Origin of the sequence: Rhodococcus sp. T7 (genome assembly GCF_009872365.1) — a bacterium.
Classification (GTDB): Bacteria; Actinomycetota; Actinomycetes; order Mycobacteriales; family Mycobacteriaceae; genus Rhodococcus_F.
On record NZ_WXYH01000066.1, the window covers coordinates 56,399 to 114,069 of the forward strand.

Sequence of the window (57,671 nt, forward strand, 5' to 3'; positions counted from 1 at the left end):
GCAGTTAGTCACCGATTGCGACGTCGTCCCGTCCCGAAGATGCTGCGGGAGATCTCACGGCCTGCCGCCGACGCGGCCGAGCGGAGGAAACTCTTGACCGCGGAGTTCCCGAGGATCTGCTCGGCCATGTTCGGCCCCTCCCGCTGTGCGGGCGCCGGCGGCGGGAGGTCGGGCAGCGGGGGCAGGTCGAGGCCCGGTTCCGCGGCCGGCGCCCCGGCGACCATGGCCGTCAGTTTCTCGTACGCCGACTCCCGGTCGACGGTCTGCCCGTACTTCGCATACAGCGGGCTCGACGACGCCGCAGCCGTGATCGCGTCGTTGCCGATGGTGTCCATCAGTGAGCGGGGAGGCCGAATCCTGGTCCATGCCACCGGTGTCGGTGCGCCCCGTTCCGACAGGACCGTCACGATCGCCTCGCCGATGCCCAGTGACGTGAGGGCTTTCTCGAGGTCGTAGTTCTCGGTGGTCGGGTACGTCCGTACCGTTTTGGTCAGGGCCTTCTGGTCGTCCGGAGTGAATGCGCGCAGCGCGTGCTGGATTCGGGCACCGAGTTGCGACAGCACCGCGTTCGGGACGTCCGTCGGCAACTGCGTGCAGAAGAACACCCCCACGCCCTTGGAACGGATGAGCTTCACGGTCTGTTCCACCTGCTGCAGGAACGCCTTCGACGCGTCCGCAAACAGCAGGTGCGCCTCGTCGAAGATGAAGACGAGCTTGGGTTTGTCGAGATCGCCTTCCTCGGGCAGGGTCTGGAACAGATCCGCCAGCACCCACATCAGGAAGGTGGAGAACAGTGCGGGGCGCGCGGCCTGGGCGCCCAACTCGAACAACGTGATCACACCCGTACCGTCGATCACCCGGAGCAGATCCTCGGTCTCGAGTTCGGGTTCCCCGAAGAACGTGTCGCCGCCGTCGGCCTCGAGATTGACGAGGGCCCTGAGGATCACACCGGCCGTGGCCGGGGACACGCCGCCGATGCCTTTCAGATCGGCCTTGCCCTCGTCGCTGGTGAGGTGTGCAATGACCGAACGCAGATCCTTCAGGTCGAGCAGCGCGAGCCCCTGGACGTCGGCCCAGTGGAAGATCAGCCCCAGCGTGGACTCCTGAGTCTCGTTGAGCCCGAGCACCTTGGCGAGCAGGATCGGCCCGAACGCGGTGATGGTCGCGCGGACGGGGATGCCCAGGCCTTCCGTTCCCAGTGACAGGAATTCGACGGGGGATCCCGCGGGCCGCCACTGGTCGTCGCCCGTCTCGGCCGCCCGGGCCGTGATCTTGCCGCTGGCTTCCCCCGCCTGTGACAGACCCGACAGATCGCCCTTCACGTCGGCCATCACCACGGGAACCCCTGCAGCCGACAACTGCTCGGCAATGCCCTGCAGCGTCTTCGTCTTTCCCGTCCCGGTGGCGCCGGCGACGAGTCCGTGCCGGTTGATCGTCGCGAGGGGGATGCGCACGCGGGCCGCCGGATCCACGGCGCCGTCCAGAACCACGGTTCCCAGTTCCAGCGCCGCACCCTCCGAGGAGTACCCGGCCGCGATGTCCGCGGCGGCACCGGTCGGGGCGGCGACGCCTGCAGGAGTACGGTTCTCCGCCGCCTCCGCGTCCCGGGCCTCCTGCTCCGCCGCCTCCGCCGCTGTTGCTGCCTCCGCCGCGACCCTGGCCGCCTCGGCGGCTGCGGCCCTCGCGGCCGCCGCCCTTTCCGCCGGGGTCGAGGTCGCGTCGCCGTCCTGCGATTGCCGGGTCATCCAAGCCCTCCTCGGATCACACACATCGGGAGAAAGTGTCCACCGCAGACCTTATCCCGTCACACACGTGACTACTGTGTTCCTGGTGCAGGACAAACTTGTGTGGATCGATTGTGAAATGACCGGGCTCCGCCTCGGTACCGACAAGCTGATCGAGATCGCGGCTCTGGTCACGGACAGCGAGTTGAACGTACTCGGTGAGGGTGTCGACATCGTCATCCACGCCGACGACGACGCGCTCGCGGCGATGCCCGACGTGGTGACCAAGATGCATGAGAACTCGGGGCTGACCGACGAGGTCCGGAAGTCCACGGTCACCCTCGCCGAGGCCGAGCAGCAGGTGCTCGCCTACATCCGCGAGCACGTCCCCGTCGCGGGCACGGCGCCGCTCGCCGGCAACTCGATCGCCACCGACCGCGGATTCATCGCCCGCGACATGCCGGACCTCGACACCTACCTGCACTACCGGATGATCGACGTCAGCTCCATCAAGGAACTGTCCCGGCGCTGGTACCCGCGGATCTACTTCGGTCAGCCCGAAAAAGGTCTCGCCCACCGCGCCCTGGCCGACATCAAGGAGTCGATCCGGGAGTTGAAGTACTACCGGAAAACGGCGTTCGTCGCCGAGCCCGGACCGTCTACCAGCGACATCGCCGCAGTCGTCGAGGAACTCGGACCCGCCTGAGATACCGATTGGCGTTTTGCGCATCGAACGCGCTAATATCTTCCTCGCCGAAGTTACTGCCCCCGGGCGGTGACAGAAGCACAGTGGTGGGTGTAGTTCAGCTGGTAGAGCACCAGGTTGTGATCCTGGGTGTCGCGGGTTCGAGTCCCGTCACTCACCCCACACGGAAAGCCCCCGGCCTCGGCCGGGGGCTTTCCTCTTTGCAATTGGACTCTCGCCCGCCGTCAGGCGTTGGCGTTGCCCGCCTTCCAGACATCCCACGGGATGTTCCAGTCCCCGAGGCCGTCCGTGCCCGACAGGGTGCCGCCCAGCGTGTTCTTGACGACGACGATGTCGCCGCGCTTCGTGTTGTCGTACACCCACTTCGCGTTGGACGGGCTGAGGTTCAGGCAACCGTGGCTCGCGTTCGAGTAGCCCTGCTGCCCCACCGACCACGGCGCCGAGTGGAAGAAGATGCCGCTGTACGACATTCGTGTGGCCCAGTCGACGGGAGTCTTGTATCCCTGCGGGGAGTTGACGGGCACGCCGTACGTGGACGAGTCCATGACGAGGTTCGCGAACCGGTCGCCGATGATGTAGACGCCGTTGTCGGTGGGTGTGTCGTCCTTACCCATCGACGTGGGCATCGTCATGATGACTTCGCCGTTGCGCTCGAACGTGACCTGCTTGGTGTTGTCGTCCGCGGTCGCGACGAGGGCGTCGCCGATGGTGAAGGCGGTGTGGACGTCCTCCTGACCGAACAGGCCGTCACCGAGATCCCGGCCGTACACGGCGACCTTCACGTCCACGGCCGTGCCGGGCGCCCAGTAGCTCTGCGGACGCCACCGCACCTCACGGTTGTTCACCCAGTAGAACGCGCCCTCGACGGGCGGATTCGTCGTCACCGTGATCGCCGACTCCGCCGCCTTGCGGTCCGGGATGTTCTCGTCGAACTGGACGGCGATCGGCTGACCGATGCCCACCACGTCGCCGTCCGACGGCAGCACGTACGGCTTGGTGACGTTTCCGGGCGCGCTGGTGGTGAACTCGGACGTCGAGACGGTGCCGCCACCGAGCCCGTTCGCCTTCACCTCGAGCCGGTACTCCTTGTCGTAGCCCAGCGGCTCCGTGTTGACCCAGGACAACCCGTCGGGGGCGATGGCGCCGTCGACCGGCTCGCCCTCCGGGTTGAGCATGGTGACCTTCGCCAGCGTGCCGTCGGCCACCGTCACCGTCACCGGTTGTCCCGGCGAGAATCCCACCGCACCATCGACTGCCGAGGCCGTCAGCTTCGGCTTGATGAGTTCGGTGACCGGATTGGAATCGATCGGCGCCTCACCTTCCGACGTGACGCTGTCCGCACCGGAGACGGTGCACCCTGCGATCGACAATGCGAATACGAGTGATGCCGCCACTATCGTCGCCGTCTTCGAGACGGAACTCACCGATTGCGCACGCATGCGCCCGCCACGCCCCACACCCATGGATAACCCCACTTCACGTCCTCGCTCCGAATTCACGTTCAAGCCGGCACGTCCCTCGCCTTCGCAAGACGATTCGGCACGTCGAGACCGTGTGGTCTCCAATGATGCCAGCCGCCGGAGACCGGTTCCAACCAAGCGCCGGGCCGCTCAATAACGTTCGAATATCAATCGTGACCAGCGGCGCTCTTGTTACGCAGCACCCTGCGGATGGGGTCGTCACGGGGAGTCGCGACCAGGCGATTTGCATTCCCGAGAAGCGACCCGCTAATGTTCTGTCTCGCAAGAGCGAGCGCCTATAGCTCAGTTGGTAGAGCAAGTGACTCTTAATCACTGGGTCCGGGGTTCGAGTCCCTGTGGGCGCACTTGCACGAAGGCCCCCATCCTCTCACGAGGATGGGGGCCTTTCTCGTTGTCACCATCTCACCGGCCCGTGCGGGCGGTCAGACGACGAACGGGCCGCCGGAACGTGAAGTCACTGGGAACTTCACCTCCGACGGCCCGTTGTCACGGGGGGTCGTTCAGCGCAACGCTTTGCGGAGCACCAGGAGCCCTGCCACCGCACCCACGGCGATCAGTCCGTACTTCACCGCCGGCTCGTTCAGCTTCGCGATCAGCGTCCGCTTCGTGTTCTCCACGAGACGCTTCGGGTTGGTGCGGACCGTCAATTCGTCGAGAGTGCTTGCGAGCTGATTACGCGCGTTCTCGATCTCACGCTCGATGCTCTCGGTGTCCCTGGGCACGTGTCCTCCAACTTGTTCGACTTGTTCGATCAGCGAGAGCGACGCTACCGCGACGTTCCCACACTTGCGTCAACCGTAGACGAGAACTCCCGACCTGCGACTCCGTCTCCCCCAATCGCGCTTCGGCCCACTGTCGTCCCTGCCCGGTAGCCTGACTTCTCGTGACCGACAACAGCAGACTCGCCCCCGGCGACACCGCCCCCGCCTTCACGCTGCCCGACGCCGACGGCAACGACGTGTCGCTCGCCGACTTCCGCGGCCGCAAGGTCGTCGTGTACTTCTACCCGGCGGCGAGCACGCCGGGCTGCACCAAACAGGCGTGCGACTTCCGCGACAATCTCGCCGACCTCAACGGCGCAGGCCTGGACGTGATCGGCATCTCCCCCGACAAGCCGGCCAAGCTCGCCAAGTTCCGCGACAACGAGGAACTGACGTTCCCCCTTCTCTCCGACCCCGAGAAGACCACGCTCGAGGCGTGGGGCGCGTTCGGTGAGAAGAAGATGTACGGCAAGACGGTGCAGGGCGTCATTCGCTCCACGTTCCTCGTCGACGAGGACGGGAAGATCGAGGTGGCGCAGTACAACGTCCGGGCCACCGGTCACGTCGCGAAACTGCGGCGGGACCTGTCCGTCTGATCGGTGCGTCGGGCGGCTGTGTCTCGTCAGCCGCCCGATCAATCGTTCGCGCGCAATACGTCGCGACGAGTCTCCTCGTCCAGGTGAAACCTGACGCGTCACCGGGAGGGATCTTCGGAATCCGGACGAAAGACGGATAGCCTGGGGCGGTGGAGTCTTCAGTCAGCAAGCAAGCGCCGCGCCGTGTGGATCCGGCGTTGGAGCAGCAGTCGGACCCGCAGGAGCTCCTGCCGCGCAGACGTCCGACCCAGGAACGTAGCCGCCGCAAGTTCGACGCACTGCTCACGGCATCGCGGGAGTTGCTGGTGGACGTGGGATTCGAATCGTTCACCTGCGAGGAGGTCGCCGCCCGCGCGGACGTCCCGATCGGCACGCTCTACCAGTTCTTCGCGAACAAGTACGTGATCGTCTGCGAGCTCAACCGGCAGGACCTCGTCGGCGTGCAGCACGAGATCGCCCAGTTCAACGGTGAGGTCCCGTCCCTCGACTGGCTGCGGTTCCTCAATTCGTTCGTCGACCACATGGCGGGCCTGTGGACGTCGGATCCGTCGAGGCGCGAGGTGTGGCTGGCGATGCAGTCGACGCCCTCGACGCGCGCCACCGGCGCCATCCACGAGAAGGCGTTCGCGGAGCAGGTCTCGCGGATGCTCGCACCGCTCACCCCGCAGACGTCGCGGGAACGGCGCACGATGATGGCCGAGGTGCTCGTCCACGTCGTGTATTCGATGCTCAACTTCTCGGTGCAGGACAATCAGAGCCACGCGGACGCCGTCGCCGAACTGAAGCGGCTGATGGTGGCGTACCTGCTGGTCGCCGAGAAGGAATCGCGCACCACGTAGGCGCTACGCACTCGTGCGCCCTTCCGGTTGCCGGGGCTACCAGAAAGGCGCACGAGCGCCGGAGGCGCCTACACGGACTCGATGACGGCGAACGCGCCGGCCATGTCTCCGTCGTGGGTGAGCGAGATGTGGATCTTCACGTCGGTCAGATGCTTGGCGACGTCCCCGCGTAGGCGGATACTCGGTCGCCCCCACGCGTCCGTCACCACCTCGATCAGGTGGTGGATCATCTCGGGCAGCACCGGCGGGCTGGCGAAGAGAGACGTGGACCAGGCCTTGATCACTGCCTCCTTCGCAGCCCACCGGGCGGCGAAATGTCTAGCCGGATCGGAGCTCCGGGTCACGGCGTCCCGACGCTCGCCCGGTGTGAAGTTGTCGAGCATGGCCGTCCCTGGCCGGTCCAGCTGCTCGGCGAACTCCGACACCGTCACGAGATCGAAGCCGATCCCCAGAACTCCCATCCGTCGTTCCTACTTGCAGCCGGGCAGACCCGAGCTGTACACGTCGTCCGCTCCGAGGCGCGCGGCCTCGGTGAGCAGGACGTCAGCCTCGAGCTGACGGGACGCGGCGGCCGGGACGCTGTCGCCGCCGAAGCGACGATCCGCCGGACGCTCGTACAGGCTGCCGCCACCGACCATGGCCTTCGCCAGACGACGCTGACCCTCGACGGTGCGCTTGCGTGCCTGCTCGAGGTACGCCTCACGCCGGTCGGCCGGGACGGCCTCGACGAACGCCTGCGAGTGGACGACCGCGACCATGCCCGACACGTGCCCGAAGCCGAGGCTGGTCAGCAGACCGGCCTTCAGCGGGAACTGCTCGCCGAAGCGGAGCGCCTCCCGGGCCCACACGAGGTGTTCGAACTCGGCCATCTTCTCGTCGACGCAGTCGAGGCTGCGGTTCGGCGGCACGATGCCCTGGTCCAGCACCTGGCAGAGACCGATCAGCTGGAATGCTGCGGCACCACCCTTGGCGTGTCCGGTGAGGCTCTTCTGCGAGACCACGAACAGCGGTGCACCTTCGCTGCGGCCGAGTGCCCCGGCGAGGCGCTCGTGCAGCTCCGCCTCGTTGGGATCGTTGGCCGCGGTGGACGTGTCGTGCTTGGAGATCACCGAGATGTCATCGGCACTCACACCGAGCTTGCCGAGGGACTGGGCGAGCTGCGAATCCGCTCCCCCACGACCCGCGCCGAGCGCACCGATTCCGGGAGCCGGGATCGACGTGTGGACACCGTCCGCGAACGACCCGGCGTAGGCGACCACACCGAGGACGGGCAGGCCCATCTCGAGTGCCAGGTCACCGCGGGCCAGCAGGATGGTGCCACCACCCTGCGACTCGACGAACCCGCCGCGACGACGGTCGTTGGCTCGCGAGAATCGACGGTCGTCGATGCCCTTGGCCCGCATGTCGTCGGTCTTGGCCGTGGCGGACATGTCACCGAATCCGATGATGCCCTCCGCGCTGAGGTCGTCGAACCCGCCGGCGACCACGAGCTGAGCCTTGCCGAGCTTGATCTTGTCGACGCCCTCCTCGACGGACACCGCGGCCGTGGCGCACGCCGCAACCGGGTGGACCATGGCGCCGTAACCGCCGACGTAGGACTGGACCACGTGCGCCGCAATCACATTCGGCAGGGCTTCCTGCAGGATGTCGTTCGGCCGGTTCTCGCCGAGCAGCGTGTCGATGTACAGCGACCTCATGGAGGTCATGCCGCCCATGCCGGTGCCCTGGGTGTTGGCGACCAGCGAGGGGTGCACCCACCGCAGCAGTTCGCTGGGCGTGAACCCACCGGTGAGGAACGCGTCCACCGTGGCGACGATGTTCCACAGGCCCACCCGGTCGACGGAGTCGGCCATGTCGGCGGGGATGCCCCACTTGGTGACGTCGAAGCCGGTCGGGATCTGGCCACCCACGCTGCGCGTGAGCTTCATCTTGCGGGGGACGCGGATCTCGGTGCCCGCACGGCGGGTGACCTGCCAGTCACCGCTGTCCGGAACCGGGGCTGCGACCGTGTTCTCCGGGTCGGCCTCGACGAAGGCGAGTGCCTCCGCCTCGGTGCTGACCACGAAGCTCAGGTCCTTGTCGAGGAAGACCGACGTGAGCAACGGTGCGGTGTTCTCGATCATGGCGCCGTCGTCGACGTAGCGACGGATGCCGCAGTTCTCGACGACCGTGTCGTGGTAGCGGTCCGCGATCTCGGCCTCCGGAACCAGTTCCCCGGTCTCGGCGTCGTACCAGCCTGCGGACGGTGTGGTCTCCCACACGACGAGTCCGGTGTTCCAGGCGAGTTCGAGAACGCCTGCCGCCGAAAGCTCTTCGTCGACCTCCATCTCGAAGCGGGTACGCGAGGAACCGAACGGTCCGAGCTCACCGGCGCCGACGATGACGACGAGGTCCTCCGGAGCCGCAGTGACGCCGGACCAGGCCGGAGTCACCGACGCGGAGACCCGCGGCGGGGCGGGCAGGGCCGCGATGGTGTCGAGCGCGTCCGCGATCTCGTCGGCCTCGGCGGCGGCAGCCGCAGCGTCCTGAGCCTGCTTCGCCAGAGCGGGCAGATCCAGGTTCGCCTGGGCGAGCCCACCGGTCAGATCGGCCGCGAGCGGCTCGGTGGAGGCGAGGCGACGTGCCTCGGGCTCGCACCACTGCAGCAGTTCGGTGGCCATTTCCTGGGTGGACCAGGTACGGACTCCAGCGCCTTCGACAGCCTCGACCAGCGGGTCGTTGCCGCCCATCAGGCCGGTTCCGCGGACCCAGCCGATGAGAGCGTGCACCAGGGTGACGCGCTCGGCCCAGTTGCGCTCGGCCTTCCAGCGGCCGACCACTGCGTCCAGCGCGGCCTTGGCCTCGCCGTACGCACCGTCGCCACCGAACAGACCGCGGTTCGGGGAACCGGGCAGCACGACGTGCAGGTGGGTGTCGACGTCACGGTCGTAACCGATCTTCGACAGTCCGCCGATCAGGCGCTCGACCGACCACAGGAGGACACGCATCTCCATTTCGGCCCGGGCGCCGGCGTCGGCGAGGTCGCCTGCCACGCGGGGCGCGGCGAACGGGAACAGCAGCGTCGGGGTGACCGCTTCCTTGACCAGCTTCTTCGATCCGCCGGCCGTCTCGTACTGGGCTTCACCGATCCACTCGATGAGTGCGTCGATGTCCGTGTAGGACGCCATGTTCGCGGGGACCACCCACAGGGCGGCACCGGCGCGGGCAGTGCGGCGGTACAGGTCGCGGTAGAAGCCGAGACGCTTGTCGTCGAGACGCGAGGTGGTCACGAAGACCGTCGCGCCGCCTGCGAGGAGCTTCCCTGCGACCGAGGCCGCGATGGAGCCCTTGCTGGCGCCGGTGACGACGGCGACCTGGTCTGCCCATTCCGGGGTCTCGTCGGTGACGACGACTGCCGCCTCCGCGATGCGTCCGTACTTCTCGGCCAGAGCCGTGCGACCCTCGTCGGTTGCGCGGGCCTGCCACCATGCGGCCTGCGCCGCAACGGACTTGCCTGCACCGGCGAAGCCTTCGATCTCGAGGGACTCGGAGCCTGCCGCGTCGATCCACAGGCGAGCCAGGTCCTCACGGGCGCTGGCCCAGCGGTCGTCGAGGAGCACCGCGCGCTTGGCGTCGAACGCGGGAGCGACCAGTCGCGGCCAGTCGGAACCGAGTTCCGCCGACACGAGGTCGACGAGTTCGGTGTCGGTCGGCTGCGTTGCGGCCGCCGTGTCACCGGCGAAGCCGAGCTGCTCGAGCACGAGGCGGGCGGCCGAGGCCAGCACGCCGTCGCGGCCCGTGATGTGCTCGGTGAACTCACCCAGCGCCGCTGCGTCGACGGTGCCGCCGGCTCCGCCGCCCGAGGACGGGAGGGAGACGCTGATTCCGCGGCGCGAGGCGACTGCTGCCACTGCGCTGTCGATGACGGCGTCCACTGCGGCACCGTCGGCGAGACCGCCGCCGGCCAGACCGCCGAGGTCACCACCACGGATGCTGGAACCGTCGCGGGTTCCGAGCGCCACCTCGGCGGTGACGTGGTACGCCCAGCCGTCGCCGAGTTCCCAGACCTTCTTCACACGGTCCGCGATGGCCGCGGGACGACGACCCGAGGGGCCGAAGACCTTGCGGAGGTGGTCGTTGATCGAGTCGGACAGCACCGGGCCGAACGGCTTGTACGTGCGGGCCAGGGAGTCGACCGTGCCGGCGAGCGAGCCCATGTCGGCGTCTGCGGCACCGTCGATCGCGCCGAGCGAGAGCTCGGAGCCGAGGTCGACGAGCAGCTGGTTACGCCGCGAGGACACGCCGTCGCACAGCGCCTCGATCGTGTCGACGGGGCCGACCTGGTCGGGGCGGAGCTTCGTCCACAGGCTGATCAGAACCTTGGTGGCGTCGGCGGCCTTGAACGCGATGTCGTCGGGACGCGGTCCACCGGACGGTGCTGCTGCCGGGGCCGGAGCCGCGGCAGGTGCAGCCGATGCGGCGGGAGCGGCAGCTGCGGGTGCTGCCGGCTCGTCGTCCTCGACCGGCGCCGGATCGACGTCGGTGGAGTACACGATCGCGGCTTCACGCTCGATGTTGAGGACCTCGACCGGGTAGCCGAAGCGGCCCGGCAGCTTGAGGGTCTGCGACGCGAGGTTCGCGACGGTGGGGACGGAGCCCAGACCGATCTCGACGAACCGCTCGACACCCAGTCCACCCTCGGACTCGTCGCCGAACAGCAGGTCCTGCGTCTCGATCCAGCGCACCGGGCTGGCGAACTGCCAGGCCAGGAGCTCGGTGAGGACCACGCGGGTCAGCTGAACCGGCTTCTTCGCCCAGGAGTCGAAGTCCTTCAGCACCTTGTCGAGGGGCTTCGACGGCACCAGGTCGGCGATCTCCTGCACGAACTCCTTCTCCAGGGAGAACGGCTTCGGGACCAGGTTCGGGATGTAGCGCCCGATCAGGATGGCCGGGTCGATGTCCTGCGGAAGCAGTTCCTCGAGACGTCCGCGGAAGTCGTCGACGCCGCCACGCAGCACCGTCGAGTGGAACGGGACGTCGATGCCCGGGACCATGATGTACGCGCGCTTGCCGCCGAAGGCCTCACGGCGGATGTCGATCTGCGTCTCCAGCGCGTTGAGCCCGGCGACCGTGCCTGCGATGGCGTACTGCGAGCCACGCAGGTTCAGGTTCACGATCTGCAGGAACTCACCGGTCTCCTCGGCGACACCGGCGACGAACGCCTCGACGTCGTCGTCGGCCAGACCGATCTGCGACGGGCGGATAGCGGCCATCCGGTAGTCGGAGCGGCCGGCCTCGTCGCGGGGAACGAGTGCGTGCATCGCGGAGCCACGCTGGAAGACCACCTCGAGGACGGCTTCGAGCGGCAGCACACCGGCGACGGCGGCGAGAGCGTTGTACTCACCGACCGAGTGGCCTGCGAGCAGGGCACCCTCGACGAACGCACCGGACTCACGGAGTTCGGCGACCTGAGCCACACCGAGAGTCGCCATCGCGACCTGGGTGAACTGGGTCAGGTGCAGGACACCGTCCGGGTGCTTGTGCTCGACGCCACGGGCCTTGACGACCGTCGGGTTGTCGCGGACCACGGCGAGGATCGAGAAGCCGAGGGCCTTGCGGGTGTGCTTGTCGGCGCGGTCCCAGATCTCGCGGGCGGCCTTGGAGCGGGCGCGGGCGTCGAGGCCCATGCCGGGACGCTGGATGCCCTGTCCGGGGAACGCGTAGACGGTCTTCGGGGCGGCGGTGCGACCGGTGGCGACCATCACGAGGTCACCGTCGATGCGGCAGCCGACCTCGACGATCTCGGCACCACGGTCCGTGGCGATGCGGTCGACGCGGACGTCGATCTCGGCGCCGGGGCGGACCATGCCGAGGAAGCGCGCGGTCCACGCGGTCAGGCGGCGCGGCGGCGTCTTGGTCTCGGCCGGGTCCACGGCGGTGACGACCTGCTGGGCGGCGGCGGAGAGCCACATGCCGTGCACGATCGGGCTGCCGAGACCGGCGAGGAGTGCCGCGTTGTCGGAGGTGTGGATCGGGTTGTGGTCGCCCGACACCTGGGCGAAGGAGCCCATGTTGCGGGGAGCCACGATCTTGGTGTCGCGGCGACGACGACGCGGGGTGTCGACGGCAGCGTCACTGAGCGAGCCACCGGCGCGGGCCGGGTCGGTCAGTTCGCCCTTGCCGGTACGGCCGCGGATCGCGAAGCGCTCCGACAGGGTGACGACGGCAGGCGCGTCCAGGCCCTCGCCCAGCATGGCGCCGACCTCGACCTTGACCTCGACGACGCGGCCCAGGTCGGTGTCGAGAACCGAGGCGACCTCGGCCTTGACGACGAGAATGCTGGTCTCCGAGGGCAGTTCGCCGACGAAGTCGACGCCGTGGTCCAGGTGGACCAGGTCGAGCATGCCCTCGATGACGGAGAGCGAGTCTTCGGTCTTGGCGGCACCGAGCACGGCGAACACGGCCGGCCAGCAGGCGCCGACGACGACGTCCGGGACGGCCTTGCCGCTCACGCTCAGCGACGTGGGCAGACCCGAACCGGTGACACCGGCGTGGTCCGCGATCAGGTCGGGCGTCCACGCCAGGTTGAGCCGTGCGACACCGTTCTTGACGGCGGGCAGTTCCTGACCGGCCGCGACCGCGAGGAGAGCCGTCATGGACTTCTCGGCGTCGGCCTCGGTGACCACGGGGGCGCCACCGTCGACGACGGACGCGGGGACGGTGATGGTGATCTCGACGGACTTGCCTGCGACCAGCGGGACGGTCAGGAGAACCTGACGGTCCTCGATCACGGACAGCTCGGCACCGGTGGTCTCGTGGACCGCGCGGGTATCGGACTCGACCGACCACTTGTCGAGGTCACCGAGCCGGCGAACCGGGTTCAGGGTCAGGCGCGAGGCCCACTGGATGTCGGGAGCCGAGAGAACGGTGTCGAGGAGGCCGCGGGCGATGTCCGCATGACGACGTGCGGGAAGCGACTGCGGCTCGGCGCCGGCGGTGACCAGCTCGTCGTAGGTGGCCTTCTCGAAGCGGTCCAGCAGCTCACCGACGGGCTCGTCGGCGCGCGTGATGCCGGCGACGGCAACGGTGCCGGGGATGACGCAGACCTGGTCCGCGGTGTAGCGGGGATCGTGCGCCTGCCACAGCGAGTCGGAACGCCACCAGCGGCGGACGTCACCGTCGACGACGGGAACGAAGTTGACCGGCTTGCCGGGGGTCTTGCACAGCGAGACGAAGAACGAGACGTCCGCGGGGTGCAGAACCGTGGTCGCGTAGTCGGGGTACTGAGCCTGCAGGGCGCAGATGGCCGCCTCGGGACGCTCGAGGATTGCCTCGTCGGCGAACAGGGTGGGGATGGGTCCGCGGTCGACCGGGTGCAGACGCGACTCGGTGCGCTGCAGCATCTCACCGAAGCGCGCACGCCAGGTGATGTCGAGCCACGGGCTCTCGGTGGCCTCGGTGATGGCGTCCTGGAGGTCGGTGCCGCAGTCGAATGCCTTCGCCGCGTCGATGCCGACGGCCAGTTCGAGGTAGCGGCGCAGCCACTGCTCGTACGTCATCGTCGCGACGTCGCCGAAGAACGGCTTGGCCGTGATGTTCAGGGCCTCGATGATCTCGTCGCGACGCTCGGCGACGGCGTCGGCGTCGCCGGCGACCTCGTCGAGCAGGCGGCCGGTGCGGGACGCGGCGTTGTCGATCTCGTGGATGTCGGCGCCGAGCTGGCTACGGCCGGAGGCCATGCCGCCCTCGGCGGTGCCCGCACCGACCCACGCCGGGGTACCGGGGGTGTCGACGAGGAGCTGCTTGACCTCGGGAGACGTGGTCGCCTCGAGGGTGGCCATGGCGGCGGTGCCGACCAGGATGCCGTCCAGCGGCATCGCCGGGAAGCCGTGCGCGACGGACCAGCGGCCGGTCAGGTAGTCGGCAGCCTGCTCGGGCGTGCCGATGCCGCCACCGACGCACAGGACCAGGTTCGGCCGGGTACGCAGCTCGGCGTAGGTGTCGAGGAGCAGGTCGTCCAGGTCTTCCCAGGAGTGGTGGCCACCGGCGCGGCCGCCCTCGATGTGGGCGATGACGGGGAACGAGGGAACCTCGTTGGCGATGCGGATGACGGAGCGGATCTGCGCGACCGTGCCCGGCTTGAACGCGACGTAGCTGAATCCGCCCTCGACGAGGTCCTCGATGATCGAGACGGCGTCCTCGAGCTCGGGGATGCCTGCGGTGACGACGACGCCGTCGAACGGAGCACCCGCGGCGCGGGCCTTCGGGACGAGGCGCTTGCCACCGACGTGGAGCTTCCACAGGTAGGGGTCGAGGAACATCGAGTTGAACTGCACGGCGCGGCCCGGCTCGAGCAGCCCGGTGAGCTTCTCGACGTTGTCGGCGAAGATCTGCTCGGTGACCTGGCCACCGCCGGCGAGCTCGGCCCAGTGGCCTGCGTTGGCGGCTGCGGCGACGATCTTCGGGTCGACCGTGGTCGGGGTCATGCCCGCGAGCAGGATCGGCGAACGACCGGTCAGCTTCGTGAAGGCGGTCTCGACGCCGATGCGTCCGCCCGGCAGCGACACCGGCTTCGGGAGGAACTCGGTCCAGGCGGCGGGAACCTCGGGGGTTGCGCCCGGGGTGAGCAGGTTGCGGTGACCGCCACGGGTCGCGGCGGCGACGATTCCGACGCCCTGGCCGCGGACACTGGCCGACGTCATGCGGGTGAGGAGGTCACCGGGTCCGAGGTCGAGAATCCATGCGGCACCGGCTTCGATGGTGCCGTCGACGGCCTCGACCCAGTCGACGGGGTCGACGAGGCAGGCGCTCGTGAGGGCGCGGGCCTTCTCCTCGTCGAGACCGCAACGCACGGCCCACTGGCCGACGATGTCGATCGTCTCCGCGAGTGCGGGGTGATGGAAGCCGATCTCGACCGCGAGGGGCTCGAAGACGGGCGCGAAGATGGAGCCGCCACGCTTCTTGGCGTCGCGCTCACGGGCCTCGTCGGCCTCGATCTGCTCGCACCGCTGCTGGACGCGTGCCAGCTGGGCGGGCGGGCCGGACAGGACGACGCGGCGACGGGCGTTGCGGATGCCGAGGACCGCTGCACGCTCGGGCTCGAGGCCCTCGGCGAGCTCCTCGACGATCTGACGGAGGCGTTCCGGATCGACGTTGGAGACAGCCAGCATCGGGGTGGAGTCGGCGGCGGAGATCACTCCGCGACGACGGCCGACCAGACCGGCGGCAGCACCGATGAGCTGAGCGAGGGCGAGGAGTTCGCCGTCCTTCTGACCGGAGGAGGCGACGGCCTCCGCGGCGAGGAGTCCCTGGGAGTGGCCGATCACCGAGACGGGAGCCGTAACCGCGGGATCGAGGCCCTGAGCTGCCAGCGCACGCAGCGCTGCGATCTGGGTGAGGAAGACGCCGGGGAGGGACACCGCCGCCGAGGTGAGCGCTGCCGCGGAAGGGCCGGACGCCTGGGCGTCGTCCTCTTCGTCGGCGAGTTCCTGCTCGAGGATCCATGCGATGGGGTCGAATCCGACCGGGCGCACGACGAGCAGCTCCTGCGCCACGGGGGCGAGGTAGTCGGCCGCGTCGTTGACGAGGGTGGTGAGTGCCGGCTCGAGTCCGTTGTCGCGGCTCAGTTCCTCGAGCGAGCTCAGCCAGGGTGCGCCCTGACCACCGAAGGCGAGCGCGTACGCCTCACCTCCGAGCAGACGATCCACCAGGGTGCCCTTGCTCGACGACCGAGTGTCGTCCCGGTCTACGCCGATGCGCCGCGAACCCTTCGAGTTGCTTCCGTTTCCTGCGGGTGTCGTGTCGTCAATCGTCACGCGTATGTCCTCTCCTGTTCCCCTCTGGGGGGAGGTGGGGATTGCTGTCTGCTGCCCTCGGCATCGTGTGCCTGCTGTATCGGCTCTGATCAGCTCTTCCGGGCTGCTCAAGGTTGACACAGAATCATGAGGATTTCCTCACGTTCACGAGCCGCCGGGGTGTCACAGCCGTGCATCGGAGAAATATTGCGTGATGTCCCTCACAGGCCTACCGCGAAGTGACCGACGGGTAGATCACGTCTCCGCTGCACGTAGCGGTGCAAGGACGTCCAAGAACCTGAGGAAAACCTCACATTAATCGTTATCAATTCGTTACCACCTTGACGAAGTCCCAGGTTCATGCACGTATGCGCCCTCGAAACCGGCCCCGGAGCACGACGAAAGCGAACCTGTCGGACCCTCGCACTAATGTTCGATTCCAGGAACAGCCGACAGCCATTCTCCGGGGGGAAGAAATGAGCACAGCCCACGTCCGCGCCCTACTCGATCACATCGACGCCGAACTGCCGCGAGAGTCGTGGCCGCACTGGACGGAGGGCTGGCCGCAGGAGATCGAAGCCGCTCTGCTCGACGCGGCCTTCTCCGCCCGCGCGACGTACGGCACGCCCACCACCGGTGTCCGCGCCGTCATCACCCGCTGGCGCGATCACCGCGCCGCACCACTCGACGACCTCACCGCACTCGCCGCGCACGCCGACGAACCCGAGGGCCTCCTGGCGGTCCTGAACAACCGACAGCGGGTACCGGGGAACTACACCACCAAGGCCGAGGCCGTCGCCACGGCGGCACGCTCGCTCACCGAACTGGGCTGCATCACCTCCGCGGATCTCCGCGACGACGACGCGCAACGGAGCGCCATCGTCGCCGTGCCCGGGTTCGGAGCGGCCACCTGGGAATGCTTCGCCATGCAACTCGGCGTGCCCACAGCCGCTTCCCGCGCAGTGGTGTGCGACTTCATCGCCGAGGCCCTCGCCCTCGAATCACCCGCAACCGAAACACAGGCGGATGACCTCGTCGCCGCAGCGGCAGTGCGCCTCGAGGTCACCGGCACGACCTTCACCCACGCCGTCTGGCGGTACCAGCGCCGGCAGCAACGCGCGGCAGGTGCGAGGTGAAGTACACGCGGGAAGTCCTCGAACAGGCGGTGGCGGAATCGACGAGCTACGCCGGCGTCATGCGCTACCTCGGACTTCGGCCTGCAGGTGGCACGCACGCGCATCTGAGTCGGCAGATCAAGAAGTTCGGGATCGACACATCTCACTTCACCGGCAGCGCTCACACAAAAGGAAAACCTGCACGTAATCGGATGACCTGGCAGGAAATTCTGATCCGCAGACCACCGGGTAGCGCGCGTGTACAACCACATCTGTTGCGCCGCGCGCTGATCGAAGCAGGTGTTGCGTACCAGTGCGCACTGTGTGGCCTGAATGCCGAATGGTGTGGGCTCCCGCTCACTCTCCACGTCGACCACATTCGCGGAGATCCCCTCGACTCACGTTTGCACGAAGTGCGCTTCCTGTGCCCCAACTGTCATACCCAGACCGCAACGTGGGCCGGGCGCAATCGCACGTATGGCACCGAGGAATCGACCGGCTGAGCACACCGGTTCCGGTCGTGGCGTAGTCTGTCCTTCGCGCGCGAGTGGCGGAAGGGCAGACGCGTCAGGCTTAGAACCTGATGTCCAATGGACGTGGGGGTTCGAATCCCCCCTCGCGCACTTATCGGCTTCGGCCGAGTCGGTGGCCGTGTGCCCCGGCCGGCTCGCCCGTCGCAGGCGAGCCTGTGACCGCCGCCATAGCGGCAACCTCTCCTAGCAGCGCATTCGGCGATTCAGGTACCGTCGTTACGTGTCCGGTAACCGTAAGCAACGCCGCCCCGCGCTGATCCTGTTGGTGGTCGTCGGGGCTGTCGGGTGCCTCGCACTCGGCTGGTGGCAGTGGCAACGGTTCGAGGCGGTAGGCGGAACCGGCCAGAATCTCGGGTACGCGTTCCAGTGGCCGCTGTTCGCAGCGTTCCTGGTCTACGCCTATCGGCGGTTCGTGCAGCTCGAGGAAGCCGAGCCGGCAGACACCGCCGATGTCCCGGACGCGCCCGCCGAACTGCGGGAAATTCCTGCGGACGTCCTGCCCCCGCGCCCCGCGGCGGTCGAGGACGGCGATCCGGACGACCTCGAGAGCCTGCAGATTTCGCAGTACAACCAGTACCTCGCCGAGCTGTCCGCTCGCGAGACCGATAGGAGCACCACGTGAGCACGGGCCAAGACGAGACGACTGCCGGTTCGGTCGCAGATACCGCGAAGCAGAAGAAAGTTGCTCCCGCGCTGCTGCGCTACCGAGTTCTCGCCTACGCCACCGGTGTGTGGCTGCTGGTCCTCACCGCGGAGGTAGTCGCCAAATACATCTTCAAGGTCGACAACCTCCCGACGTGGATCGCGGTGGTTCACGGCTGGGTGTACTTCGTCTACCTGCTGGTGACGCTCGACCTGGCGGTCAAGGTGCGCTGGCCCGCGGGCCGGACGGTCGGAACACTCCTCGCGGGCACCATCCCGTTCCTGTCGTTCTACGTGGAGCACCAGCGGACCAAGCAGGTCCGCCGCGACTTCGAACTCTGATCGAACCGCTCGCCTCCGTCACATGACGACCGGCTGACCGGTGATCATCGCGATCACGTAGGTCAGCCGGCCGAGCGGTGGCGAGTGTCAGCGCCTAGTGAGCGCCGCCAGGGCGGGGACGAGTTGGACGAGCGCCCGCCCTCGATGCGAGGAGGCGTCCTTCTCCTCGGGTGAGAGCTGGGCGGCCGATCGGGTGTCCCCTTCTGGCACGAACACCGGGTCGTAGCCGAATCCGCCGTCGCCGACGGGTTCACCGGCGACGCTGCCCCGCCATTCGCCCCGGACCACCGTTTCCGCGCCGCCCGGAACCACGAGGGCGCACGCCGAGACGAACGCCGCTCCCCTGCGATCTTCGGGCACGTCGGCGAGCTGAGCCAGGACCAATGCCGTGTTCGCGGGATCGTTCCCGTGGGTGCCCGACCACCGGGCGGACAGGATTCCGGGCATACCGTTCAGTGCGTCCACCTCTATTCCGGAATCGTCTGCGACACAGGGCAATCCGGTGGCAGCGGCGCCGTCGCGCGCTTTCGCGAGAGCGTTCTCCTCGAACGTCGCACCGGTTTCGGGGGCCTCGGGATATTCGGGCACGGCGTCGAGCCCGACCAGTTCGATTCCGTCGACGCCGGCCGCCGCGAGTACGCGATGCAGTTCCCGGAGTTTTTTCGCGTTGCGGCTGGCCACCAGCACCCGTGTGGTTTCCGGCACCGGTCTAGCTCCCGAACTTCTTCTTCGACGTCTCAGGGACCTTCGGCTCGGGAAGCTCACCGGGATAGGGCAGTTCGAGTGCCGCCTTCTGGATCTCGAACAGCTGCTCGCAGCCTGCGAGCGCGGAATCCAGCAGCTTGTCGAGCGTGCTCCGTGGGAAGGTCGCGCCTTCGCCGGTGCCCTGGATCTCGACGAGGGTGCCGGTGTCGGTGGCCACCACGTTCATGTCGACCTCCGCGCGCGAGTCCTCCTCGTACGGCAGGTCGAGGCGCACACGGCCGTCGACGACGCCCACACTCACCGCGGCGATGCCGCAGGAGATGGGCTGGGGGTCGGCGAGGCGGCCCGCGGCACGGAGGTAGGTCACCGCGTCGACGAGCGCCACGTAGGCGCCGGTGATGGCGGCGGTGCGGGTTCCGCCGTCGGCCTGCAGGACGTCGCAGTCGAGGGCAATGGTGTTCTCACCGATGGCGGCCAGATCGATGCAGGCGCGGAGGGAGCGTCCGACGAGCCGGCTGATCTCCTGGGTACGTCCCCCGACCTTGCCCTTGACGGACTCTCGGCCGCTGCGGGTGTGGGTGGCGGCGGGCAGCATGGCGTATTCGGCGGTCAGCCAGCCGAGCCCGGAGCCCTGACGCCAGCGGGGAACGCCGTCCTCGACGCTGGCGGTGCACATCACCCGGGTGTTTCCGAATTCCACCAGCACCGATCCCGCGGGATGAGTGGTGAAGCCTCGGGTGATCTTGACCTCGCGGAGTTCGTCGTCCGCCCTGCCGTCTTCTCGTGTGGTCACAGCGGAGAGCCTAGTCGTCCCCGGGTGGGGCGCGGACACGGCGTCAGACGGTGTAGACGCCGCCGGCGGACACTGCGTGCACGGGACCGGAGAATTCGGCCTTGGCCTCGGCGATGACGTCCTCGCGGGACGTCCACGGCGGGATGTGGGTGAGCAGCAGTTCGGCGACACCGGCACGGTGTGCGACCTGGCCGGCTTCGGTGCCCGAGAGGTGGATCCCTTCGGGACGGTCCGAACTGTGCGTCCACGACGCCTCGGCAAGCAGCACGTCGGCGTCGCGGGCGAGTTCGATCACTTCTTCGCACATGCCGGTGTCGCCGGTGTAGACGAGGGTCCGTCCGGCGCCGTTGGTCAGGCGGAACCCGTAGGCCTCGGGCGGGTGGTTGACCCGCCGCGCCGTGATGGTGAGATCGCCGACCGTGACCTGTTCACCGTCGGCCCAGTGGTGCAGATCGATCGTGTCGGAGATGTCGTCGATGTCGCCGCCACACTCGGCGGACGCGACGCCGATCCGGCGGGCGGTGTCGGACGGGCCGTAGACGAGGGCGCGCCCGGTCGGCGGATTCGGATGGTAGCGACGCCAGACGAGCAGTCCGGGGAGGTCCAGGCAGTGGTCCGCGTGCAGGTGGCTGAGGAGGACGGACACCTCGCCGGGATCGGCGAACCGTTGGAGCGCACCGAGGACACCGGGTCCGAAGTCGAGTACGAGCGGCGGTGTGTCCGGCGCGGTCAACAGATAACCCGATGCAGGTGAGTCTGGTCCGGAGACGCTCCCTGAACATCCCAGGACGGTAATGCGCATACCCGCCATGCTGCCACGACGACCCGTTTCGGAAAAAGCTTCCGACGGAATTGGCGCGTCGACCTCACAACCGATGGGGAAATGTGACCTGATCGCACCCGCCGGACGATTGGGACGAACCGGCATACCCACTCATCCGAACGATTGCGGCCCTACCGCTTTCCGGGCCCGCTGCTTCCTGGCGTCGGCGGAGAGCAGCCACGCGGCGAGGACACCGCCGACGGCGCCGAACAGGTGGCCCTGCCAGGACACCCCGGGCGCGCTCGGCAGCACACCCCACAGCAGACTGCCGTACACGACGAACACCACCACGCCGACGAGGATCTGGCCGAGGTTACGGGCGAAGACTCCGCGGACCAGCAGGTAGGCGAGCCAGCCGAAGATCAGGACGGAGGCGCCGATGTGGTTGGAATAGGATCCGCCGGTCAACCAGGTGCCCAGACCTCCGACCACCCAGACGATCCCGGTGGCGGCGAGGCCGCGGGCGATGCCCGACAACAGCACGAGGAAGCCGAGGACCAGCAGTGGGACGGTGTTCGCGAACAGGTGCGCCCAGTCGTCGTGGAGGACCGGGGCGAACAGAATTCCCCACAGCCCGTCGATCGTGCGCGGCTGGACGCCGTTGTCTTCGAGTCGCTCGTCGGACGCCACGTCGGCGATCTCGATGACGTACAGCAGCATCGTGAACGTGCCGACGAGGATCGCGGACTGCAGCCACAGCGGCTTCGACTTGCGCGCGGGTGCCGGCGACGTACCCCTCGGCACCGGCGAGCCGAATCGCGAGGAGTCGAACGGCGACGTCATGATCCGCACACCCTTGTCGTCATGCCCACAGCTGCCCTTCCAGTGCTTCTTCCGCTTCCTCGACCGTACCGCCGTAGGCGCCGGTCGACAGATATTTCCATCCGCCGTCGGCGACGATGAACGCGATGTCGGCGGCGCGTTCGGCCTTGACCGCTTTGCGCGCGACTCCCAGCGCGGCGTGGAGGATCGCGCCGGTGGAGATGCCCGCGAAGATCCCTTCGTTGTCGATCAGTTGCCGGGTGCGGCGGACGGCGTCGGCGGGGCCGACGGAGAACCGTGAGGTGAGGACGGATTCGTCGTACAGTTCGGGGACGAAGCCGTCGTCGATGTTGCGGAGGCCGTACACGAGTTCCCCGTAGCGGGGTTCCGCCGCGACGATCTCGATGCCGTCGACGTGTTCGCGGAGGTAGCGACCCACGCCCATCAGGGTTCCGGTGGTGCCGAGGCCCGCCACGAAGTGGGTGATCTCGGGCAGGTCCCGCAGGATTTCCGGCCCTGTCGTCTCGTAGTGCGCCAGCGCGTTCGCGGGATTGCCGTATTGGTACAGCATCACCCAGTCGGGATGCTCCGCGGACAGCTCCTTGGCCACGGCCACAGCCTGATTCGAGCCGCCACGCGCCGGTGAGTCGATGATCTCGGCGCCGAACATCGTCAGCAGTTGCCTCCGTTCGACGGACGTGTTCTCGGGCATCACGCAGATGAGGTGGTAGCCCTTGAGTTTCGCGGCCATCGCCAGGGAGATGCCGGTGTTCCCGCTGGTCGGCTCGAGGATCGTGGCGCCGGGTGTCAGGATGCCGTCGTTCTCGGCCTGTTCGATCATGCGGAGGGCGGGCCGGTCCTTCACCGAACCGGTGGGATTGCGGTCCTCGAGCTTCGCCCACAGGCGGACCGGCGAGGTGCCGGTCCAGCTCGGCGACAGGCGCGGCAGCCCGACGAGGGGTGTGTCACCGAGGGTGTCGATGAGCGAATCGAACCGCGCCACGGCCGCGATCAGCCTCCGGCGACGGCGGGCAGGATGGTCACGGAATCCCCGTCGGCCACCTCGGTGTCGAGTCCGCCCGAAAAGCGGACGTCCTCGTCGTTGACGTACACGTTGACGAACCGGTGCAGCCGGCCACCGTCGATCAGGCGGTCCTTGATGCCGCCGTAGTTGCCGTCGAGGTCGTCGATGACGGCGGAAAGTGTGGGACCTGTTGCCTCCACCCGCTTTTCGCCGCCGGTATGGGAACGCAGGATGGTGGGGATCGAAACTGTGACAGCCATGGTCGGCTCCTCGGGATGTGGGTGTCTTTCTGCCGCGGGACCGTCGCGAGGGACGGCGTCGTCACTTGTCGGGGACGTCCGCCACCGAGGTGTGGGCGAACTTGTAGCTCTGCACCACGTCGACGGGTTCCTCGGTGACGACGCCGTCGACGATGCGGTAGCTGCGCAGTTCGTGGGCGTCGGGGTCGCGGGTGGAGATGAGCACGTAGTGGGCGTCCGGTTCGGATGCGAAGGAGATGTCGGTCCGGCTGGGATACGCCTCGGTGGCGGTGTGCGAGTGGTAGATCACGACGGGCACCTCGTCGGCGTCGTCCATCGCGCGCCACACCTTCAGCTGCTCACCGGAGTCGAATCGGTAGAACGTCGGCGAACGTTCGGCGTTGATCATCGGGATGTGCCGTTCGGGGCGGTCGGAGTCCTCGGGCCCGGCGATTACCCCGCACGCTTCGTCCGGGTGGTCGGCCCGCGCGTGCGCGACCATCGCCTCGACGAAGTCCGATCGAATCACCAGCACGTCATCCACCTCCGTGAGCGCCATCCTAGGTGCGGACCGTCGACTCGGCCACCGAACAGGGCCGGGACCGCGTCAGGAACGCAGTGCCGAGGGGAACAGTTCGCGGTACGTGGGAATTCCCGCGACCGGGGTGGCGCTGAGGACGGCGTCGACGATGGCCTTCTCCACCACTTCGGCGGCCGCCGTGCAGACGGCGTCGACGACGGGCAGATCGGGCGGGAACGCGTCGGGCACGCCGGCCGGGTGGTGCACCGGATGAATGCCGGTGGCGAGCGCGAAGATCGTGTCGCCGTCGAGCGGCGAATGCGCGGGCCGGATCGCGCGGGCGAGCCCGTCGTGTCCGGCCACGGCGACGCGGCGCATCGCCGCCTTGCCGAGGGCGGCGTCGGTCGCGACGACCCCGATGGTCGTGTTGAGGACGGTGCTTTTGGCCATCAGTTCGCGTGCCGCCGCCACCTCGGCGGCGACCGGCGGCCGGAGTCCGAACGCGGCTGCACCCACGGTGGCGACACCCCACGGCAGTCCGGTCGCCGGGTCGAACACGGTTCCGACGGGATTGGCCACCATCAGCGCGGACACGGTGATGCCCTTCGCCGGACCGTCCGTGATGACGACGCTCGCCGTTCCGACCCCGCCCTTGATCGCCCCCGCGCGCGCCCCGACCCCGGCACCCACCGAACCGGAGAGCACCGTGTGCGACGCAGAATCCGCTGCCCGGTAACCGAATTCGGCGGTGGGACGAGTTCGCCAGTCGCCGACCGGCAGATCGAAGATGACGGCGGCGGGGACGATCGGGACCACCTGATCGGGCTCGCCCATGGCGATTCCGTGACCGTGCTCCTCCAGCCATCGCATGACGCCGTCCGCGGCGGCGAGCCCGTACGCGCTGCCGCCGGTGAGGACGATCGCGTGCACCTTCCGGACGCTGTGGCTGGGGTCGAGGAGGTCCGTTTCCCTGGTGCCCGGCCCGCCGCCGCGGACGTCGACCGCACCGATCGCGCCGTGCGGCGCGAGGACGACCGTGCACCCGGTGGCGGCACCGCTGCCGAGTGCGGCGTCCGGATCGAGTTCGTGGTGGTGCCCGACGCTCAAGCCGACCACATCGACGAGCGAATCGGTGCGGCCCGGCGTCGTGCCCGTCACGGTGCCAGTGCCTGAACGAGCGAGTCCTGCATCCAGGTCAGCCAGTGATAGATGTCGAGGTGCGGTGCGCGGGGATCATTCGGATCGAGTTCGTCGGGCGTGTCGGCGTCGATGCCCAGGTTGGTCCCGAGCGCCAGCCGGACGTCGTTGAGACCGCTGAGCCAGGCGTCGGCCTGCTCCGGCGTGAGCAGAACCTTGCCGCCGTTCTCCGGGACGGTGTGAAGGATGACCGAACCCGCGGCCAGCTTGGCGTCGATGATCTCCGGTTCGTGGAGTCCGCGCAGCGCACCGTTGACGTCGGCCTTCGATTCGGCGCGGATCTCGTCGTCGTCCGGCGCGTCCATGTCGGGGCGGTGGAAGTCGGGCAGCAGCCGGGCGAGGACCTCCTCGTCGGGTGGCGTCGTGTTGCCCGTCCGCATCCCGGTGAGCGCGGCGAGTTCGTCGGCCGGTGCCGACGCCGCCCGCTCCTCGAGGAGGCCGAGGACGGAGGCGACCAGCGATCGCAGCACCGTTGCCTCGTGCTCGTCCATCTCCGAGCGCAGCTTCATGCCCCCGAGCGAGTTCTTCCTGCTCCACATCCGCACGTCGTGTACCGAGTTCCTTACTGTCCGAACGGAAAGTTAGCTGCTGTCCCGCTGCATCGTGGCCCACAGGCCCGCCGCGTGCAGCTTGCGTACATCGTTTTCGACCTTGTCGCGGGAGCCGCTCGACACCACGGCCTTCCCCTCGGAATGCACCTGCATCATCAATTCCGTCGCCTTCGCTTTGCTGTACCCGAAGAGCTTCTGGAAAATGTAGGTGACGTAGTGCATCAAATTCACCGGGTCGTCCCACACGACGGTGACCCAGGGACGATCATTGGCTTCATCGACCTCGACGTCCTCCGACTCTGCAGGGGTGACCTGCGGCGATGCCGGCATGGCATCCACGAATGGAGCTGTCGTCGAGCAATGAGCCATGACACAAGGGTACGACGCTCCACCGCCCGGCGACACCGCGGCTTACAGTGGCCGGGTGTCCAGAGACAGCACCGCCTTGTTCACCGACCAGTACGAGTTGACGATGCTGTCGGCGGCCCTCGCCGACGGTTCCGCCCACCGTCGCTGCAGCTTCGAGGTGTTCGCCCGCCGCCTTCCGGACGGTCGCCGCTACGGTGTCGTCGCCGGCACCGCCCGCCTGGTCGCTGCGCTGTCGAACTTCCGCTTCGGCGAACCGGAACTCGAGATCGTCTCCCGCTTCCTCGACGACGCCACCGTCGCCTGGCTGCGTGACTATCGGTTCAGCGGCGACATCGACGGCTACCGCGAGGGCGACTTCTACTTTCCCGGTTCCCCGATCCTGTCGGTCCGCGGAACGTTCGCCGAGTGCGTGCTGCTCGAGACGCTGATCCTGTCGATCCTCAACCACGACAGCGCGATCGCGTCCGCCGCCGCACGCATGGTCAGCGCCGCCGACGGCCGCCCGATGATCGAGATGGGTTCGCGGCGCACCCACGAGGAATCCGCGGTGGCGGCCTCGCGCGCCGCGTACCTGGCGGGTTTCACGGCCACGTCGAATCTGGAGGCGGTCCGCAGGCACGGCGTGCCCGGTGCGGGCACCAGTGCGCACGCGTTCACCCTGTTGCACACCACCCCGGACGGGCCGGACGAGGCGGCGGCGTTCCGCGCGCAGGTCGCGGCACTCGGAGTCGGAACCACACTCCTCGTCGACACGTACGACATCACCGCGGGCGTCGAGACGGCCGTCGAGGCCGCGGGCCCCGGTCTCGGGGGTGTCCGGATCGACTCCGGTGATCTGGGTGTCCTCGCCCGTCAGGTGCGCGGGCAACTCGACGGCCTCGGGGCGACCGGGACGAAGATCGTCGTGTCCGGCGACCTCGACGAGTACGCCATCGCCGCGCTGCGGGCCGAACCGGTCGACGTCTACGGGGTCGGCACGTCCGTCGTCGTCGGGTCGGGTGCGCCGACCGCGGGAATGGTCTACAAACTCGTCGAGGTCGACGGTATCCCCGTCGAGAAGCGGAGCAGCAACAAGGCGTCGCGGGGCGGCGTCAAGAAAGCGGTGCGATTCGCCCGCGACACCGGAACCCTGGTGGAGGAGGTCGTGTACCCGGCCCACTCCAATGCACCCGGCGCGGCAGGCCTCGAGGCGACAGCACTGCTGGTCCCGCTGGTGCGGGGCGGTGCGACCGCCTGCGGGGCGACTACCCTGGAGGACAGCAGATCCCTCCTGGCGGCGGGCCTCGTCAGTCTCCCCTGGGAGGGTTTGAAGCTCTCCCACGGCGAGCCCGTGGTCCCCGTGCGCTTCGCCGAACCCGAATCCAGGAGGGCACCGTGACCGAGAACACCGACGCCCGGCGGGCACTGCTCGTGGTCGACGTCCAGAACGACTTCTGCGAGGGCGGCTCCCTCGCCGTCGAGGGCGGTTCCGCGGTCGCGGCGGCGATCAGCCGCTTCCTGGCCGGCGCCGAGTACGACGCGATCGCGGCCACCATCGACCACCACATCGACCCGGGCCACCACTTCTCCGAGGAACCGGACTACGTCGACACGTGGCCGGTGCACTGCAAATCGGGAACCCACGGCGCGGAGTTCCACCCGGACCTCGACCGCAGTGGCATCGAGTCGGTGTTCTCCAAGGGCGAGTTCTCGGCCGCGTACTCGGGCTTCGAGGGTACGAACTCCGACGGCCACAGCCTGGAGAAATGGCTGCGTGCGGCCGGAATTACCGAGGTCGACATCGTGGGCATCGCCACCGATCACTGCGTGGTCGCGACGGCACTCGACGCCGTGGCGGCCGGCTTCCCGACGCGCGTTCTCCTCCCCCTCACCGCGGGCGTGGCGCCCGCGACCGTCGAGGCCGCGATCACCGCCATGCGGGCCGCCGGTGTGCGGCTGGTGGGACGCGACGCGGACGTCCCCTCGGACCGCGTGACGATTTCTGACGTAGGTCCCGAGTAACCTGCTCGGGTGCCTGAAAACCTCCCCAACGTCCCCGAGCTGTTGCGCACGGCGGTGCGGTCGCTGGGCGGTGCCGAGCGGTCCAACCAGCTGACCATGGCTTCCGCCGTCGCGCATTCGATCGACACCGGGGAGCATCTGGCCGTCCAGGCCGGTACGGGTACCGGCAAGTCGCTCGCCTACCTCGTGCCGAGCGTGCGGCACGCGGTGCAGAGCGGCAAGACGGTCATCGTCTCGACGGCCACCATCGCGCTGCAGCGTCAGCTGATCGACCGCGACATGCCGCGGCTCGCGGACGCCCTCGCGGGTTCACTCGGCCGCAGGCCGCACTTCGCGATCCTGAAGGGCCGCAACAACTATCTGTGCATGAACAGGATCCACACCGGGACTGCGGAGGAACCGCCGGCCGACGAGCTGTTCGATCCGTTCGCGGTGTCCCGGCTCGGCCGTGAGGTCCAGCGTCTCACCGAGTGGTCCTCGGACACCGAGACCGGCGACCGCGACGACCTGACCCCCGGAGTCAGCGACAAGGCGTGGCGCCAGGTCAGCGTCACGGCCCGCGAGTGCCTCGGCAAATCCCGCTGCCCGGTCGGCGAGGACTGCTTCGCGGAGCGGGCCCGCGCGGAGGCGTCGCAGGTCGACGTCGTGGTCACCAACCACGCCCTGCTCGCCATCGACGCCATCACCGGAATCGCGATCCTTCCCGAACACGACGTCGTGGTCATCGACGAGGCGCACGAACTGGTCGACCGCGTCACCAACGTCGCCACCGCCGAGTTGGCGGCGTCGACGATCAGTGCCGCGGCGCGGCGCGGCGCAAAGCTCGTCGAGGAGCAGGACGCCGATCGCCTCGAGGCGGCAGGCGAGGGCTGGGCAGCGCTGCTCGAGGAGTTGCGGCCGGAACGGTGGGAGGCGTTGCCGCCCGGCGCGGCGCCCGCGCTCGCCGCCGTCCGCGACGCCGCCTGGGCGCTGCGCACGGCCATCGGCCCGTCCCGTCCCGGCATGGCGTTGAGCGACCCGGAGGCGGCCGCCGCCCGCAACACCGCACTCGCGTCGGTCGAGGAGGTTCACGACAGCGCCGTCCGCGTCCTCAGCGCGTTCGACGAGCCGGACCCGGCGAAGCGTCACGACGTGGTGTGGCTGGCCGCCGACGACAACCGCGGTTCGATCCGCCGGGTGGTGCGGATGGCGCCGCTGTCGGTCGGCGGGCTGCTGCGGTCCCGGCTGTTCGCGGAATCGACCGTGGTCCTCACGTCCGCGACGCTGACCGTCGGCGGGTCCTTCGACGGCCTCGCCGTCAACTGGGGGCTTCCCGCGGAGTCGTCCGTCGTGATCGATCCGGCGATGGCCACCGGGTCCGAGGCGCCGTCCGACGCGGGCACGTTGAAGTGGAACGCCCTGGACGTCGGGTCGCCGTTCGACCACGCCCGCGCCGGCATCATCTACATCGCGAAGCAACTGCCGCCGCCGGGGCGGGACGGCCTCTCCCCCGCGTATCTCGACGAGATCGCCGAACTCGTCGAGGCGGCGGGTGGGCGGACGCTGGGATTGTTCTCGTCGATGCGGGCCGCGAAGGCCGCCTCCGAGGCCATGCGCGACCGGCTCGACACCCCGATCCTGTGCCAGGGCGACGACTCGACGGGTGCCCTCGTCCGGGCGTTCGCCGGCGACGAGCCGACGTCGCTGTTCGGCACGTTGTCGCTGTGGCAGGGCGTCGACGTGCCGGGCCCGTCCCTGAGCCTGGTGATCCTCGACCGCATCCCGTTCCCCCGCCCCGACGACCCCCTGCTCGTCGCCCGGCAGAAGGCGGTGGAGTCGCGGGGCGGCAACGGGTTCCTTTCCGTCGCAGCCAATCACGCAGCGCTGCTGCTCGCGCAGGGCGTGGGACGTCTGCTGCGCAGCGTCGACGACAAGGGCGTGGTGGCGGTCCTCGATCCGCGGCTCGCCACGGCCCGGTACGCCGGGTATCTGCGGGCGTCGCTGCCGCCGTTCTGGGAGACGTCGGACCCGGAGGTCGTGCGCAAGGCGCTGGGACGGATCCGCGACTCGCGTCCCTGAACCGCGCTCGTGCCGGCCTGAAACGCTGTCGTGCACTGAGTCGGACAGCGGATCGGTGCGCACCTATGCTCGACCGATGGACCTTGCGATCTCAGTCCGCGGACTCACCAAGAAGTTCGGTGAAGTCCTCGCCCTCGACGGCCTCGATCTGGAGGTGAAGTCGGGCGAGGTGCACGGATTCCTCGGACCCAACGGCGCGGGCAAGTCCACGACCATCCGGGTGCTTCTCGGTCTGCTGCGCGCAGACGGGGGTTCGGCGTCCGTTCTCGGTGCCGACCCGTGGCGTGATTCCGTACCCGTGCACCGGCGGCTCGCCTATGTGCCGGGGGAAGTGAACCTGTGGCCCAACCTGTCCGGCGGCGAGGCGATCGACCTTCTCGGGCGACTGCGCGGCGGACTCGATCCGGCCCGTCGCGCGTCGCTGATCGAGCGGTTCGAACTCGACCCCACCCGGAAGGGCCGCACCTACTCGAAAGGCAACCGGCAGAAGGTCGCCCTCGTGGCCGCGCTCGCCGCCGACACCGAACTCCTCGTCCTCGACGAGCCGACGTCGGGCCTGGACCCGTTGATGGAGGCGGTGTTTCAGGAGTGCATCACCGAATTCGCGCGCGGCGGACGCACGGTGCTGCTGTCCAGTCACATCCTCGCCGAGGTGGATGCGCTGTGCCACGCCGTGACCATCATCCGGGCAGGCCGGACGGTGCAGGCGGGAACACTGTCCGACCTGCGGCATCTCACCCGGACGACGGTGACGGCGACCACCCGGATCAAGCCCAGTCCCATCGGCAACGTCCCAGGTGTGCACAACCTGCAGAAGGGTGCGGACGCGAACACGGTGACGTTCGACGTCGATTCCGATCAGATCGACCCGGTCATGACCACGTTGACGGGGCTGGGCATCGTGTCGATCACCGCCAACCCGCCGACCCTGGAGGACCTGTTCCTCCGCGAGTACCGCGACGAGGTCGAGGCGCTCGGGATCGGACGGCCGCAGTGAGTCAGTTGAGCGGAACGGGTGTGCTCGCCGAATTGGCGGTGCGCACCGACCGGGTCCGGATTCCGGTGTGGACGGTCGCGGTGGCGGGGCTCACCGTCCTGCTCGCGTCCAGTTACTCCACCATCTACCCGACCGCCGAATCCCGGCAGGCCCGTGCCGAACTCATCTCGTCCCCGGCCGCCACCGCCCTTGCCGGGCCGGGCTACGGCCTGGACGACTACACGCTGGGTGCGATGGTCGCCAACGAGATCGCCGGCATGACGATGGTGGCCGTGGCGATCATGTCGGTGCTGCTGGTGACGCGGCATCTGCGGACGGAGGAGGAGACCGGGCGCGCCGAGCTGGTGCGCGCCGGCGTCGTCGGGCGGTACGCGGGGATCACGGCGGGACTGATCTCGGCGGCCCTCGCCAATGTGTTCGTCGCGCTGCTGCTGGTGATCGGGTTGCTCGCCGTGGGTCTGCCGCCGGCGGGTTCGCTGAACATGTCGGCGGGTGTCCTGGTCGTGGGTCTGGTGTTCACTGCGCTGTCGGCGCTGGCGTCGCAGCTCACCGAACACGCCCGCGCGGCAAGCGGTGCCGGGATCTGTGCGGTCGTCGTCGCGTACCTGCTGCGGGCGGTAGGCGATGTGCAGCAGGGACGCAGCGGGAGCCTGCTGACGTGGGTGTCTCCGATCGGCTGGTCGCAGGCCACCCGCGCGTACGTCGACGAACGCTGGTGGCCGCTGCTGATCGGCGTCGTCGCGGCGGCGCTGACCGTCGTGTGCGCGTACGCGGCCATCGGTCGCCGGGACGTCGGGGCGGGACTCCTTCCGCCGCGGGGCGGTCGTGCCGAGGCGTCCCCCCGCCTGACCGGGGTCACCGCGCTCGCGGCGCGTCAGCAACGCGGCCAGATCCTCGCCTGGGGTGTCGGCGTGTTCGCGCTGTCGCTGCCGATCGGTTCCCTCGGCAGGCAGATCAGCGATTTCATCGAACAGGACCCTGATCTCGCACAGCTGCTGCCGGGTGGCGCCGCGGCGGCCGCCGACGGCGCGTTCGCCCTGTATCTGGTGTTCCTGGTGGTGATGGCCGCGATGTACGCCGTCGGTGCCGTCGTGTCGATCCGCTCGGAGGAATCGTCGGGTCGCGCCGAGGAAGCCCTGGCCACCCCCGTGTCGCGGGCGCGGTGGCTCGGTGGCCAGCTGGTCGTGATCGCGGCCGCGGCCGTCGTGATCGCGGTGGCGGCCGGGGTCGGCATGGGGATCACCGCGGCGTTCACGCTGTCCGACGCGGGCGCGCTCGGCCGGCTGATCGGTGCCGCCCTGAACACGGTGCCGGCCGTTCTCGTGATCGTCGGATCGTGCGCGGCCGTCTACGGGTTGATCCCTCGCGCCCTGCCCGCACTGTGGGCGTTCGTGGGCTACGTTCTCGTCGCCGGAATGTTCGGGGAGGTCCTCCCGGACTGGTTCGGGATCCTCTCCCCCTTCCACTACACGCCGGCGCTGCCTGCCGAGAGCTTCTCGGCCGCTCCCCTCGTCGTTCTGCTGCTTCTCGCGGCGGCCCTGTTCCTCGCCGCCGTCGCCGGCTTCCGGCGCCGGGACGTCGGCCCGTAGGCCGTGCCGGGACGAACCCGGACCGGCTCGGTGGAGCCGGTCAGGGGTTCGGCACCGTCACCAGCCCCAGCTCCGACGGATCGACGAGCAACTCGTGGTGCGGAAGCACCCGCACCGTATACCCGACCGACCCGGACAGCGGCAGAGCCAGATCGGCGACGAACAACTCTCCCGACTCGTCCGAGGCCGAGTGGGTCATCGGAACGGTGACGATGTCGGTGAGCTCCTCGTCCGGTCCGGCCTTGCCGATCACGGCCTGCACGGTGACGTCGTCGACGGACAGTTCACCGAGGCGGATACGGGCGCGGAGTACCAGATTCGCTCCGATCTCGGGGGTGTCGGGCAGCCCCGCGCCGTCGACCTGCAGGACCGTCACCGCGGGCCATGCGGCCTCGACGCGTCGACGGAACGCGGCGAGCTCGCGGGCGCCGGCGAAGTTCTCCGCCGCCACCGTCCGGGCCGACGCGGCGGCGGGCGCGTAGTACTGGACGGCGTAGTCGCGCACCATCCGTGACGCCAGCACCTTGGGCCCGAGGTTCTGCAACGTGTGACGCACCATCTCCACCCAGCGCACCGGCAGTCCGTCCGCGCGGTCGTAGAACCTCGGCAGGACGGCGCGCTCGAGCAGTTCGTACAGTGCGCTGGCCTCGAGGTCGTCACGCCGGGTCTCGTCGACGACGCCGTCCGCGGTGGGGATTGCCCAGCCGTTCTCGCCGTCGAACATCTCGTCCCACCAGCCGTCGCGGATCGACAGGTTCAGTCCGCCGTTGAGGGCCGACTTCATCCCCGACGTTCCGCAGGCCTCGAGCGGGCGCAGCGGGTTGTTGAGCCAGACGTCGCAACCCCAGTACAGGTACCGGGCCATCGACATGTCGTAGTCGGGGAGGAACGTGATGCGGTGCCGGACGTCGGCGGCGTCGGCGAACCGCACGACCTGCTGGATGAGTGCCTTGCCGCCGTCGTCCGCGGGGTGGCTCTTCCCGGCGACCACGAGCTGTACCGGACGCTCCTCGTCGAGGAGCAGTGCCCGGAGCCGCTCGGGGTCGCGCAGCATCAGCGTCAGACGCTTGTAGGTGGGCACGCGCCGGGCGAAGCCGACGGTGAGCACGTTCGGGTCGAACACCTCGTTCGTCCAGCCGAGCTCGGCGGACGTCGCGCCGCGTTCGATCCAGGACGCCCGGACCCGTCGGCGCACCTCCTCGACCAGTTTCCCGCGCAGCGCGTTGCGGGTCGCCCACAGCTCCTCGGCGGACAGGTCCTGCAGCCGCTCCCAGCCGCGGGCCTCCTCCACCAGTTCGGGACCCAGGATGCGGGTGGCCAGATCGATCCATTCGGGTGCGGCCCAGGTGGGCGCGTGGACACCGTTGGTGACCGAGCCGATGGGCACCTCTCCGGCGTCGAAGCCGTGCCACAGCGGCTGGAACATCTCCCGGCTGACGATGCCGTGCAGCTTGGACACACCGTTCGCGCGCTGCCCGAGACGCAGGCCCATGTGGGCCATGTTGAACACGGTCGGATCCGATTCGCGGCCGAGTCCGAGGATCCGGTCGATCGTCAGCCCCGGCAGCAGGGACGATTCGTTCGCCCCGTTGTCGCCGCCGAAGTAGTGCCGCACGAGGTCGGCGGGGAACCGGTCGATTCCCGCGGGAACCGGGGTGTGGGTCGTGAAGACGGTGCCGGCGCGGACCGTGGCCAGCGCCTCGTCGAAGTCGAGTCCGCCGGTGGTGACCAGTTCGCGGATCCGCTCGATGCCGAGGAACCCGGCATGCCCCTCGTTCATGTGGAAGACGGCGGGATCGGGCAGGCCGTAGGCGTGGGTGTAGGCGCGCACGGCGCGGACGCCGCCGATGCCGGCGAGGATCTCCTGTTTGATGCGGTGGTCCTGGTCGCCGCCGTACAGGCGGTCGGTGACGCCCCGCATCTCGGCGTCGTTCTCCGCGATGTCGGAGTCGAGCAGCAGCAGCGGGACGCGCCCCACCTGGGCGATCCACACGCGGGCGCGCAGCACCCGGCCGCCGGGGACCGCGACGTGCACAAGGACCGGCGCCCCGTCGGACGACTGCGGCCCGGACTCGGTGAGCAGGCGCAGCGGGAGGCCCTGCGGGTCGTGCGGCGGGTAGTGCTCGGCCTGCCAGCCGTCCGCGGTCAGCGACTGCCGGAAGTATCCCGAGCGGTACAGCAAACCGACACCGATCAGCGGCAGTCCCAGATCGGATGCCGCCTTCAGGTGGTCGCCCGCGAGAATTCCGAGGCCGCCGGAGTAGTTGGGCAGCACTTCGCTGACCCCGAACTCCATTGAGAAATATGCGATCCCGCCGTCCAGCGACACTCCCTTGGCCTGCTGGTTCTGATACCAGCGGGGCCGGGACAGGTAGTCGTCGAGGTCGGCGGCCGCGGCGTCGAGGCGGGCCAGGAACGCGACGTCCTCGGCCAGTTCGTCCAGGCGGGCGGGGTCGACCTCACCGAGCATCCGGACCGGGTCGAACTGCACTTGCCGCCACAGGTCCTCGTCCAGCAATCCGAACAGTTCCTGCGTGGCCGGATGCCACGACCAGCGAAGATTGGTGGACAGCGGGCCGAGGGCAGCGAGCCGCTCCGGAAGGTGGGCTCGGACAGTGAACCGACGCAAGGCTTTCACCTCGCGAACGATAACGCACTGCGGGCGTCGTTGCGCCGTGTCGGCCCGGGTGGACGTCAGATCTGCAATCCGGACAGGAACCGGTCGACTCCATTACGGTTGAACGGGCGGCCCAGCCCACGAGCCGCCGGCAACTTCCGGCTATGGAACGGAGCCCAGTGTGACAGGTCGACTCGGAATCGACGACGTGGAACCGAACGTCGGGTGCGGCCGCTTTCCCGCCAAGGCCGTTGTGGGTGAGGTGTTTCCCGTACGGGCAACCGTGTGGCGCGAAGGTCACGACGCCGTGGCCGCCACACTTGCGGTGCGGGGGCCGCGCACTGCTTCTTCGGGCGGCTCGGCGACGTTCCGGATTCCCATGACCAGCGGTCCGGTGCCCGACACCGTCGACGGCTCCTTCACCCCGACCGGTGAGGGTCTCTGGACGTTCCGCATCGAGGCCTGGAGCGACCCGATCACCACGTGGAAGCACGCGGTCGAGGCGAAGCTGGCGGTGGGGCAGGGTCCGGCCGAACTGGCCAACGACCTCGAGATCGGTGCGCGGTTGTTCGAGCGTGCCGCGAAGGGCGTCCCCCGCGCGGACCGTTCACGGCTGACCGGGGTCGCGGCGTCGCTGCGTTCCGACCGTCACCTCTCCGAGCGGGTGGCTCCGGCGTTCGGATCGGACGTGACCGAACTGCTCCGCGCGCACCCGCTGCGCGAACTGGTGACGAAGAGCGAGGCGCACACCGTGCTCGTCGATCGCACGCGTGCCCTGTTCGGGTCGTGGTACGAGTTCTTCCCCCGATCCACCGGGGGCCGGGACGAGAACGGCAAGCCCCGCCACGGGACGTTCGCGACGTCCGCTGCGGCCCTTCCCCGCATCGCGTCGATGGGTTTCGACGTGGTGTACCTGCCGCCGATCCACCCGGTCGGAAAGGTCAACCGGAAGGGCCCCAACAACACGCTGACCCCGGGCCCCGAGGACGTCGGTTCGCCGTGGGCGATCGGCTCGGACGAGGGCGGCCACGACGCGATCCATCCCGAACTCGGGACGATGCGCGATTTCAAGGCGTTCATCGCTGCCGCCAAGAAGCTGAACCTGGAGGTGGCGATCGACCTGGCCCTGCAGGCCGCACCGGACCATCCGTGGGCGAAGGAGCACCCGGAATGGTTCACCGTCCTCCCCGACGGCACCATCGCCTACGCCGAGAACCCGCCGAAGAAGTATCAGGACATCTACCCGGTCAACTTCGACGACGACCGCGACGGCATCTACGCGGAGGTCCTGCGGGTCGTGCGGCACTGGGTTGCGGCGGGCGTCAAGATCTTCCGGGTCGACAACCCGCACACCAAACCTGCGGACTTCTGGGAGTGGCTGATCGCCGAGGTCAAGAAGACGGATCCGGACGTCCTGTTCCTGTCCGAGGCGTTCACCCGTCCGGCGCGACTGTACGGTCTCGCCCGCCGCGGGTTCACGCAGTCGTACACGTATTTCACGTGGCGGACGGCCAAGTGGGAGTTGACGGAGTTCGGTAAGGAGATCGCCGCCAAGGCCGACGAGGCGCGTCCCAACCTCTTCGTCAACACCCCGGACATCCTGCACGAGAGCCTGCAGACCGGCGGCCCGGGCATGTTCGCGCTGCGCGCCGCGCTGGCGGCAACCCTGTCGCCCACGTGGGGCGTGTACTCGGGATACGAACTGTACGAACATGTTCCGGTGCGTCCGGGCAGTGAGGAGTACCTCGACTCGGAGAAGTACGAGTTGCGCCCCCGCGACTTCGAGGGAGCGGCCGCCCGCGGCGAGTCACTGGAACCGTGGATCACCGCGCTCAACCGGATTCGCAGGCAGCATCCGGCGCTGCAGCAGTTGCGCAACATCCATTTCCACCACGTCGACAACGACGCCCTGATCGCGTACTCCAAGTTCGACGCCACCACCGGCGACGCCGTGCTGACGGTGATCAATCTCAACCCGTACGGCGCCGAGCAGGGCAACGTGTGGCTCGACATGCCGGCGCTGGGCCGCGACTGGCACGACCACCTGACCGTGCTCGACGAGGTCACCGGGGAGCAGTATCACTGGGGGCAGACCAACTTCGTGCGCCTCGAACCGTGGCGGGCCGTGGCCCATATCCTGGCACTACCGTCGATTCCCTATCCGGCCAGAACGAAGCTGGCCTACCGCGGAGGTACATAGTGACCGTCGAACCGCCTGTCGCCATCGCACCCGACGCCGCCGACCTGGACCTGCTGGCCCGGGGCGAGCATCACAACCCGCACTCGATCCTGGGTGCCCACCCGCATCCCGAGGGCACGGTGATCCGTGCCCTGCGCCCCTACGCGGAGGCAGTCGACGCCGTCATCGGTGGGACGAGTTTCTCGCTGGAGCACCTCGCGCACGGTGTGTGGGGGGCGCTGGTGCCGTACCGGGATCTGATGGACTACCGGCTGTCCACGACGTGGCCGGGTGGTCACAACGACGTCTCCGCCGACGGCTACCGGTTCCTGCCCACGCTCGGCGAACTCGACCTGCACCTGTTCGGCGAGGGTAGGCACGAACGGCTGTGGGAGATCCTCGGCGCGCACCGCCGCCGCTACGACACGCCCGACGGCACCGTCACCGGCACCTCGTTCGCCGTGTGGGCTCCCAATGCCCGCGGGGTGAGCGTGATCGGCGATTTCGACGGGTGGAGCGGCCGGAACTTCCCGATGCGGGTGCTCGGATCCACCGGGGTGTGGGAGTTGTTCGTCCCCGGCATCGAGGTCGGCGACCTGTACAAGTTCCGGGTCCACGGCCCCGACGGCACTGTCCGCGACAAGGCCGACCCCATGGCCTTCGCGACGGAGGTCCCTCCCGCGACCGCGTCCCGGGTGTCGGTGAGCACGTACGAATGGAACGACGCCGACTGGCTGGCCCAGCGGGCGGCCACCGAACCCGCACAGTCCCCGATGAGCGTGTACGAGGTTCACCTCGGGTCGTGGCGGCCCGGGCTGAACTACCGCGAGATGGCCGAGCAACTCGCCACCCACATCACGGAGACGGGGTTCACGCACGTCGAACTGCTGCCGGTCGCCGAGCACCCGTTCGGCGGGTCCTGGGGATACCAGGTGACGTCGTACTACGCGCCCACGTCACGGTTCGGCTCCCCCGATGACTTCCGGTGGTTCGTCGACCACCTGCACGCCGCCGGCATCGGCGTCATCGTCGACTGGGTTCCCGCCCACTTCCCCAAGGACGAGTGGGCGCTGGCCCGGTTCGACGGCACACCGCTCTACGAACACAGCGATCCCCAGCGCGGCGAGCAACTCGACTGGGGAACGTACGTGTTCGATTTCGGGCGACGCGAGGTCCGCAACTTCCTCGTCGCCAACGCGCTGTACTGGCTCGACGAGTTCCACGTGGACGGTCTGCGCGTCGACGCGGTCGCGTCGATGCTGTACCTCGACTATTCGCGGCCGGAAGGTGGCTGGACACCGAACATCCACGGCGGCCGGGAGAACCTGGAGGCAGTCGCGTTTCTGCAGGAGACCAATGCCACGGTCCACAAGCAGCACCGTGGGGTCGTCACCATCGCCGAGGAGTCGACGGCGTGGCCGGGTGTCACCCGTGCGACCAACGTCGGCGGTCTCGGTTTCAACATGAAATGGAACATGGGGTGGATGCACGACACCCTCGGGTTCCTGGCGCACGACCCCGTCCACCGCAGCTATCACCATCACGAGATCACGTTCTCCCTGATGTACGCGTGGAGCGAGAACTATCTGCTCCCCATCAGCCACGACGAGGTGGTGCACGGCAAGGGCACGCTGTGGACGCGGATGCCCGGCAACGACTGGTCGAAGGCCGCCGGCGTGCGGGCCCTGCTGGCGTACATGTGGTCGCACCCCGGCAAGCAACTGCTGTTCATGGGTCAGGAGTTCGGGCAGACCGCGGAGTGGTCCGAGGAACGCGGACTCGACTGGTATCAGCTCGACGACCCGTACACCGGCGGCTTCCACCGCGGTCTGCTCCGGCTCGTCCACGACCTCAACGCCACGTACCGCGAGCACCCGGCACTGTGGACGCTTGACACGTCACCGGGCGGGTTCTCCTGGATCGACGCCAACGACACCGCGAACAACGTCCTGAGCTTCCTGCGGTACGGCACCGACGGGTCGATTCTGGCGTGCCTGTTCAATTTCTCGGGCTCCGCGCACGCGAATTATCGTGTGGGCTTGCCAGAACGGGGTGAATGGCGTGAAATTCTCAACACCGACGCCGAGGTCTACGCAGGATCGGGTTGGGGAAATCTCGGTGCGGTGACGGCAACTTCGCAGCCGTGGCACGGCCGTCCCGCCTCGGCAGAGGTGGCACTGCCCGCGAACGGCGCGATCTGGATGAGTCTGGAGCGTTGATGAAGGCACGGCCTTGCTGATCCGACGTCGGCTGTGGGCTGCGAGCTTGGGCGTTCTGGCCGCGACTGCGGTCGTGCTGTCGGGGTGCGCGCGTTCGGTGGACGGCGAGGCCGCGTCCATCTACGACGATCCGTTCAAGGTGGCGGGCCTCGATGCCACGTCGGGGCCAAGCGGTGCCCGCAAGGGCGCACCCGACGCCGGCCTTCCCGTCACCGGCACCGACGGCGGGGAGATCGACACGATGGCCGCCAACGCGGTGAGCGACATCGAGAGTTACTGGCGCACCGAGTTCCCGGCGCTGTTCCAGCGCAAATTCGAACCGGTGGAGGAGCTGATCTCCTGGGATCCGCGGGATTCGGACGGCCCCCGGTTCTGCGGAGACAGCACCGAGGAACTCCTCAACGCCGGCTACTGCAGCACCGACCACACCATCGGCTGGGACCGGGCGCTCCTGCTGCCGGAGGTCGTGGAGAAGTTCGGCGTCGTCGCCGCCGTCTTCGTGCTGGCGCACGAGTACGGGCACGCCGTCCAGACGAAGGCGGGAATCGCCGACGAGAACGTGGGCGGCGGGATCGTGCGGGAACAGCAGGCCGACTGTTTCGCGGGGGCGTTCATGCGGCACATCGCGGAAGACAAGGCGCCCCATTTCACGCTGAACACGTCGGACGGGCTGAACAAGGTGCTGGCGTCGGCGGTGGCGATCGGTGACACCGACCCGAACGATCCGGACAACGTGCACGGCTCGGCGTTCGAACGTGTCACCGCCACCCAGATCGGGTTCACGGACGGCCCGGCAGCGTGCACGCGCATCGACGAGAAGGAGATCGACTCGCGGCGCGCGGATCTGCCGCAGCGGTTCGCCGACGACAGCGACGACGGTGAACTTCCCGTCACCGACGAGTCCGTCGAGGCGTTCTTCACGTCGTTCCAGCAGATATTCGATCTCAGCGATCCGCCCACGCTGCAACTCGACGGCGCCGACCTCGGCTGCGCGGACGCCGACGTGACGGAACCGGTGTCGTACTGCCCGGCCACCAACACGATCGGGGTCAGTGTCGACGCCCTCGCCGAACGCGGCACACCGGGACGCCCGGGCCGCCGTGAACTGTTCCAGACCAAGCTCACCGGCGACTACAACGCGTACGTCCTTCTCGCCTCGCGGTACACCCTGGCGCTGCAGCGGGACCGGGGCGACGATCTGCACTCACCGCAGACCGCGCTGCGGGCCGCCTGCCTGTCCGGGGTCATCACCGGCGCACTGAGCCCGGCGAGTCCGGCCACGCTGGCGGAAGGCAGCGTGTGGTTGTCCCCCGGCGACCTCGACGAGGCCGTGTCGGGGCTTCTCACCGACGGACTCGCCGCGAGTGACGTGAACGGGGAGACCGTGCCGAGCGGGTTCTCCCGGGTCGACGCCTTCCGCACCGGCGTGCTCGGCGGCGAGCAGGCCTGCGAGGGCCGGTACCGCTGACCGGTCGCCGGCTCAGATCTCCCGGTAGCCCAGCGCCGCGGAGATCCGTCCGGCAGCCCGGCACACGACCGGCACGAGGCCGCGCATCCGCTCGTCGGGCATGTACGGGCTCGTGGCCGACACGCTGATCGCTCCGACGATCGCGCACGACGCGTCCCGCACCGGGGCCGCGACGCAGCGGATTCCTGGTTCGTTGTCCTCGAGGTCCATGGCCGCCCCGATCCGCGCGTAGTCCTCCATCCGCTTACGGAAGTCGGCCTGCGCGCCGTGTCCGCGGGCCGGGGGTCGCGGAGCCTGCGCGGCGTCGCTCTCGTACAGCGCATCCCAGCGCTCGGCCGAGTCGAGCAGCAGGGCCTTGCCGACCCCTGCGCGGGTCAGCGGCATCCGGTGACCGATGCGCGAACGCATCTCGGCACCGCGCGATCCGGGCAGCTTGTCCAGGTACAGCACCGAGCCGCCGTCCTCGACCGCCAGGTGCACGGTGTCGTGCACGTGCGCCGACAACTCCTCGAGGATCGGGCGTGCGACGACGGGCAGCGGGTTGCCGTGGAGGGCTTTGAAACCGAGTTCGATCAGCGTCGGGCCGAGGGTGTAGCCGCGACTCCCGGTGCGCAGATACCCCTCGTGGACCAGCAATTGCACGAGTCGGTGCGCGGTGCTGCGTCCCAGCCCGGTGTGGTCGACGACCGCACGGAGATCCTGCGCGCCGTCGGAGACGGCACGGATGACGGCGAGCCCCCGGGCCAGTGTCTGGGTGCCGGGGGGAATGTCGTTCGTCGGTTCGGTCACACCCCCACTGTCCCACATATAGGGACCTCGTTCGTCATTATGGGATTCGCGTCTGATAGTGGTTTGCGTGATCCAGAACACCCCCGACATCTCACCACCGCGCCTGATCGCCCTCGACTGGGGCACGTCGTCGCAGCGCGCCTGGCTCCTCGGCGACGGCGGCCGCATTCTGGACGTTCGCAGGCCCGACTTCGGACTGCTCGGCATGACCGGGGACGACCCGGAATCGCGCACCCGCGCCTACGAGGCCGCGTTCGACGAGGCCTGCGGCGACTGGATCGCGGACGCCCCCGATCTCCCCGCGATCGCCTGCGGCATGGTGGGCAGCGCCCAGGGCTGGCGTGAGGCCGGCTACCTGACGACGCCGACCGATCTCGCCATCGGCGCCGGCGACCTGACTGCGGTCTCCCACCCCCGCGGAGTTCTGCACCTCGTGCCCGGCCTGCGCGTCGCCTCCGCCGCCGACGGTTCGGTGCCCGGCGACGTGATGCGGGGCGAGGAGACGCAGATCATCGGGGCCCTGGGCCTGCTCCCGCCGACCGACGGTCCACTGACCATCGTGCTCCCCGGAACGCACAGCAAATGGGCACGCGTCGAGGACCACAAGATCGTCTCGTTCGCCACGGCGATGTCCGGCGAGTTGTACGGCCTGGTGATGGAGCACGGCATCCTCGGCCGCACCGCAACCACCGGGGTGCGGGACGACGCCGCCTTCGGTCGCGGCCTCGCCACGGGAACGTCGGTACCGTCCCGCGGATTGCCCGCCGAGTTGTTCGGGGCGCGGGCGTTCGTGCTCGACGGACTCCTCGATCCGGCGTCGCTGCCCGACTACGTCTCCGGCGTGATCATCGCCGACGAGGTCCGGCACCTCCTGCCCCACTACGCCGCCGGGCACCGAATCCTGCTGTGCGGAAACGCCGATCTCTGCCGTCGCTACGCGGCGGGACTGCGCGTCCACGGCGTGGCCGCCGACATCGTCGCCGAGGAGGCCGCCGCGCAGGGTTTGTGGCGCGTGGCGATCGACGCGGGACTGCTCGACCCGGACGCATCCACCATTCCCGAGAAGGAGGCCCTGTGAGCACCTCTGCCACCACGACGACCACCGGATTGATCGCCATCCTGCGGGGCATCACCCCGGAGGAGGTCGTCACAGTCGGTTCCGCCCTCGTCGACGCCGGCTTCACGACGATCGAGGTCCCCCTGAACTCCCCGCGGCCGTTCGACTCGATCGAGCGGCTGGCGACGGCCGTCGGCGACGTCTGCGTCGTCGGCGCCGGCACCGTCCTCAGCGTCGACGACGTGATCCGCTCCGATGCGGCCGGGTCCCGGATCATCGTCTCCCCCAACAGCGACGTCGAGGTCATCGGCGCTGCCGTCGCCCGGAACCTGCACCCGTACCCGGGAGCGGCCACCCCCACCGAGGCCTTCAGCGCAGTGGGTGCGGGAGCGCGCAGCATCAAACTGTTCCCCGCCGACTCGGTCGGGACTGCGGGGATGCGGGCGTGGCGGGCCGTCCTGCCCGCGGAGGTCGAACTGCTCCCCGTCGGCGGCGTCGACCGGACCAACCTCGCCGAGTGGGCCGCCGCAGGCGCGGGCGGCGCGGGACTCGGCACCTGCCTCTACCGGCCCGGCGACAGCGCCGGCACCGTCCGCGACCGCGCCCTCGCCTTGATGAACATCTGGTCGGCTGAAGCCGCCTGAACCGACACCGACGACGACCGGGGCCACCACCACGGCCCCGCACAGGAGGACTCCATGAAGATCAAGTCACTCACCACGTACGCCGTGCCCCCGCGGTGGCTGTTCCTGCGGATCGAGACGGACGACGGCGTGGTCGGCTGGGGCGAGCCGGTGCTCGAAGGCCGGGCGGCGTCCGTCGCCGCCGCGGTCGAGGAACTGTCCGACTACCTGGTGGGGCAGGATCCGACGCAGATCGAGGATCTGTGGACGGTCATGTACCGGGCCGGTTTCTACCGCGGCGGCGGTATCCACATGAGCGCGCTGGCCGGCATCGACCAGGCCCTGTGGGACATCAAGGGCAAGGCCCTCGGCGTGCCGGCGTACGAACTTCTCGGGGGCCGGGTCCGGGACCGGATCAAGGTCTACTCCTGGATCGGCGGCGACCGTCCCGCGGACACCGCGAAGGCGGCGCGCGAGGTCGTCGACCGCGGCTTCACCGCGGTGAAGATGAACGGCACGGAGGAACTGCAGTACCTGGATTCCTGGGACAAGGTGGACCGGTGCCTCGCCAACGTCGCCGCGGTGCGCGACGCCGTGGGCCCGAACATCGGCATCGGCGTCGACTTCCACGGCCGGGTGCACAAGCCGATGGCCAAGGTCCTGCTGAAGGAACTCGAACCGTTCCGGCTGATGTTCGTCGAGGAACCCGTGCTCTCCGAGCACGTCGACGGTTTCGTCGACGTGCTCCGGCAGTCGCCGATCCCGATCGCACTGGGTGAGAGATTGTTCTCCCGGTGGGATTTCAAATCCGTTCTCACTTCCGGGGCCGTCGACATCATCCAGCCCGACCCGTCCCACTGCGGCGGCATCACCGAGGCCCGCAAGATCGCGCACATGGCCGAGGCGTACGACGTGGCGCTCGCGCTGCACTGCCCGCTCGGGCCGATCGCCCTGGCCACGTGCCTGCAGATCGACGCGGGCTGTTACAACGCGACCATCCAGGAACAGAGCCTCGGCATCCACTACAACACGTCGAACGATCTCCTCGACTATCTCGTCGACCCGTCCGTGTTCACGTACGCCGACGGTCAGGTCCGCATCCCGACCGGCCCCGGGCTGGGCATCGAGGTGAACGAGGAGTACGTAATCGAACGGGCGGCCGAGGGCCACCGCTGGCGCAACCCGGTGTGGCGGCACAGCGACGGCTCCTTCGCGGAGTGGTGAGGGCAGGAGTGGTGAAGGAAATGGTGCAGACCCAGAACGGCCGCTCCACGTCGGTCGCGGCGCAGGCGTCGAAGGCACGCGTCCTCATCGCGGTCATGCTGTTCGTGACCGTCGTCATCAACTACATGGACCGGGCGAACCTGTCGATCGCGATGCCCGCGATCGCGGACGAAATGGACCTCTCCAAGGCCCAGCAGGGTCTGCTGCTGTCCGCGTTCGGGTGGACGTACGCGGCGCTGCAGATTCCCGGCGGCTGGCTCGTCGACCGGATACCCCCGAGAGTGCTCTACCCCGCCTGCCTCATCCTGTGGTCGATCGCGACCGCGTTCATGGGTGTCATCGGCGGATTCGTGGCGCTCATCGCGTTGCGACTGCTGGTCGGCGTGTTCGAGGCGCCCGCGTATCCGATCAACAACCGCGTCGCGACGGCCTGGTACCCCGAGCGTGAACGGGCGACGGTGATCGGCTTCTACACGTCCGGACAGTTCATCGGACTGGCCCTGCTCACCCCGTTCCTGTCCTGGCTGCAGTCCGTGCTGTCCTGGCACTGGGTGTTCATCGTGACCGGAACGGTCGGAGCGGTGTGGGGCGCCGTCTGGTACGCGTTCTACCGCGAGCCACGCGACTCCCGCGCGAACGACGCCGAGATCGACCTGATCCGCGACGGCGGCGGACTCGTCGACCTCGTGGACGAGCAGCAACCGAAACGTCCGGCCGTGACGCGCACCGACGTCGCGACCGTCCTCGGCAGGCGCAAGCTGTGGGGCATCTACCTGGGGCAGTTCTGCCTCACGTCGACGCTGTGGTTCTTCCTCACCTGGTTCCCCACCTACCTCGTCGAGTACCGGGGGATGGATTACATCAAGTCCGGATTCCTCGCGTCGCTGCCGTTCGTCGCGGCGCTCGTCGGTGTGCTGTTCTCCGGGGTGTTCTCGGACTTCCTGCTGCGCAAGGGGGTCTCGCTCGGAGTCGCCCGGAAGGGTCCGATCATCGTCGGACTGCTGCTGACCGTCGCGATGATCGGCGCGAACTTCACCGACTCGACCGCGATGGTGATCGTGTTCCTGTCCATCGCGTTCTTCGGCAACGGACTCGCGTCGATCACATGGTCGCTGGTGTCGGCACTCGCACCGGAGCGGCTGCTCGGGCTGACCGGCGGAATGTTCAACTTCATCGGCAATCTGTCGTCGATCGCCACGCCCATCGTCATCGGGTTGCTCGTCACCGACGACAGTTTCGCTCCGGGATTCGTCTACATGACCGTGGTGACCGCGGTCGGGATCGCGTCCTACGTCTTCCTGGTCGGACGGGTGGAGCGCGTCCGCAGCTGATCACTGTCGACGAAACCGGGGTGAGCGCCGAACGCACTCACCCCGGTTTCTCGTCAGTACAGGTTCCTCGTCAGTACAGTGCTGCGGCGAGTTTCCGGCGCGCGGTCATGACGACCGGTTCGGCAGGGTCGAACAGTTCGAACAACTCCAGCAGACGCGTGCGCACCCGCGTCCGGTCGTCGCCGGCGCTGCGGGCGACGACACCGATGAGGCGGGCGAACGCCGCATCGGGTGCCTGGGAGTAGAGCTCCACGTCCGCCGCCTGCAGTTGGGCGTCGATGTCGGCCGGGGCGGCGTCCGCCGCGGCGACGGCACCGGGATCGACGGACTGCACGCGGGCGAGGAAACGCACCTGACGGATCGCGCCCTGCGCCTCCGCGTTGTCCGGTTCCGTGTCGAGGATCTTCTGGAACTCGGCTTCGGCCGCCGCCAGATCGCCCTCGTCGAGCGCTGCCTCGGCGGCGACGAAACGCGGGTCCTCCGGCTCGGGCTCCTCCGTGTCGCCGTTACCGGCAGGAGGTCCGGACAGTTTTCCTGCGACCGCCTGCTGGACCGCGGCGAGCCACTGGCGCAGTTGCGGTTCGGGCTGTGCGCCCTGGAAGTCGGCGAGCGGCTGACCACCGGCGATGGCGACGACGGTCGGGACGGACTGGACACCGAAGGCCTGCGCGATACGCGGGTTGGCGTCGACGTCGACCTTGGCGAGCACCCAGGTGCCACCGGCCTCGTGTGCCAGCTTCTCGAGCAGGGGTGAGAGTTGTTTGCACGGCTCGCACCAGGTAGCCCACAGGTCCACGACGACCGGGACCTGCTGGGACCGGACGAGGACCTCCGCCTCGAACGTCGCCTCGGTGACGTCGATGACGGGTGTGAGGCCGGTGCCGCCGGGGGCGGCCGGAGCGGCGCCGTCCCCGGAGGGCGCAGGCGCAGGCGGGGGCGGAGCGGCCGCACGCTCCTTGAGGGCGGAGAGATCGACTGCTCCGCTCATGGCTGCGGCCACTGCTGAGGAACGCGCTGACGGACGAGAACCTGGTCGAGTCACGTCCACCAGTTTGTCACGATTCGAGCGGGCGCCGGAATGCGGGCCGTGTCTACCGCGGACTCGGTCAGACGAGCGACGGTTCGCTCTTCACCGTGCTGGTCCGGGACAGTTCGGCCATGCGGCCGGCGCGGGCCGCCCAGACCTCGAACACGACGGTGCCGAACGGCGGAACGCTGGCGACGAGCGCCCAGAACGTGGTGACCAGGTTCCAGCTCAGCTTGCGCGCGGTCCACAGCGAGACGAGCAGGTACAGGACGAAGACGCCGCCGTGGATCGGGCCGAAGATCTTCACGCCGATCTCGTTGCCGTCGGCGGGCAGGTACTTGAAGGCCATGCCGATGAGGAGGCCGAGCCAGGTGAATGCCTCCAGAATTGCGACAAATCGGAAGCGCTTGGCCGTGGTGCTGAGATCGAAGACGTTCGCCATGCCGACCATTGTGCCCGACCATCTACGACAGCCCGTAGTGGTGTGAGGCACACCACCACGGACCGTCGTCTGTCACGCCTTGGGGACGCGGACGATCAGGGCGTCACCCTGACCGCCTCCACCGCACAGTGCCGCCGCGCCCACGCCGCCACCGCGACGGCGCAACTCGAGCGCCAGATGCAGTGCGATCCGCGCACCCGACATCCCCAGCGGATGCCCCATCGCGATCGCGCCGCCGTTGACGTTCACGATCTCCGGATCCAGGCCCAGCTCCCGCGTCGACGCGATCCCGACCGCCGCGAAGGCCTCGTTGATCTCGACCAGGTCCAGGTCCTTCGGGTCGATCCCTTCCTTGGCGCACGCCTTCGCGATGGCCCGCGCCGGCTGTGACTGCAGCGTCGAATCCGGGCCCGCCACTACCCCGTGCGCGCCGATCTCCGCAATCCAGGACAGCCCCAGTTCCTGAGCCTTCGCCTTGCTCATCACGACGACGGCGGCCGCACCGTCCGAGATCTGCGACGCGGACCCGGCGGTGACGGTGCCGTCCTTGCTGAACGCCGGCCGCAACCGGGCCAGCGACTCGGCGGTCGTGTCGCCCCGCACGCCCTCGTCGGAGCCGACGAGCAGGGGGTCGCCCTTGCGCTGCGGCACCGGAACCGGCACGACCTCGTCGTCGAAGACCCCGTCCTTCCAGGCGCGCGCCGCCTTCTGGTGCGACGCCGCCGCGAACGTATCCTGCTCCTCCCGGCTGATCCGCTGCCCGTCCTCCGCGTTCTTCGATTCCGTCAGACTGCCCATCGCCTGATCGGTGAAGATGTCGTACAACCCGTCGAAGGCCATGTGGTCGCGCATCGTGACGTCGCCGTACTTGAACCCTTCCCGCGACTTCTCCAGCAGGTGCGGGGCCCGCGACATCGACTCCTGGCCGCCGGCGACGACGACGTCGAACTCGCCGGCCCGGATCAGCTGATCCGCCAGCGCGATCGCGTCGATCCCCGACAGGCACACCTTGTTGATCGTCAGGGCGGGCACGTCCATCCCGATCCCGGCGGCCACGGCGGCCTGCCGCGCCGGGATCTGACCGGCCCCCGCCGTGAGCACCTGGCCCATGATCACGTATTCGACCTGTTCGGGGGCGACGCCCGCCTTCTCCAGCGCACCGCGAATCGCCACCCCACCCAGATCGGAACCCGACACATCCTTCAACGAACCCAGCAACCGGCCCATCGGGGTCCGGGCTCCGGCGACGATCACAGAACTGGTCACGATTTCCTCCGCGTGAGACGAATGGGCGGGTGCCGGGCGACGGAAGTCACATCCCGACGAGAACTACCGAAACGGTAGCGCTAACGTCGGGACCATGACACAGTCCTCCCCCACCCAGTCCACGTCGCCGCTGTCCTCGGATCTGGTGACCGCCATCGACCACGTCGGCATCGCCGTTCCCGACCTCGACGCCGCCATCGCGTGGTACTCCGAGCACCTCGGCATGGTGTCGACACACGAAGAGGTGAACGAGGAGCAGGGCGTGCGCGAAGCGATGCTGAGCGTCGTCGGCGCTCCCGCGGGCAGCACCGCACTGCAGCTCCTCGCGCCGTTGAACGAGAACTCGACCATCGCCAAGTTCATCGATCGCAGCGGTCCCGGTCTCCAGCAGCTGGCGTACCGCGTCACCGACATCGACGCCATCTCCGCCCAGTTGCGCGAGCGCGGCGTCCGGCTGCTGTACGACGCACCCCGCCGCGGAACCGCCGACTCGCGCATCAACTTCGTGCACCCGAAGGACGCGGGCGGAGTTCTCGTCGAGCTGGTCGAGCCCTCGGCGACCCACTAGAGCTGTGACCGGCCGCCGGGTACCAGGCGCAGAGACAAGTTCTACTTTGCCCAGGTAGATTGGCGGCCATGGTAAACGAGCAGGACCGTGGTTCGATCCCCCTTCCCTTCTCCACCGTGCGTAAGGGATTCGACCGGGACGAGGTACGCAACTACTTCGAGCGATTCGACGCCGAGCTCCGCGTTACTGCCGCCGACCGCGACGCCGCGGCGGCGCAGGCGCGGGACCTCGCCAAGCAACTCGACGACGCGCGGGACGAGATCGACGACCTCCGCAAGGACGTCGACCGCCTGTCGGTTCCGCCGACCACCGCGGAGGGAATGAGCGACCGCATCTCGCGCATGCTCCGGCTCGCGTCGGACGAGGCGTCCGAGGTGCGCGCGAAGGCCGAGGCCGATGCCGCCGAGATGATCTCCGTCGCCGAGCAGGAAGCCGCGCAGCTTCGCGGCCAGTACGAGTCGCTGGTCGCGGAACTCGAAGACCGCCGCAGCGCGCTCGAGATTCAGCACGAGCAGACCATGGCGAAGGCTCGCACGGAGGCGGCGAAGATCGTCGAGGCCGCGCAGTCCGAGCGCGACCGCCTCGCCGCCGAAGCCGAACTGCGTCGCTCGCAGGTTCAGGAAGACTTCGACCTCTCGATGTCCGAGCGCCGCCAGAAGACGATCACGGCGGTGAACGAGCTCGAGGCCACCAGCAAGGCCGAGGCGCAGCGTCGTCTTGCGGATGCCACGCACGAGGCGGAGCGCAGGCTGCAGGCGGCCACCGACCAGTCGGAGCGCAAGATCGCCCACGCCAAGGAACTCGCGGAGGAGCTTCGCGTGCTCCGCGGCCGGATCCTGGCGCAGCTCTTGGGCATTCGCGGGCAGCTCGATTCCGTTCCCGCCATGTTGGCGTCGGTCAACCGGGAGAGCGAACTCCTCGACGCGCAGCCCGACACCGCGGCGTCGAACTCCGAGAAGCGACCGAACGAGAACTCGAGCGGCAAGTCCGCACCGAACGGCACAGCGGACCGCAAGACCGAGTCGGGGTCGAACGATTCGGTGAAGAAGTCCGAGGACGAGACGGACAACTCGGACGAGGACACCGCGGTGCTGTCCACCGTCGAGAAGACCCAGGCGAACCGGCCTGCGGGTCAGCGGACCGTGAAGGCCGGAAGCTAGGACCACCTGCGGGTGAGGCCCCGGGTGCTGCGTCCCGACCAGCACCCGGTGTGCCAGTGCCGCCGGTCCTCGGCTCCGCCGTATTCGGCGGGCCAGGTGACGAGGTGGGCGACACCGGGCCGGATGTCGTGATCGCAGCCCGGGCACCGGTACGACTTGGTGGCCCGGGCCCCGGGGATGGTGCGGACGATGTAGCTCTCGTCCGCGTCGCCGGCGGGACCGGATTCCTGACGCATCAGCGCACTACCGAACAGCGAGCCCTCGGAGTTGTCCGGGGGCGCGCTGCGGCGTGTGTTCTTCCGCTGCGGTTTACGACGGGGCACGGGTTCAGCCTAGGCCTCAGAAGAGCCGGAACTCGGTGCTCTCGGTGCCGCGCAGCGCTTCGTAGTCGAGCACCAGGCACCGGATTCCGCGGTCGGTGGCAAGGGTTTTGGCCTGCGGCTTGATCTGCTGAGCGGCGAAGACGCCGCTCACCGGCGCGAGCAGCGGATCGCGGTTGAGCAGTTCGAGGTACCGCGTGAGTTGCTCGACACCGTCGATGTCGCCCCGTCGCTTGATCTCCACGGCGACGGACGCGCCGTCGGCGTTTCGGCACAGCAGATCGACGGGACCGATTGCCGTCATGTATTCACGCCGGACCAATGTGTAGCCGTTGCCGAGCGTTTCCACGTGTTCGGCGAGCAACTCCTGAAGGTGAGCTTCGACACCGTCCTTGACGAGCCCGGGGTCGACCCCGAGTTCGTGACGGGAGTCGTGCTCGATCTCCTCGATGGTGATCCGCAGTTCCTCACCGGCCTTGTTGGTCACCACCCACAGGGCTTCGGCGTCGTCGACGGAGTCCTCGACGAGCCAGCAGGGCGGGCTCATCCAGTTCAGGGGCTTGTAGGCGCGGTCGTCGGCGTGGATGCTCACGGAACCGTCGGCCTTGATCAACAACAGGCGACGAGCGGTGGGCAGATGTGCCGTCAAACGGCCTACGTAGTCGACTCGGCATCTGGCAATCACTAGGCGCACCCGCCCACCCTAAGGGATCGCGCCGACTAGTCTCGAATGACTATGCGCAGCCCTCGCCGATCCGTCGCCCCACTGGGGTCGTGGTTGCTGGGATCGCCGGACGAGAGTCCCCGCAGGCGCCGTATCCGTGTCCAGTTGCTGCTGACCGCCCCGCTGGTGTTCACCAATCTCGTCGGTGCGGTGATCACCTGCCTGCTCATCAGCGTCGTCGTGCCCGGACCGAGCGTGTGGGCGAGCGAGTTCGCGATCGCCAATTTCGTGGCTGTGCCGGTGTTCGTGCTGTGCGCGGTGCTGATCGGCGTGACCTGGGGCACCAAGCGACTGGTGTCGGATCTGCGATGGGCGACGGAGGACGACGTGCCCACCGACCACGACCGGTCGGCGGCGTTCCGCGCCCCGTGGCGCCTGACCCGGGTCCAGGCGGCGCTGTGGGGCATCGGGTTGGTCTTCTTCACGACGCTGTACGGCCTCATCGATCCCCAGACCATCCCGAAGGTCGCGTTCACAATCGCGATGGCCGGCATCACGGTCTGCGCTTTCTGCTACCTGCTGACGGAGTTCGCGCTCCGGCCCGTCGCCGCCCGCGCACTCGGATCGGATGGACCGCAACCCCGCCGCACGCTCGGCATCACCGGCCGCACGGCGCTGGCGTGGATCCTCGGGACGGGCGTTCCGGTGCTGGGCCTGATGCTCATCGCGATCTTCAGTTTCATCCGTCCGGCGAGCCCGACCAGCCTCGCGGTGTCGATCCTCGCGCTCGGCGGGGTAATCCTGGTGTTCGGCCTGCTGCTGGTGGTGATCAGTGTGCGCGCCACCGAGGCGCCCATCCGCTCGGTGGCGCAGGGCATGGCTAAGGTGGCCGACGGCGATCTCGAGGCCGAGGTCGTCGTGTACGACGGCACCGAACTCGGCGCACTGCAGACCGGGTTCAACCGGATGGTCGAGGGACTGCGCGAACGGGAGCGGATCCGCGACCTCTTCGGGCGGCACGTCGGGCAGGACGTGGCGTCGCAGGCGCTTCGGCACAACCCCGAACTCGGCGGGGAGGAACGCGACGTGGCAGTGCTGTTCGTCGACATCATCGGGTCCACCACGATCGCGGCCACCCGGTCTCCGGCGGAGGTCGTGGATCTGCTCAACCGGTTCTTCAACGTGGTCGTCGACGAGGTCGACCGGCGGGGCGGGTTCGTCAACAAGTTCGAGGGCGACGCCGCACTGGCCATCTTCGGGGCACCGATGGCGCTGGACGACCACACCGGTGCGGCGCTGTCCGCCGCTCGGGCACTCCGCGCACGGCTCACCGCCGAGGTGCCGGAATGCGATGCGGGAATCGGGGTGGCGGCCGGTCGCGCCGTGGCCGGAAACATCGGCGCCCACGAACGTTTCGAGTACACGGTGATCGGCGATCCGGTGAACGAGGCAGCGCGGTTGTCCGAGCTCGCCAAGAATGTTCCCGGGCACGTCGTCGCGTCCGAGCGGGCGATCGACGCGGCGTCGGAGGACGAAGGCGCGCGGTGGCAATGCACCGACACCGTCACCCTGCGCGGACGTCTCGAGCCGACCACGCTGGCCGTTCCCGCCGAACTAATCCCCGCCGGTTCCGCTGCCGACGATGAGGGCGCCGACTCCGTCGAGTAGCCGGGCGAGACCGAATTCGAAGGCGTGGGCGGGCGAGAACGCGGCGTTGTGGTGCTCCCCTGCCGTGGCCCCGACCCGGGCGGCGAGCGGAAACCGCTCGGGGTCGAAGACCTTCTCGAAGTGCGGCGCGACGCTCTGCCACCACTCGCTGTCCGCCTCACCCCGGGCGGCGAGCGCGGCCGCGTCCACCGCCGCCCGCGCCGCGCCGGCGACGAAACTGTCGAGGAGTGTGACGACGGAGTCCATGTCGAGGTCCGGCAGTCCCAGTCCCTCGACCGCGCGCAGTTCCCGCTCGTACTTTGCCATCCCACCGGGCCCGAGGACCGGCCGGCTCAGCGCGACGACTCCGAGCATCCACGGGTGCGCGCACAGCAGTTGGAAGTAGTCGTGCGCCGCCGCGGTGAGACGGTCCCGCCACCCCGTGTCGGTGTCGTCGCCCGGTTCGAGCGTGGACAGCGTGCGGTCGAGCATCACCTCCACCAGTTCCGTCTTCCCGGGGACGTGCGTGTACAGCGACATCGCGCCGACGCCGAGTTCGGCTGCCAGCCTGCGCATCGAGACGGCGTCCAGCCCTTCCGCGTCCGCGACGGAGACGGCGGCCTCGACGATCCGGTCGAGTGTCAGGCCGGGTTTGCCGTTGCGGGGACGCGAGATCGGCGCGGTGCCGCCACCCCACAGCAACTCCATGGTGTGGGCGGGGTCGCCCTCCGGTGTCGCGCTTCTACCCATGCCGAGATCTTCCCACGGCGCCCGGGAACAATTCCGCGCGCCGCCTCGTTGACGTACGGCGTACCATAAACCCGGCGAAAGGCGCAGTAGTGACAGCAGAGTCCACCCTCGCCGGCTGCGCGGCCACGTTCACCCCCGCCGATCCTCCCCGCGACTCCCGCCTGCTGTTCTGGAGCGATTCACCGAACGGGCCGCGGCCTCCGAGTGCCGATTCCCGCACCCTCATCGCCGCGGGTGGAGCGGTGAACGGCGTTCCGACGCAAGTTGTTTCCCTCGCCGACGCGCTGCCGATGCTGCTGGCTCTGGACCCCGGTGACACGGTCCATCGATCGGTCGCGTTCTGGGCTGCCTGCGCCCGCACCGCCGTCGGTTACCTCGGAGCGGGCAAGGTCCTCCCCTCGGTCACACCGCACGGCCGCGACGTATGGCGGCTCGGCGCCCTCGACGACGAGGACGCATCGCACCTGCGTCTGCTGGCCGCCGCACTCCCGCCGGAAGCCCGCGCCGTCCCGCTCGGGGATCCGCCCGCCGAGGAAGTTCGCCTCCCCGCCGCCGTGGACGTCCTGCGCAACTTCCTCACCGCGGTCGTCGACACCGTCCCGAGACTCGGCTCGCCCGCCGACGCGGGCCCCTACCTGGCGTGGGATGCCGAACCCTCCCCGGAACTGCGGGCGTGGGCGGAGGCCCTGACACCTGAGGCGATCGCGCTGTCGTTGCGGATCGACCCCGTCGATCCCGGCGCGGTCGATCTCTCGGACACCGAGTTCGACGCCACGGTCCAGGTACACGGCGTCGCGCGGCCCGGAGTAGTGTGCGACGCCGTCGATCTGTGGCGGCATCCGACGCTCGCCGAGTCCGCGTTCGCCGCCGACCCGCGGATGGAGGTTCTCGGTGCCCTCCACCGCGCGGCCGAGGACTGGGCGCCTCTCGAAGATCTGTTGCGGGCGGAGGCGCCGCACCGCATCGGTCTCGAGGACGACGACCTGGCTTCCCTCGCCGCGGACGCCGGCCGTCGGCTGCGCGAGCGGGGCGTCCAGATCCATTGGCCGCGCGAACTGGTCGCCCAGACGTCGACCCGCATCGTCCTCGGCGACCCCGGATCCCGTGAGGGCGCAGCCGCTTTCGGCGGTGACCGTGCATTCGACTTCGACTGGCGCGTCGCGGTGGGCGAGGACGTGCTCACGCGCGAGGAGATGGAAGAGCTCGTGTCGGCGAAGCGGGCAGTCGTGAAACTTCGCAACCGGTACGTCGTCGCGGACTCCGACACGATTCGAAAGACCCTTCAGAGGCGGACCGGAACGATGACGGCCGTCGAGGCGCTGCGGGCATCGCTGACCGGCCGGGCCAGGCGCGGCGAGGACGACGTCCGCGTCGACTCCTACGGGGCGGCCGCGGCGGTGGCGCGGGAGCTGTCGGACGGGGATCCGGAAGCCGTGCCGGTCCCCGCAGCCTTGCGCGCGCAGTTGCGGGACTACCAGCTGACCGGATTCCGCTGGCTCGCCGGGCTCACGTCGCGCGGCCTGGGTGCCTGCCTCGCCGACGACATGGGCCTGGGAAAGACGTTGACCCTCATCGCGCTTCACCTGCACCGGCAGCAGGACCCGGACACGGCGGGACCCACGCTGGTGGTCTGTCCCGCGTCCCTGCTGGGGAACTGGCGGCGGGAGATCGAACGTTTCGCACCGGGCACCGGTGTCCTCGTCCACCACGGCCCGAAGCGCCGGCCTCCCGGTGAGACGGTCGCGGACGGCAGCGACACCGTCGTCCTCACCACGTACGCGACGATGCGGCTCGATTGCGAAGTCCTCGCCGGAACTGCATGGGGTCTGGTCGTCGCGGACGAGGCGCAGCACCTGAAGAACCGGGCCGCTGCCGTGACGCGGGCGCTGCGCACGATTCCGGGACAGGCGCGCGTCGCCCTCACCGGCACACCGGTGGAGAACCGGCTCAGCGACCTCTGGTCGATCCTCGACGGCGTCACCCCGGGTCTCCTCGGTCCGTACGCGCAGTTCCGGCGCCGCTACGACGACTCGGCCGGCGAGGACGGGCCCGACCGCGCGGCGGAGTTGGCGGCGTTGATCTCGCCGTTCGTCCTCCGGCGCAGGAAGTCGGATCCGGGGATCGCTCCCGAGCTTCCACCGAAGACGGAGATCGACCTCGACGTGACGCTCACCCCGGAGCAGGCCGGCATGTACGAGGCGCTCGTCCGCGAGGCCATGGAGCAGATCAAGACGAGCGAGGGCATCGGTCGGCGCGGCAGCATCGTGTCGCTGCTGATCGGTCTCAAGCAGATCTGCAATCACCCCGCCCAGTACCTCGGCCAGGAACACGCCGCGCTCACCGGCCGTTCCCACAAGATCGGTCTGCTCGACGAGCTGATCGACACCAACCTGTCGGAGGGCGGGCGTTCCCTCGTGTTCACCCACTTCACCACGATGGGACGGCTGCTGCGACGGCACCTGACGACGCGCGGGGTGGCGTGCGAATTCCTGCACGGAGGCACGTCCGTCGCGGCCCGGGAGAACCTGGTCGAACGCTTCCAGAGCGGTGATATCCCTGTCCTGATCCTGTCCCTCAAGGCCGCAGGCACCGGTTTGAACCTCACCCGGGCCGATCACGTCGTCCACTTCGACCGCTGGTGGAACCCGGCGGTCGAGGATCAGGCCACCGATCGCGCGTACCGCATCGGTCAGACGCACCCGGTTGTCGTGCACCGCTTCGTCACCGCGGGAACCATCGAGGAACGCATCGCCGCCATGCTCGCGTCCAAGCGGCAACTCGCCGACTCGGTCCTGTCGCACGGCGCCGACGCCTTCACCGAGCTGACCGACGGCGAGCTCGCCCGGCTGGTTGCCCTGAGCCCCGACTACGACTTCGGAGGTGACCTGTGACCGACGCCGTCACGCATCCCCGATTCCCTGCGCAGAAGGGCCGCCGCACGCGCGGCAGGATCTGGTGGGCGCAGCGCTGGATCGACGACGTCGAGCAGGCCGCGCTCGATTCGGACACGCTCAAACGCGGACGCGCCTACGCCCGTGGCGGACTGCTCGGTCCGCTCACGTTCGCGCCCGGGCTCGTCTCCGCAGACGTGCACACCGACGACGAGAGTCTGCACGTGCGGATCCGGGTGGACCCGCTCGACGAGCGCCAGTGGGGCGAGGTGCTCGCGACCCTCGCGTCACGGAGCGGTCACGTCGCCCAGTTGTCGAGTGGGACGCTCCCTCGCGAACTCGACGAGGATCTCGCGGCCGTCGACGTGTCACTGATTCCGTCGATGTTCGACGCCGACGCGACCTGCACGTGCGAGGAGTGGGACGTGCCGTGCCGCCACGCCGCCGCGGTGCTGTATCAGGCCGCGTGGGTGCTCGACGACGACCCGCTGCTGTTCTTCCTGCTGCGCGGACGCGAGGGACAGGAGATTCTGCAACTCAGGCACGGCGCGGATGCGGAAACATCCCGGTCATCCTTCGACGATTCGTGCGTACCCGTGCCCGCGTCGGATGCCTACGCCGCAGTACCCGGACCGCTTCCGGCGCCGCCGCGACCCGGCGGAAGCCCCGTGCGGCCACGCTGGCTCGACGCCGCTCCCCCGGAAGTTCGGGCCGACGCCGTTTGGTCTGCGATCGTCACTGCGATTTCGCGATACGGAGACCGTGTCTGAGGTCGTCCGCCGGCCCGGGCACCAGGCTGGGTGCGACCACCCGGGCCCCGGTCGCCGGATACGGCGTGCAGATCTGGACGTCGTGCACAAAGCACCAGCGCCAGTTGTCCCCCGCGTGGAGCGACTGGACGATCGGATGACCGCTGCGTTCCGCGTGATGTCGCGCGTGCCGCATCGGTGATCCGTCGCTGCACCCGACATACCCGCACGTCAGGCACAACATCAGGTGCTCCCAGCGGGTACCGAGTGCGAGACAGCCCTCGCACCCGTCCGACGTGTGCGCGACGACATCGCGAATCATGTTCAGATCGGGATCGTGCCAATTATTGGATTGGGTCATAAGTGCCACCCCTCAGTTACCAAGATTGGCGGCTGATCCGTCTCGCCACATGGTCACGGCGGAACGAAAGAATCCCCCGAAATCCGGCCCCGCCGGACAGCGTCCCGGTTTCGACGGCGCAAAACGGGGTAGTTCCATGCCATGGATCTGGATGCAGCCCCAGACCCGAGGGTCGATCA

At 68.8% G+C, this 57,671-nt stretch carries 50 protein-coding genes and 3 tRNA genes (2 of these 53 running past the window's edge); 29 read left to right on the forward strand and 24 right to left on the reverse strand.

The genetic code is table 11. From position 1 onward, the window contains the following. A protein-coding gene (gene cmrA, locus MLGJGCBP_RS09195) for a mycolate reductase (RefSeq protein WP_160094975.1) crosses the window boundary here: on the forward strand, positions 1 to 8 show its 3' end. 796 nt of this gene lie to the left of the window's left edge; the window shows 8 of its 804 coding nt (coding positions 797-804); its start codon lies beyond the left edge, outside the window; the stop codon is at positions 6 to 8. On the opposite strand, the gene MLGJGCBP_RS09200 is transcribed toward cmrA, so the two are convergent. Continuing rightward, entirely contained in the window at positions 9 to 1,745 is a 1,737-nt protein-coding gene (locus MLGJGCBP_RS09200; RefSeq protein WP_160094977.1) for a helicase HerA-like domain-containing protein, read from the reverse strand. Between the two features lie 85 nt (positions 1,746 to 1,830). On the opposite strand from MLGJGCBP_RS09200, the gene orn reads away from it, so the two are divergent. Then, complete coding sequence (gene orn, locus MLGJGCBP_RS09205) at positions 1,831 to 2,430, forward strand: oligoribonuclease (RefSeq protein ID WP_005261989.1); 600 nt, start codon at positions 1,831 to 1,833, stop codon at positions 2,428 to 2,430. Between the two features lie 86 nt (positions 2,431 to 2,516). Next, a tRNA-His gene (locus MLGJGCBP_RS09210) sits at positions 2,517 to 2,592 on the forward strand. A gap of 62 nt (positions 2,593 to 2,654) precedes the next feature. Here MLGJGCBP_RS09210 and MLGJGCBP_RS09215 read toward each other — a convergent pair. Further along, positions 2,655 to 3,893, reverse strand: a complete 1,239-nt coding sequence (locus MLGJGCBP_RS09215; protein ID WP_160094979.1) for a L,D-transpeptidase — start codon at positions 3,891 to 3,893, stop codon at positions 2,655 to 2,657. 289 nt (positions 3,894 to 4,182) lie between these two features. Here MLGJGCBP_RS09215 and MLGJGCBP_RS09220 point away from each other — a divergent pair. Then, positions 4,183 to 4,255: transfer RNA gene (locus tag MLGJGCBP_RS09220), tRNA-Lys, on the forward strand. Between the two features lie 156 nt (positions 4,256 to 4,411). Here the strand turns inward: MLGJGCBP_RS09220 and MLGJGCBP_RS09225 are convergent. Next, entirely contained in the window at positions 4,412 to 4,633 is a 222-nt protein-coding gene (locus tag MLGJGCBP_RS09225) for a DUF3618 domain-containing protein (RefSeq protein WP_037236402.1), read from the reverse strand. 161 nt (positions 4,634 to 4,794) lie between these two features. Between MLGJGCBP_RS09225 and bcp the strand changes: the two genes are divergently transcribed. Together bcp and MLGJGCBP_RS09235 are read left to right on the forward strand one after the other, a co-directional pair. Beyond that, positions 4,795 to 5,268, forward strand: coding sequence for a thioredoxin-dependent thiol peroxidase (gene bcp / locus MLGJGCBP_RS09230; protein WP_095864958.1), 474 nt, complete (start codon positions 4,795 to 4,797; stop codon positions 5,266 to 5,268). A gap of 149 nt (positions 5,269 to 5,417) precedes the next feature. Beyond that, the gene (locus MLGJGCBP_RS09235) at positions 5,418 to 6,107 is read left to right on the forward strand and encodes a TetR family transcriptional regulator (protein ID WP_087561043.1); all 690 of its coding nucleotides are present in this window, start codon (positions 5,418 to 5,420) and stop codon (positions 6,105 to 6,107) included. Positions 6,108 to 6,175: 68 nt separating this feature from the next. Here MLGJGCBP_RS09235 and acpS read toward each other — a convergent pair whose 3' ends face one another. Both acpS and MLGJGCBP_RS09245 read right to left on the reverse strand, forming a co-directional pair. Beyond that, a complete protein-coding gene (gene acpS / locus MLGJGCBP_RS09240; protein WP_009474123.1) occupies positions 6,176 to 6,568 on the reverse strand; it encodes a holo-ACP synthase AcpS in 393 nt (130 codons plus the stop codon). Between the two features lie 9 nt (positions 6,569 to 6,577). After that, positions 6,578 to 15,901: a type I polyketide synthase gene (locus MLGJGCBP_RS09245; protein ID WP_160094981.1), complete on the reverse strand. Its 9,324-nt coding sequence runs from the start codon at positions 15,899 to 15,901 to the stop codon at positions 6,578 to 6,580. A 455-nt stretch (positions 15,902 to 16,356) separates the two neighbouring features. Here MLGJGCBP_RS09245 and MLGJGCBP_RS09250 point away from each other — a divergent pair, with 455 nt between their 5' ends. The 5 genes from MLGJGCBP_RS09250 to MLGJGCBP_RS09270 all read left to right on the forward strand — a co-directional run bounded on the left by MLGJGCBP_RS09250 (position 16,357) and on the right by MLGJGCBP_RS09270 (position 18,512). Then, positions 16,357 to 17,016, forward strand: coding sequence for a hypothetical protein (locus MLGJGCBP_RS09250; RefSeq protein WP_160094983.1), 660 nt, complete (start codon positions 16,357 to 16,359; stop codon positions 17,014 to 17,016). Next, the gene (locus MLGJGCBP_RS09255; RefSeq protein ID WP_124390076.1) at positions 17,013 to 17,498 is read left to right on the forward strand and encodes an HNH endonuclease signature motif containing protein; all 486 of its coding nucleotides are present in this window, start codon (positions 17,013 to 17,015) and stop codon (positions 17,496 to 17,498) included. Before MLGJGCBP_RS09250 ends, MLGJGCBP_RS09255 begins: the two co-directional genes overlap by 4 nt. A gap of 38 nt (positions 17,499 to 17,536) precedes the next feature. Further along, positions 17,537 to 17,618: transfer RNA gene (locus MLGJGCBP_RS09260), tRNA-Leu, on the forward strand. A gap of 130 nt (positions 17,619 to 17,748) precedes the next feature. Next, on the forward strand, positions 17,749 to 18,150 hold the full coding sequence (locus MLGJGCBP_RS09265; protein WP_160094985.1) for a transcriptional regulator: 402 nt from the start codon (positions 17,749 to 17,751) through the stop codon (positions 18,148 to 18,150). Beyond that, positions 18,147 to 18,512, forward strand: coding sequence for a DUF3817 domain-containing protein (locus MLGJGCBP_RS09270; RefSeq protein ID WP_160094987.1), 366 nt, complete (start codon positions 18,147 to 18,149; stop codon positions 18,510 to 18,512). Before MLGJGCBP_RS09265 ends, MLGJGCBP_RS09270 begins: the two co-directional genes overlap by 4 nt. A gap of 87 nt (positions 18,513 to 18,599) precedes the next feature. Here the strand turns inward: MLGJGCBP_RS09270 and rdgB are convergent, their stop codons facing one another. From rdgB to clpS, 10 genes are all read right to left on the reverse strand, one after another. Next, positions 18,600 to 19,217, reverse strand: a complete 618-nt coding sequence (gene rdgB / locus MLGJGCBP_RS09275; protein WP_160094989.1) for an RdgB/HAM1 family non-canonical purine NTP pyrophosphatase — start codon at positions 19,215 to 19,217, stop codon at positions 18,600 to 18,602. 4 nt (positions 19,218 to 19,221) lie between these two features. Then, positions 19,222 to 20,010: a ribonuclease PH gene (gene rph / locus MLGJGCBP_RS09280; RefSeq protein ID WP_072947017.1), complete on the reverse strand. Its 789-nt coding sequence runs from the start codon at positions 20,008 to 20,010 to the stop codon at positions 19,222 to 19,224. Between the two features lie 43 nt (positions 20,011 to 20,053). Further along, on the reverse strand, positions 20,054 to 20,812 hold the full coding sequence (locus MLGJGCBP_RS09285; protein WP_201453004.1) for a cyclic nucleotide-degrading phosphodiesterase: 759 nt from the start codon (positions 20,810 to 20,812) through the stop codon (positions 20,054 to 20,056). Between the two features lie 132 nt (positions 20,813 to 20,944). Further along, positions 20,945 to 21,616, reverse strand: coding sequence for a rhomboid family intramembrane serine protease (locus MLGJGCBP_RS09290; RefSeq protein WP_160094993.1), 672 nt, complete (start codon positions 21,614 to 21,616; stop codon positions 20,945 to 20,947). 19 nt (positions 21,617 to 21,635) lie between these two features. After that, complete coding sequence (locus MLGJGCBP_RS09295; protein ID WP_160094995.1) at positions 21,636 to 22,598, reverse strand: PLP-dependent cysteine synthase family protein; 963 nt, start codon at positions 22,596 to 22,598, stop codon at positions 21,636 to 21,638. Between the two features lie 8 nt (positions 22,599 to 22,606). Next, complete coding sequence (locus MLGJGCBP_RS09300) at positions 22,607 to 22,879, reverse strand: MoaD/ThiS family protein (RefSeq protein ID WP_072947006.1); 273 nt, start codon at positions 22,877 to 22,879, stop codon at positions 22,607 to 22,609. A 61-nt stretch (positions 22,880 to 22,940) separates the two neighbouring features. After that, positions 22,941 to 23,360: a Mov34/MPN/PAD-1 family protein gene (locus MLGJGCBP_RS09305; RefSeq protein WP_236580991.1), complete on the reverse strand. Its 420-nt coding sequence runs from the start codon at positions 23,358 to 23,360 to the stop codon at positions 22,941 to 22,943. Positions 23,361 to 23,465: 105 nt separating this feature from the next. Then, positions 23,466 to 24,536, reverse strand: a complete 1,071-nt coding sequence (locus MLGJGCBP_RS09310) for a P1 family peptidase (protein WP_087561055.1) — start codon at positions 24,534 to 24,536, stop codon at positions 23,466 to 23,468. Then, positions 24,533 to 25,120, reverse strand: coding sequence for an oxidative stress transcriptional regulator AosR (gene aosR, locus MLGJGCBP_RS09315; RefSeq protein ID WP_087561056.1), 588 nt, complete (start codon positions 25,118 to 25,120; stop codon positions 24,533 to 24,535). Before aosR ends, MLGJGCBP_RS09310 begins: the two co-directional genes overlap by 4 nt. A 36-nt stretch (positions 25,121 to 25,156) precedes the next feature. Further along, a complete protein-coding gene (gene clpS, locus MLGJGCBP_RS09320) occupies positions 25,157 to 25,495 on the reverse strand; it encodes an ATP-dependent Clp protease adapter ClpS (RefSeq protein ID WP_201453005.1) in 339 nt (112 codons plus the stop codon). Here clpS and MLGJGCBP_RS09325 point away from each other — a divergent pair. The 5 genes from MLGJGCBP_RS09325 to MLGJGCBP_RS09345 all read left to right on the forward strand — a co-directional run bounded on the left by MLGJGCBP_RS09325 (position 25,494) and on the right by MLGJGCBP_RS09345 (position 32,140). Beyond that, entirely contained in the window at positions 25,494 to 26,873 is a 1,380-nt protein-coding gene (locus MLGJGCBP_RS09325; protein WP_160094997.1) for a nicotinate phosphoribosyltransferase, read from the forward strand. The two genes, clpS and MLGJGCBP_RS09325, sit on opposite strands and share 2 nt — an antisense overlap. Continuing rightward, positions 26,870 to 27,496, forward strand: coding sequence for a nicotinamidase (locus MLGJGCBP_RS09330; protein ID WP_160094999.1), 627 nt, complete (start codon positions 26,870 to 26,872; stop codon positions 27,494 to 27,496). Before MLGJGCBP_RS09325 ends, MLGJGCBP_RS09330 begins: the two co-directional genes overlap by 4 nt. 9 nt (positions 27,497 to 27,505) lie before the next feature. Next, positions 27,506 to 29,554, forward strand: a complete 2,049-nt coding sequence (locus MLGJGCBP_RS09335) for an ATP-dependent DNA helicase (protein ID WP_160095001.1) — start codon at positions 27,506 to 27,508, stop codon at positions 29,552 to 29,554. A 76-nt stretch (positions 29,555 to 29,630) separates the two neighbouring features. Further along, entirely contained in the window at positions 29,631 to 30,551 is a 921-nt protein-coding gene (locus tag MLGJGCBP_RS09340; protein WP_160095003.1) for an ABC transporter ATP-binding protein, read from the forward strand. Next, entirely contained in the window at positions 30,548 to 32,140 is a 1,593-nt protein-coding gene (locus MLGJGCBP_RS09345; RefSeq protein ID WP_236580988.1) for an ABC transporter permease, read from the forward strand. Before MLGJGCBP_RS09340 ends, MLGJGCBP_RS09345 begins: the two co-directional genes overlap by 4 nt. Positions 32,141 to 32,180: 40 nt before the next feature. Here MLGJGCBP_RS09345 and glgP read toward each other — a convergent pair whose 3' ends face one another. Next, entirely contained in the window at positions 32,181 to 34,778 is a 2,598-nt protein-coding gene (glgP, locus tag MLGJGCBP_RS09350; protein ID WP_087561061.1) for an alpha-glucan family phosphorylase, read from the reverse strand. A gap of 160 nt (positions 34,779 to 34,938) precedes the next feature. Between glgP and MLGJGCBP_RS09355 the strand changes: the two genes are divergently transcribed. The 3 genes from MLGJGCBP_RS09355 to MLGJGCBP_RS09365 are packed head-to-tail and all read left to right on the forward strand — an operon-like array spanning position 34,939 to position 40,623. After that, positions 34,939 to 36,957, forward strand: a complete 2,019-nt coding sequence (locus MLGJGCBP_RS09355; protein ID WP_160095005.1) for an alpha-1,4-glucan--maltose-1-phosphate maltosyltransferase — start codon at positions 34,939 to 34,941, stop codon at positions 36,955 to 36,957. Beyond that, positions 36,957 to 39,155 carry a 1,4-alpha-glucan branching protein GlgB gene (glgB, locus tag MLGJGCBP_RS09360; protein WP_087561063.1) on the forward strand — a complete coding sequence of 733 codons (2,199 nt, stop codon included), beginning with the start codon at positions 36,957 to 36,959 and terminating at the stop codon, positions 39,153 to 39,155. Before MLGJGCBP_RS09355 ends, glgB begins: the two co-directional genes overlap by 1 nt. A 16-nt stretch (positions 39,156 to 39,171) precedes the next feature. Then, the gene (locus MLGJGCBP_RS09365; protein ID WP_442972085.1) at positions 39,172 to 40,623 is read left to right on the forward strand and encodes a neutral zinc metallopeptidase; all 1,452 of its coding nucleotides are present in this window, start codon (positions 39,172 to 39,174) and stop codon (positions 40,621 to 40,623) included. A gap of 12 nt (positions 40,624 to 40,635) precedes the next feature. Here the strand turns inward: MLGJGCBP_RS09365 and MLGJGCBP_RS09370 are convergent, their stop codons facing one another. Further along, the gene (locus MLGJGCBP_RS09370) at positions 40,636 to 41,412 is read right to left on the reverse strand and encodes an IclR family transcriptional regulator (RefSeq protein ID WP_236580989.1); all 777 of its coding nucleotides are present in this window, start codon (positions 41,410 to 41,412) and stop codon (positions 40,636 to 40,638) included. A gap of 67 nt (positions 41,413 to 41,479) precedes the next feature. On the opposite strand from MLGJGCBP_RS09370, the gene MLGJGCBP_RS09375 reads away from it, so the two are divergent. From MLGJGCBP_RS09375 to MLGJGCBP_RS09390, 4 genes are read left to right on the forward strand one after another with little or no spacing between them, the layout of a single operon-like run. Then, entirely contained in the window at positions 41,480 to 42,490 is a 1,011-nt protein-coding gene (locus tag MLGJGCBP_RS09375; protein ID WP_160095009.1) for a 2-dehydro-3-deoxygalactonokinase, read from the forward strand. Beyond that, positions 42,487 to 43,113: a 2-dehydro-3-deoxy-6-phosphogalactonate aldolase gene (locus tag MLGJGCBP_RS09380; protein WP_160095011.1), complete on the forward strand. Its 627-nt coding sequence runs from the start codon at positions 42,487 to 42,489 to the stop codon at positions 43,111 to 43,113. Before MLGJGCBP_RS09375 ends, MLGJGCBP_RS09380 begins: the two co-directional genes overlap by 4 nt. Positions 43,114 to 43,167: 54 nt before the next feature. Further along, positions 43,168 to 44,316 carry a galactonate dehydratase gene (dgoD, locus tag MLGJGCBP_RS09385; RefSeq protein ID WP_160095013.1) on the forward strand — a complete coding sequence of 383 codons (1,149 nt, stop codon included), beginning with the start codon at positions 43,168 to 43,170 and terminating at the stop codon, positions 44,314 to 44,316. A 20-nt stretch (positions 44,317 to 44,336) separates the two neighbouring features. Next, a complete protein-coding gene (locus MLGJGCBP_RS09390; RefSeq protein ID WP_160095015.1) occupies positions 44,337 to 45,647 on the forward strand; it encodes an MFS transporter in 1,311 nt (436 codons plus the stop codon). Positions 45,648 to 45,717: 70 nt separating this feature from the next. Here MLGJGCBP_RS09390 and MLGJGCBP_RS09395 read toward each other — a convergent pair whose 3' ends face one another. The 3 genes from MLGJGCBP_RS09395 to MLGJGCBP_RS09405 all read right to left on the reverse strand — a co-directional run bounded on the left by MLGJGCBP_RS09395 (position 45,718) and on the right by MLGJGCBP_RS09405 (position 48,382). Then, positions 45,718 to 46,635 (reverse strand): tetratricopeptide repeat protein, encoded by a 918-nt coding sequence (locus MLGJGCBP_RS09395; protein ID WP_160095017.1) that lies wholly within the window; start codon positions 46,633 to 46,635, stop codon positions 45,718 to 45,720. Positions 46,636 to 46,753: 118 nt separating this feature from the next. Continuing rightward, entirely contained in the window at positions 46,754 to 47,125 is a 372-nt protein-coding gene (locus MLGJGCBP_RS09400; RefSeq protein ID WP_160095019.1) for a DUF3817 domain-containing protein, read from the reverse strand. 63 nt (positions 47,126 to 47,188) lie between these two features. After that, positions 47,189 to 48,382, reverse strand: coding sequence for an acetyl-CoA C-acetyltransferase (locus MLGJGCBP_RS09405; RefSeq protein ID WP_160095021.1), 1,194 nt, complete (start codon positions 48,380 to 48,382; stop codon positions 47,189 to 47,191). Between the two features lie 94 nt (positions 48,383 to 48,476). On the opposite strand from MLGJGCBP_RS09405, the gene mce reads away from it, so the two are divergent. Both mce and MLGJGCBP_RS09415 read left to right on the forward strand, forming a co-directional pair. Then, the gene (gene mce, locus MLGJGCBP_RS09410; RefSeq protein WP_072946976.1) at positions 48,477 to 48,950 is read left to right on the forward strand and encodes a methylmalonyl-CoA epimerase; all 474 of its coding nucleotides are present in this window, start codon (positions 48,477 to 48,479) and stop codon (positions 48,948 to 48,950) included. Between the two features lie 68 nt (positions 48,951 to 49,018). After that, the gene (locus MLGJGCBP_RS09415) at positions 49,019 to 50,110 is read left to right on the forward strand and encodes a hypothetical protein (protein ID WP_160095023.1); all 1,092 of its coding nucleotides are present in this window, start codon (positions 49,019 to 49,021) and stop codon (positions 50,108 to 50,110) included. On the opposite strand, the gene MLGJGCBP_RS09420 is transcribed toward MLGJGCBP_RS09415, so the two are convergent. Both MLGJGCBP_RS09420 and nucS read right to left on the reverse strand, forming a co-directional pair. Further along, complete coding sequence (locus MLGJGCBP_RS09420; protein WP_072946972.1) at positions 50,107 to 50,433, reverse strand: ATP/GTP-binding protein; 327 nt, start codon at positions 50,431 to 50,433, stop codon at positions 50,107 to 50,109. The two genes, MLGJGCBP_RS09415 and MLGJGCBP_RS09420, sit on opposite strands and share 4 nt — an antisense overlap. Before the next feature lie 16 nt (positions 50,434 to 50,449). Further along, a complete protein-coding gene (nucS, locus tag MLGJGCBP_RS09425) occupies positions 50,450 to 51,124 on the reverse strand; it encodes an endonuclease NucS (protein ID WP_160095025.1) in 675 nt (224 codons plus the stop codon). Positions 51,125 to 51,160: 36 nt separating this feature from the next. On the opposite strand from nucS, the gene MLGJGCBP_RS09430 reads away from it, so the two are divergent. After that, a complete protein-coding gene (locus MLGJGCBP_RS09430; RefSeq protein WP_087561072.1) occupies positions 51,161 to 52,762 on the forward strand; it encodes an adenylate/guanylate cyclase domain-containing protein in 1,602 nt (533 codons plus the stop codon). On the opposite strand, the gene MLGJGCBP_RS09435 is transcribed toward MLGJGCBP_RS09430, so the two are convergent. Next, on the reverse strand, positions 52,709 to 53,491 hold the full coding sequence (locus tag MLGJGCBP_RS09435) for a TetR/AcrR family transcriptional regulator (protein WP_160095027.1): 783 nt from the start codon (positions 53,489 to 53,491) through the stop codon (positions 52,709 to 52,711). The two genes, MLGJGCBP_RS09430 and MLGJGCBP_RS09435, sit on opposite strands and share 54 nt — an antisense overlap. 89 nt (positions 53,492 to 53,580) lie before the next feature. On the opposite strand from MLGJGCBP_RS09435, the gene MLGJGCBP_RS09440 reads away from it, so the two are divergent. Further along, positions 53,581 to 56,382, forward strand: a complete 2,802-nt coding sequence (locus tag MLGJGCBP_RS09440) for a DEAD/DEAH box helicase (RefSeq protein WP_160095029.1) — start codon at positions 53,581 to 53,583, stop codon at positions 56,380 to 56,382. Beyond that, positions 56,379 to 57,152 (forward strand): SWIM zinc finger family protein, encoded by a 774-nt coding sequence (locus tag MLGJGCBP_RS09445; RefSeq protein ID WP_160095031.1) that lies wholly within the window; start codon positions 56,379 to 56,381, stop codon positions 57,150 to 57,152. The genes MLGJGCBP_RS09440 and MLGJGCBP_RS09445 overlap by 4 nt, the downstream gene beginning before the upstream one ends. On the opposite strand, the gene MLGJGCBP_RS09450 is transcribed toward MLGJGCBP_RS09445, so the two are convergent. Beyond that, positions 57,118 to 57,492: a UBP-type zinc finger domain-containing protein gene (locus MLGJGCBP_RS09450; RefSeq protein ID WP_072946961.1), complete on the reverse strand. Its 375-nt coding sequence runs from the start codon at positions 57,490 to 57,492 to the stop codon at positions 57,118 to 57,120. The genes MLGJGCBP_RS09445 and MLGJGCBP_RS09450 overlap by 35 nt on opposite strands. Positions 57,493 to 57,633: 141 nt before the next feature. Here MLGJGCBP_RS09450 and MLGJGCBP_RS09455 point away from each other — a divergent pair, with 141 nt between their 5' ends. Further along, a protein-coding gene (locus MLGJGCBP_RS09455) for a PucR family transcriptional regulator (protein ID WP_160095033.1) crosses the window boundary here: on the forward strand, positions 57,634 to 57,671 show its start. It continues 1,591 nt past the right edge of the window; the window shows 38 of its 1,629 coding nt (coding positions 1-38); its start codon is at positions 57,634 to 57,636; its stop codon lies beyond the right edge, outside the window.

Excerpts from the sequence above, each read along its gene's own strand:
- MLGJGCBP_RS09200 (WP_160094977.1), bottom strand. The coding sequence starts at position 1,745 with ATGACCCGGCAATCGCAGGACGGCGACGCGACCTCGACCCCGGCGGAA.
- MLGJGCBP_RS09215 (WP_160094979.1), bottom strand. The coding sequence starts at position 3,893 with ATGGGTGTGGGGCGTGGCGGGCGCATGCGTGCGCAATCGGTGAGTTCC.
- acpS (WP_009474123.1), bottom strand. The coding sequence starts at position 6,568 with ATGGGAGTTCTGGGGATCGGCTTCGATCTCGTGACGGTGTCGGAGTTC.
- MLGJGCBP_RS09250 (WP_160094983.1), top strand. The coding sequence starts at position 16,357 with ATGAGCACAGCCCACGTCCGCGCCCTACTCGATCACATCGACGCCGAA.
- MLGJGCBP_RS09285 (WP_201453004.1), bottom strand. The coding sequence starts at position 20,812 with ATGCGCATTACCGTCCTGGGATGTTCAGGGAGCGTCTCCGGACCAGAC.
- MLGJGCBP_RS09290 (WP_160094993.1), bottom strand. The coding sequence starts at position 21,616 with ATGACGTCGCCGTTCGACTCCTCGCGATTCGGCTCGCCGGTGCCGAGG.
- MLGJGCBP_RS09300 (WP_072947006.1), bottom strand. The coding sequence starts at position 22,879 with ATGGCTGTCACAGTTTCGATCCCCACCATCCTGCGTTCCCATACCGGC.
- MLGJGCBP_RS09305 (WP_236580991.1), bottom strand. The coding sequence starts at position 23,360 with ATGGTCGCGCACGCGCGGGCCGACCACCCGGACGAAGCGTGCGGGGTA.
- MLGJGCBP_RS09325 (WP_160094997.1), top strand. The coding sequence starts at position 25,494 with ATGACACAAGGGTACGACGCTCCACCGCCCGGCGACACCGCGGCTTAC.
- clpS (WP_201453005.1), bottom strand. The coding sequence starts at position 25,495 with ATGGCTCATTGCTCGACGACAGCTCCATTCGTGGATGCCATGCCGGCA.
- MLGJGCBP_RS09340 (WP_160095003.1), top strand. The coding sequence starts at position 29,631 with ATGGACCTTGCGATCTCAGTCCGCGGACTCACCAAGAAGTTCGGTGAA.
- dgoD (WP_160095013.1), top strand. The coding sequence starts at position 43,168 with ATGAAGATCAAGTCACTCACCACGTACGCCGTGCCCCCGCGGTGGCTG.
- MLGJGCBP_RS09390 (WP_160095015.1), top strand. The coding sequence starts at position 44,337 with ATGGTGCAGACCCAGAACGGCCGCTCCACGTCGGTCGCGGCGCAGGCG.
- MLGJGCBP_RS09395 (WP_160095017.1), bottom strand. The coding sequence starts at position 46,635 with ATGAGCGGAGCAGTCGATCTCTCCGCCCTCAAGGAGCGTGCGGCCGCT.
- MLGJGCBP_RS09400 (WP_160095019.1), bottom strand. The coding sequence starts at position 47,125 with ATGGTCGGCATGGCGAACGTCTTCGATCTCAGCACCACGGCCAAGCGC.
- mce (WP_072946976.1), top strand. The coding sequence starts at position 48,477 with ATGACACAGTCCTCCCCCACCCAGTCCACGTCGCCGCTGTCCTCGGAT.
- MLGJGCBP_RS09415 (WP_160095023.1), top strand. The coding sequence starts at position 49,019 with ATGGTAAACGAGCAGGACCGTGGTTCGATCCCCCTTCCCTTCTCCACC.
- MLGJGCBP_RS09430 (WP_087561072.1), top strand. The coding sequence starts at position 51,161 with ATGACTATGCGCAGCCCTCGCCGATCCGTCGCCCCACTGGGGTCGTGG.
- MLGJGCBP_RS09435 (WP_160095027.1), bottom strand. The coding sequence starts at position 53,491 with ATGGGTAGAAGCGCGACACCGGAGGGCGACCCCGCCCACACCATGGAG.
- MLGJGCBP_RS09450 (WP_072946961.1), bottom strand. The coding sequence starts at position 57,492 with ATGACCCAATCCAATAATTGGCACGATCCCGATCTGAACATGATTCGC.